Below are 57,671 nucleotides of genomic sequence, written 5' to 3' on the forward strand. Positions count from 1 at the left end.
ACCACCATCCCCGCACCACTACCAAAGATCGTTCCACCCGCTGACTCATCAAAAGCGCGACAGTGACCATCAGGAGATAAAATCATTCCTTCTTGGTATAAATAGCCCATTTTCTGCGGAGAGTGAACAGAAACTCCTCCCGCCAGGGCTAGATCGCATTCGGAGTTGATTAAGCTCTGACAAGCTAAGTGAACTGTAACCAAGGATGTAGAACAAGCGGTTTGCACATTTACACTAGAACCTGTAAGATTTAGTTTATAGGATATTCTAGTAGTAAGATAATCCTTGTCGTTTGCAGTACTGGCTTGAAAGCCTCCCATCGAGCTTAGATTTATTACCTTTAGGTCATCCTGCTCATCAATGGTATGACGGTTGGGATATATGTTATTTAACAGATAGGTATTTGTTGCTGCACCACCGTAGAGCGCGATCTCTCCTTTGTAAGTAAAAGGATCGTACCCCGCATCTTCTAAACTTGACCAAGCGCATTCGAGAAATAAACGCTGCTGCGGATCTAATAGTTGTGCCTCTTTGGGACTATAGCCCCAAAAATCCGCATCAAAACCTGCTATGTCGTCGAGAATTGGACTAGCTTTTACGTAGTTGGGATTATTGAGTAACTCTTGATCGACTCCAGAGTCGAGAATTTCTGCATCTTCAAAAAAGCTAATGGACTCTACGCCATTGCAAAGATTATGCCAAAACTCCTCTATATTATTTGCCCCAGGAAAACGACAGGACATCCCAATAATTGCCACGTCTTTATTGACTGTAGCTTGACGACGTAATTCTCCCCGACGTTTACCCTGCTGTATTGCAACAGACTCTCGATCGCAGTTGAGATAATCAGCTAAAGCAGAAATAGTAGGATATTGAAACAACGTTACCGCAGATAGATGATTATGTTCAGGCGTTAATTTGCTCAATACCTGCATTAGTAATAGAGAATTACCGCCTAACTCAAAAAAGTTATCGTTTACGCTTACGGTAGCCAAATTTAAAACTTCTTTCCATACTTCAACCAGTTGTTGCTCGATCGCATTACTTGGCAACTCCTGCTGACTTAAATCTCTTTGGTTAAATGACTCGGCAACTTCTTCTACTACCTCATTAAATTCTCCTGCTGCAAATCTTTGACCAAGCTGGGATCTTTGAATTTTACCGATCGCCGTTTTGGGAATAGCATCTTTAGTAACGGGGATAATATAGGCTGGTGCGATTCCTATCTGCTCAAAGACTGCTTTACGTATTTGATTGATTAATTCTCTTAGCTTGTCTTGCTTCTGGTTGGTATTAAAAAAGATTGCTATTTGTTCTTGCTCGTTACTGTCTTTTACGCCACAAGCAGCCGTATAAGAAATAGTAACATTGGCGATCGCTTCGACTACAGTTTCGATATCATGGTTGTAATAGTTAACCCCGTTAATAATCATCACGTCTTTTTGACGACCAGTAATCGTCAGTCGTCCTGCGCTCAAAAAGCCTAAGTCTCCCGTATTGAACCAGCCATCAGCAGTAAATATCTCTTCGTTTAATTCTGGCTGCTGATAATACCCCGCCGTAACCGTTTCGCCCTTTACCTGTAACAAGCCTATCTTTCCTTCGGGGACAAGCTCATTTTTCTCATCCACAATTCTTAGAGATATTCCAGGGATAGGTGCGCCTACTTGCACAAACTGCCGATTCATATTATGATAAAAGTCATTAGAATGGGCTATCCCTGATGTCGTTTCTGACATTCCATAGCCAGGACTAACTACAGAAGATTTTAAGCCATAGGGTGCGAGTAATTCTAAAAAACGCTGAGTAGTTTGACCCACAACCGCTTCTGCACCATTGCCCATCCAGCGCAAACAGGACAAATCCCAGTTATGTTCTGCTGTAGATGCCAGCTTCTCATTAACTAAGTTATAGGCAAAATTTGGACTCCAGGTAGCGGTAACGCGATATCGATCGATCAAATCTAACCATTGCAACGGATTTTGGAGAATCAATTCACTTTTGACCTGAATTTGTTGACATCCAAGGTAAACCTCAGTCAAATGAAACATTACTAAACTAGCAACGTGTTCTATGGGCATCCAATTCAAAGTAATATCCTGTTGAGATAGATTATTTACTTTCGCCATGCCGTAAACACTAGCCAAAAGATTACGCGCCGACAACATTACTCCTTTTGGCTTTCCCGTACTACCAGAGGTAAATAGCAACAAAGCTAAGTCGTCTAGCTGACTACAATGCCAATTACCGTCAGGTTCGTTAGCCAATAAGCTCTTGAGTGCGATCGCTTTTAAATCTTTGATGTCGCTGTCGGTAATAATTAAAGGAGACTGGCATAGTTCCCACGTTTGATGTAATTTGCTGCTATTAAAATTCAAATCCACACTTAAGGGAATTGGCACAAATCCCCCCAAAAAACAGCCCCACAAACCAGCAAAAAAACACCGAGTATCTCGCAGATACAAAATCACCCGATCCTTGGGCTGTAAACCTTTTTGACGCAATCCGCTTAAAATAGCTTCAGCATCTCGGAGTAAATCGCTGTAAGATAAAAAAATCTTTGTCTTAGGGTCACTTTTAATCGTGATTCCTGTTTCATAAGCTGCCGCGCGCACAAGAATTTCTGATAACGTCATGGTTAAAACAGAACTTGGTAAAGCATCCCCGTGACTAATAGACAGATTAGCTGACTCTTGTTCAGACGAATTCATAAACACACCAAACTCACTCACTACCGATTTATCAAATTTAGAGTTACTTTATAGCAAATTGTTGTGATTGAAGGTAAGTTTCCCATCAGAGTGTATTTAATTTAATAAATTCGTATATTTTGTATTACTACTGTGATAATCTTTGCTGATGAAAACGGTTACACTGACTATTTTTGATGAAACTCTAAGAGATGGCGAACAACAGGTTGGCATCTTTTTTGATGAAAAAATTAAGCGCACTCTAGCTAACTTAATTATCAAAACAGGAGTACATCATTTGGCTTTAATGCCAGCCATTCATCATACAGAAGCCAAGTTAGTCAAAAGTTTAATTGACCAAGGATCTAACAAAATTATCGTCGCCTCTACCATGATGGGAGAAAGCTATATAGACGAGTCAAAAGAGTGTGGTGTAGAAACAATTATTCTGTTTAATGCAGTCAGCGATCGCCTATTATGTTTAAGAGATCCTCAGTTACGCTACCAAACTAGTCAGGATCTAGATCCCGCAACAATTCATCAAATCCGCCAACGAATGCTAGACAAAGTTTTAGCACATCTAAAATATGCTGCTGCTAAAGGTTTAAAAATATGTTTTGCAGCCGAAGATGCCAGTCGTGCCGATTTTGACTTTTTGGTAGAGTGTATTACAAAATTTCAGCCTTATATTAAGCAATTCCTACTCTGCGATACCGTCGGCATTCTTACCCCTGAAAATACTAAGCTTTGGATCAGAAATTTAATCGAGTTTACTGGCAACCAAACCCCTTTGTCTGTCCATTTTCACAACGATCGCGGTTTAGCTTTAGAAAACACTATTCAAGCAGTTTTAGCTGGGGCGACGGGCATTTCGGGTACGTTTGGTGGTATTGGCGAAAGAGCGGGAAATGTGGCACTAGAACAAGTTTTAAATGGTTTAAAACTGCGCTATGGTTGGCAGGTAGCAGGAATCAACTACGATGCTTTTACCAAAGTGACTGACTATCTATCCAGTCAGGGATTTACTGCCAATACTCCTTATTCCCCCGCCAGCTTACGTTATGAAACAGGAATTCATGTAGATTCCTTATTTTGTGACTCCACTAGCTACTATCTTTTCTCTCATGGTCAACCTGAAATCTGGTTTGGCAAATTTAGTGGTGCGAGTAACTTTAAATATTTTTTTGAGCATCATCTAAACCAGCCTCTAACCAAAGAAAAATATCAAGAGTTTAGGGAAAAAATAAAAAATCTTGCTATTCAACAAAAACGCTCTTTTTCTGGGGAAGAGGTATTGAAATATCTAATTTAACTCCTTCTGACCCTAAAAAAGAATTAAAGTTTTAGCGGATGAAAATAATTTTTATTGGCAATAATGACTGGACGTTTTGCCAAGCTTTATCTGCTGTTACTACAGAATAATCTTGTGACTCAGCAAAAGCTAAACAAGCACGATCCCCCAGGGATAAACCAAACTCGTGGGTTTTCATAATCAGATTCCCTGCTAATATTGCCATGTTCATATCAAAGTCAACCAGATCGATGTTTAGCCCTGTAAAAATCATCTCGATTTCAGAAAGTGGAATACCTAATTGAGCTAGCTTTGTAATAACCTCAGCAATATTGACTGTATTCATAGTTGCCCGATCTATTACAGCAGCTACTTTTTCGTGTCCTTTTTCCTTATTTAGCAGTGCCAATAGTGCCGAGGCATCTAAAACAATCTTATTCTTCGACTTCACGCTTGGCCTCTTTTCGTCTTTCTTGCATTAGCTCATCAGAAAGCGATCGCCTAGGGTCAACATACTTAGCAATGATATTTTGAGCGCGTTTAATAACTTCCAACTGAGGCACTAAACGAATCTCGCCATCAATAACGGTCATGACTAATCGATCGCCCGCCTTAAGATTAAGTGATTTTCTAATTTCGGCAGGAATTAAAACTCTGCCATTCTCTGAAAGATTTGTTAAATGATGAGGCAATTTAGTAATCAATTATTTTATGTCATTATTTATTCAAATTGACATATTAAGCAAAAAAGTCACAAATTACTCCGTTCTTAAATCGAAATTTTTATTTTCACCTTCAGACATTTTGGTAAAGTCAGATGAAAAATCGGCTGGAATGAATCGAGATACGCCAGCAGCGATCGCTGCATCTTTTTGAAATGGATTCGTCCCTGGCAGCATCAAGTATCAATAGCTGTTCTCTAGTCATGGTTCTTATACTGGCTGTTGAACTCTTACCAAACTTAACAAATACTTGAGTCGGAAAGCATTTTCGCTTATAGTACTCTTTTCAAATTACTAAAGATATTCGTCATTTTGGGGGGTGCAAGAGGCGATACATAAGTAACCTTGGTAAACAGGATTTAGTGTCAGCTAGTTTTCGGATTATTATTTGTTAGGCTTATCATAGTAATTAATAAATAGTAATTTACAAAGTATTGATTTTAATCTATAGTAATTTTTAGAATCAATTGAGTAAAATACCTAGTTTTTAACCAGCAGTTATAACTACATCATCTATTATGCAGATATTTAGTGAAAGTATCTGGCTAGTACCTTGCTATGCACTAGTCGGGACGACATTAGCCTTAATGTGGTCGCCAGGAATTATAAAAAAAACTGGCTCTAGACCAGCAGGATATATTAATTTAGCTATAACCTGCGTGGCATTTGCTCACAGCATCTTGGCTTTACAAGCAGTTTGGCAGCAGCCAGTCCAAGAAATAAGATTTCCCTGGCTAACCGCAGCGGGTTTGTATATCTCCTTTGATATTAAAATCTCTGCAATTACCGTGGGGGCATTAGTTTTAATCACGGGATTAAACATTTTGGCACAGCTATATGCCGTTGGTTATATGGAGATGGACTGGGGCTGGGGGCGATTTTATGCCTTGATGGGCTTCTTTGAAGCGGGTTTATGTGGTCTAGCTTTATGCAACACTCTCTTTTTTAGCTATGTGTTTTTGGAATTGCTTACCTTAGCTACCTATTTAATTGTCGGCTTTTGGTTTGCTCAACCTCTGGTAGTTACAGGGGCGAGGGATGCCTTTTGGACAAAGCGGGTAGGAGATTTATTACTGCTGATCGGGATAATATCCCTCTGGTCTTTTACAGGTACTCTGAACTATGACGATTTGGCAGAGTGGTCAAAGGTGGCTAACTTAAGTCCATTGACGGCTAATTTACTCTGTTTGGCTTTGATTTCTGGACCTTTAGCTAAATGCGCTCAGTTTCCCTTACAGCTATGGCTAGATGAAGCGATGGAAGGACCAGTTCCCGCCTCCATGCTACGTAACTCGATTGTGGTAGCAACAGGGGCTTATGTGCTAATTCAGCTACAGCCTGTGCTGGCACAGTCGGCTATTTCCAATTTAGTAATGATCGGCGTTGGTTCATTTACAGCCATTAGCGCGTCTTTAATTGCGATCGCCCAAGTAGATTTTAAACGCACTTTGTCTTATTCGGTCAGTGCCTATATGGGCTTTGTCTTTATTGCCGTAGCAGTAGGGGCAAACCATGCAGCCTTACTCTTGATTTTGATTCATGCTGTGGCAATGACTTTGTTATATATGAGTGCAGGCTCGATCATCATCAGCAACATTACCCAAGATATTACGCTGTTGGGCGGTATATTTGGTCGTCGTCCCGTGAGTGGAATTACATTTCTAGTTGGCGCTGCTAGCTTGATTGCCATTCCTCCTTTGGGTGGTTTTTGGGCATTGCTGGAATTAGGGGATTATTTATTGGATGTGCAGCCTATTTTGTTCGGGGTGTTGATATTAGCAAACGGTTTAACTGCGTTTAATTTAATGCGGGTATTTGGCTTAGTCTTTGGGGGTAAAGTTCAAGCGATGAGCAAACGTTGTCCCGAAGTTTTGTGGGCAATGATCTTGCCGATGACTATCTTAACGGGAGTTGCCCTGCATTTTCCTTTTATCTTGCAGCAGTTTGACTTATTACCAACCTGGGCTAATTTAGATCAAAACGTAGCGTTACTTTTGATTGGTTCAAGCCTTACGGGTCTTAGCTTGGCTGCATTTTTATATCTAAGAGACAGCAAGAACAAACCTGTAGAGTTAGTTCCCTCGTTCCTGCAAAAATTACTGGCTAACGATCTTTATATTCAAGATATATATCGTTTAACAATTGTCAGTTTAATTGGGGTAACTTCTAAAGTTGTGGCGTGGTGCGATCGCTATATTGTCGATGGCATAGTCAACCTAGTGGGAGTCGGTACTTTGTTTAGCGGTCAAGCTCTTAAATACAGCACTTCTGGTCAGTCACAGTTTTATTTTCTTTCCATTGTGCTGGGAACTATCTTGCTCGGCTTAATGTTTGCTTTAACACTTTAAAACTATTAATTTTCTAAAAACATGAAAGACAATTTTTCAACCTCTAGAAGAAAACTATTACAATACGGAGCGATCGCTTTTGGCTCAACGGTCGTAGCCAAAAGCTTTATCGACAATTCAGTTCTTGCTGAGTCTGCCGATGACGCTCCAAAGGCTACTAACGAAGATATTACTCCAGATGAGGCTTTAAATATGCTGATGGAGGGCAATAAAAGATTTGTGACTAACAAACGTAAATATCCCGACCAAAATTTTGAACGTATAGCTGAAGTTGCCAAAGAACAATTTCCTTTTGCTTCAATTCTTGGTTGCTCTGATTCTCGTGTTCCTTTAGAAATCCTTTTTGACCAGGGATTTGGCGATATTTTTGTGGTTCGCAATGCAGGAAACATAGTAACTCCCGAAGAAACTGGCAGTTTGGAATTTGGCAGTGCTGTAGCGGGTGCTAAGGCAATTTTAGTGATTGGTCATGAAAAATGTGGTGCTGTAACAGCAGCCGTTGCAGGTAAACCAGTCCCAGGAAGTATTGGCAGTATTTTAGCAGCAATTCAACCAGCCATGAAAGAAGGAGATAAAAATGATAAAAACTATCTAACGGAAACTATTAAAAATAACGTTTTTCTGCAAATCAATAACTTAAAATCATCCCCTGTACTCGCACAATTAATTAAGGAAAACAAATTAAAAATTTTCGGTGGTTATTACGATTTAGATACAGCCCAAGTGCAAATAATCACTTAAGTCATTAATTATCAAAAGTTTTTAGTTGTTAGTTACAGGGCGAATGCCCTGCACTAATTACTACGGCGCAGCCGTTTTATTTAATTTATTGTCAAAACTTTACTCATGCTTAGTTTTCTAGTTTGGCTACCTATAGCAGGTGCGTTGCTCGTTGCTTGTTTACCCAACAAAAATCCACAATTAACACGGACAACGAGTTTAGTAATTAGTCTTGTGGCATTTTTGCTTTCCTTGTCATTAATCTTTCGCTATGACTTCCAAATTCAAGGTATACAATCAACCGAATTCTTACATTGGATTGAGGTTTTAGGACTTAATTACAATCTGGGCATTGATGGCTTATCTCTACCCTTAGTTGTCCTCAACAACTTATTAATTTGTCTAGCTATTTATAGTAGTGATTTAGCTCTAAAAGATGAAAAAAGTTTTGCTAGACCCCAGCTTTTTTACAGTCTAATCCTAATTTTAGCAGGCTGTATTAATGGGGCATTAACAGCACAAAACCTACTATTGTTTTTTCTTTTCTACGAAATCAAGCTAATTCCCACCTATCTCTTAATTAATATTTGGGGAGGAAAAAATCGTGGTTATGCAGGTACAAAGTATCTGCTTTATACGGCATTGTCTGGTATTTTTATTCTGGCGGGATTCTTAGGAATTGCCTTTTTGACCGACAGCAGCTTTGACTATGAGATGGTTCAAACCCAGATATTACCCTATGGCAAACAGTTAATTCTTTTAATCACTTTAATTGTCGGTTTTGCCATCAAAATTCCTCTTGTTCCTCTACATACTTGGTTGCCCGATGCTTATACAGAATCCCCAACGCCAGTGTCGATGATTTTAGCGGGGATACTTTCTAAACTAGGGACTTATGGCTTAATCCGCTTTGGCTTGGGGTTATTTCCTCAACTATGGAATGATGTTGCTTTTTGGCTAGCTGCGATCGCAACTGTTAGTGCTTTATATGCTTCGTTTGTAGCTATTTCTCAAACTGACATTAAGAAAATGGTGGCGTATAGTTCCATTGCCCATATCGCCTTTGTAGTTTTAGCAACGGCAGCCGGAACATCTATTGCGATATCAGGGGCAATTTGCCAGATGTTTGCCCACGGTTTAATTGTGGCACTCTTATTTTACTTAGTCGGGGTTGTAGAAAACAAAACTGGCGATCGCGATCTCAGCGTTCTTAATGGGTTGATGAATCCGCAACGAGGTCTACCCGTCATTGGTGGCTTGATGATTCTTTCCGTCATGGCAAGTGCGGGTATTCCTGGTATGGTCGGTTTTATCGGCGAATATATTTCTTTTCAGGGAAGCTTTACCGTATTTCCAATTTTCACGATACTTTGCTTGATTGCGACTGGTCTAACTTCAGTTTACTTTGTCATTCTGCTTAATAAAGCATTTTTTGGCAAAATTGACTGTCGCCAAACGACCACTGTATATCCTAAAGTCAGATTAGCCGAACGTTTGCCCGCATTTATTTTGGCTTTCTTAATTGTCATCTTGGGAATACAGCCAGCCTGGCTAACGAACCTCACCGAATTTAGCGTTATCGCTAGCCATCCAATCAATACAACTATTGTGGCAGTGAACAATGAACAATGAACAATGAACAATTAACAACTACGATACTCCCTACTTCCGAACTAATAACTTTACTGTTCTAACTAATTAACTGCGATCGCCATGACTCAAACACAAACCAAACTACCACCTTTAAAACATCCCTTTGCCGATGTAATCCAGCGTTTAGAAGCGGGGGGTTCAATGCTGCCTGAAACTCCCGAAAACTTGATGCAGATCATTGGTATCTATAAAGCTTACGCTATCCCGATGGATTTTTATTGGCGGGATTTACTTTATATTGCCGAACGAGTTTTCTTAAATCCTCTGCCTTTTTTCAAATACTTTTTGCCCCAAGAATATCTAGACTTACCTAATCACTATGCAGGAAAAGATGCAGATCTTGGAGTCTGGCGAGGTGAAGCATCGGCACACCCCGAACTATTAGAGTTTATCGCCCAGGGTGAAACGGGTAAGATGCCCAAGTTACTGCATCATCTCAACCACGATCGCATTAATATGGAGTTTGCTGAAGCCTGTATGCGGGCAATGTTTTGGCATGAGGATACAAATCCTAGGTTCAACGCTTATCTAGATAGCGATGAATATAAAGCCAATGCAGATCGGGCAATTAAGGCATACTTTAAAAACAACCCTGTAATGTTGGGAATGTATAAGCTGTTTCCTGATATGTTTCTCGAACAGGTGCGACAGCTATCTTACTATTCTAATTTGGGACTATTTTGGGAAGTGATGTGTCCTGTGTTTCTCGAAATGTCCGATCTCTTTGACGAAGGTAAAATGACCACTGTCAAAGAGGCAATGGATTTTCTAGTTAACGGCATCTTTGCAGTAGCAGGTAGACCAATTTACCATCATGTCTATATTGGAGATGAATGCTATGAAATCATTCCTAAATCCCAAGGTTTTACTTGGTTATATGAGGCTGCATTGCCTTATGTAGAAACTGTTTTTTATCGCACTTCTCCCTTCCGTGGCACAAAATCTTATAATGCCCAAGCCAAGCAAATACCAGAAAATCAAGCAGAATTTCACTATGGCATTCTCTATGCCGATGTCTTACCTGTGGGCATGGCGGGAATTCCCCCTACACTGCTAATGGATGATATGTGGCATTTTCTACCCGACTATCTGGTGGACTATTACAAACAACACTGTCGAGGTGAAGACGATATGCTGGTGCAGTTAGGAATTACTTTTCAGCGATCAATGTACAACGTTACTTCGGCAGTAATTCAAGCTTTGCGTCAGGCTTTACTATATCCTCTAGACGATACTAATCCCGAACATTTAGCCAAAAATCGCGCCTTTTTTACGGCTCAAATAGATCGTTTTTTACGGGATGAAGCTCGTTTGCAAGATATTCAAACTTCTGAATATCGTTAATTTGCAAAGGCGGGAACGATCGCATTTTCTCCATACACACCGTATTTTTTCCTCGAAAAACTAGGAATAGTTGAAATGCGATCGCTTATTTTAAGAGTAATTGATTTAGCTGAAGCTTATCACTCTAGCATCTAATATTCAGCTTCCAGGCTATAAAGATCGCGAACTGATTCAATATCTAATTGCTTTTCAAAAATTTCTACATTAGATTGAGCAGTTTTGAAAGCTTCTGCACTTTCCCAATGAGCTACATTAATAAACTGAAACTTCCCATCTTTTTTAGATTACGGTGCAGTTTGGTATCAATAAATCCTGGTTGCTGTTTCATTTGCTCGGCTGTTTTATGCCAGCTTCGACTAAATTGGGCTTCTATTTCTTGAGGTACAGAAAATAAATTAATTAGAGTTACGATCGCCATTTTTAACTTAATAAATGTTTAATATAATTATTAAACATTTATTAGGTAGCGCGAATATTTTGTCTAATCCAGCTAGCATCATCGCTTACTAGCATGGCAATTACACTAGCAATTTCTTCAGCTTGTTCTTGATTGCTGTGATAGGTGACAACAACATTGGTACTTTCTTGAGCTAATCGAGTTGCGATCGCTTGTCCAATACCGCGAGTAGTAATTCTTCGATGTTCGCGGTTACAAGCCCATTACTCTTGCTACTTTTTCTATTTCTAGAGGAACGCCTAATTTCACCTCGTTAAGGCTATGATCTACTGCGCTACTAGGATCTTTTAGACCATTACCTGTAAGGACGCAAACTACCGTAGCGTTGTCTAGGACTCGATCTTTAACCTTAAGCAAACCTGCTACTGAAGCTGCACTAGCTGGTTCACAAAATATTCCTTCTTCTGAAGCTAAGAGACGATAAGCATCAAGAATTTCTGTATCGGTTACAGAATTAAATTCTCCTTGGCTGGCTTCTTGAACGGCGATCGCTTTTTGCCAACTGGCAGGATTACCAATTCTAATTGCTGTTGCTATGGTATCAGGATTATGCACACGCTCACCTGAAACTAGAGGAGCAGCACCTGCTGCCTGGAAACCCATCATTTTTGGTAGCTGAGAAGATTTTCCAGCGGTATGATATTCGCAAAAGCCCATCCAATAGGCAGTAATATTACCAGCATTGCCTACAGGAATACATAGCCAGTCGGGAGCATTGCCCAAGACATCAACTATCTCAAAAGCTGCGGTCTTTTGTCCCTGGAGACGATAAGGGTTAACAGAATTGACTAACTGAACTGGATAATTTTCAGAAAGCTGACACACAATAGTCAAGGCATCATCAAAGTTACCGTCTACGGCAATTATTTCCGCACCGTATAATAAAGCCTGAGCTAGTTTACCTAAAGCAACATAACCATCGGGAATTACTACAAACGCTTTTAAGCCCGCACGACGAGCATAGGCTGCTGCGGATGCTGATGTATTGCCTGTACTAGCACAGATAACCGCTGTTGCCCCATCTTCTTTAGCTTTGGAAATAGCCATGGTCATACCTCGGTCTTTGAAACTGCCTGTAGGATTTAGACCATCATATTTGACATAGACTTTGACCCCACGACCAATTTTAGACGAGATGCCATTAGCTAGAATTAAGGGAGTATTACCCTCTAGTAAAGTAACTACGGGAGTGGCTTCGCTTACAGGTAAATAAGAGCGATAAGTTTCGATCAAACCCTGCCAGTTATTTGCTGCTTTGGCAACGCTTGGATAGGATAGGTTGGTCAAGGGGATACTTAGTGTCACGAGGGCTATGGAGGGTTATTCGGTAAACTTTGGCTCAAAGCTTTTAGCTACTAGTTATGGTCTGCTGACAATAGCTAGTAGCTAATAACTTATTGAATAATAATCTTTATTTAACCATAAGAAGCTCACAGTTTTGCGTCCGTCGGCATAAATTATACCTTGGCTCAAAACTGCTGACTTAATCATAATTATTTATTGTTCAATAATCACTTGGGATCTGACTTTACCTTGGGGCTTAGTTCTAGGAACTAATTTAGACTTACTGCCACTGCTGTAGCTGCCTCTACGAGAAGAACGACCTTTTTTGCCTTTAACAACTGGTTTGGAAAAGCTATCTTCAGGAATCTCCCAATCGCCTTTCATCCAGTTAGGACAGTCACGGTCATAGACCATTTGCAAGGCTGCTGCTGCGATCGCTTGAGCATCATATTCGTCGCTCAATTCTCTAACTAAAGGCAAGAATGATGCCATTCTTTCCCCTGCTAGGGTTTCTTTAATTTTTGCCTGAAGCTTGCCAATGCGCTTGGCTTCTACCTGCGCTCTATTAGGGATTTGAGCAACATCTAGCTTAGAACGGATGCGACGCTCAATTTGATTGAGACTACGACGATCTCCTGATTGGGCAATGGCGATCGCTGTACCTGTTTTACCTGCACGACCAGTCCGCCCAATACGGTGAATATATGTCTCGGCGTTATCAGGTAAGTCGTAGTTGATTACATGACTCAAATCCTGTACGTCTAGTCCTCTGGCTGCAATATCTGTAGCTACTACCATTCTAACTTTGCCATCACGGAAGCGTTTTACTAGTCTTTCTCGCTGCACCTGACTCAAGTTGCCATGATACTCATCAACGCTGTGACCTGCTTCTTGCAACTTGCTGGTTAACTCGCTAGCAGTCCGCTTAGTACGAACAAATATAAGCGCAGATTCTGGCTCTTCTAGCTCTAAGATAGGCTGTAGTGCCTTAATTTTTTGCCAACCACGAGGCACCATATAAACGTGCTGGTCAATTCTAGTCGGTGCTGCTTCTTGTTGCTTAACCGTGATGTATTCGGGAGAGTTTAAAAAGTTTTTGATCAGATCTTTAATTTCTCTCGGCATAGTGGCGGACAAACAGGCAGTTTGTCTTCCTTCAGGGGTACGACGCAGAATTTTTTTAATATCGTCGATAAATCCCATACTCAGCATTTCGTCAGCTTCATCTAGAATGGCTAACTTTAGCTCATCTAAAATTAGTTCACGACGTTCTAGAAGATCGATTACTCGTCCTGGAGTACCGACAACAATCTGAACTCCTCGGCGCAGTTTACTGATTTGTCTTTCAATAGATTGACCACCATAAACTGTCATAGAAACGACTTTTTGTTCTCTGGAGGTGAAATCTTGAATTGCCTGACCCACCTGTTGAGCTAGCTCTCTAGTAGGTGTCAGAATCAAAGCCTGTACGGCCTTGTTATTGGGATCGACAATTTCTAGTGCAGGAAGGGAAAAAGCTGCGGTTTTCCCTGTCCCTGTTTGAGACTGACCAACAATATCCTTACCTTCTAATAAAGCTGGTATGGCATCTTGTTGAATCTGGGTAGGTTCAGTAAATTCTAGCTGTTCTAGCTGTGCTAAACAAGCGTCTGATAGTCCTAAGTCTTGGAAAGTGGTTGTCATAAGTTATGTACTTTTACTGTTTATTTGCTAAAAAACTGTGCAGTTTAATACCGCTATAGATTGTCAGCACCTTAAAATTGCTTTAGCTGAAGGTACTAGAGACTTTCTACGAATTCCCAACAGTCTGTTTAGACTGCTGCATAAGCTGCTACGGGAGCAACTTCCCCATAAAGGTCGTAAACATCTGCGGCAGTGATATTTACAGGAATTATTGAACCTAGAGAAGCTTCACCACGAACATATACAAGTCCGTCAACTTCTGGAGCAAATTGTGTAGAGCGACCAATTAACTGCCCCGAACTAGGATGTTCTTGTTCGACAAGAACATTTAATTTTTTACCGACATAAGCTTGGTTTTTAGCAGCAGCAATTGGTTGCTGGGTCTGCATTAAAATATCTCGGCGATTATTGCTGATTTGGGGATCAACTTGATTTTCCATGCTGTGAGCAGGGGCTTCCTCTTCAGGAGAGAATGTGAACACCCCAACGTGGTCAAACTCATGTCGTTTGACAAATTCTACTAAATGCTGGAAATGAGCTTCTGTTTCCCCAGGAAAACCAACTATAAAAGTAGTCCTCAATACTGCCCCTGGTAATTCTTGTTTAATACGCTCAATAATGGCATCGTTTACCCTTCCCTGCCAAGGGCGATTCATGGCTCTTAAAATTTCGGGATGGGAATGCTGTAAGGGTAAATCTAGATAAGGAAGAATATTAGGTGTATCTCTAATGGCAGCTATGACATCTGAAGTTAATCCTGTGGGATAAGCATAGTGAATCCTGATCCAAGGCACGTCAACCTTGCCCAACTCGATTAAAAGCTCTGCCAGCATCGGTTTGCCATAAAGATCTTTGCCATAGTTGGTGGTGATTTGGGAAATCAGAATTATTTCTTGTACTCCCTGGGAAGCTAAAGACTTAGCTTCAGCGACAATTGATTCAATCGAACGCGATCGCTGATTACCCCGCAGATGAGGAATAATGCAAAAAGCACAGCGATAGTCGCAGCCTTCTGCCACTCTCAGGTACGCTACCCCTTCAGTAGTAGTTCGGTAGCGAGGAACTGTCTCATCGGCAATATAAACTGGTTCTTCAGTGATTTCGATGACTCTTTCCCCTGTTTGGGTGCGCTCAATCACGTCAACTATTTTGTGATAGTCGCCACTACCCACTACCGCCATTGCTTCAGGTAATTCTTCTAAAAGTTCCCCCTGAAAGTGCTGCGCCATACAGCCAGTAATGACAATCTTTTTATCTGCTTCTGCTAATTCTACTAATGTACGAACTGATTCTTCTCTAGCTTCTTGAATAAAACTACAGGTATTGACAATTACATAATCAGCTAATTCTTCGTTGGAATCTACTTGATAACCTGCTTGAGCTAATAAGCCCAGCATATGTTCTGAATCTATACGGTTTTTTTCACATCCCAAATGGGATATAGCTATAGTTGGCTTATTTGCCATTTTTCATCCTAATTTTTAAAGACCAAATACAAAGGTTGCTACTAATTTGCACGATTGTCTGAAACTTTTACACCCAAAGGCAATAAAAATTTCTCCTATCTATATATATGGTCAGACTCAATATCTTGTCTGCGTGGAGCGTTAACCTCCTGGTCTTGAACAACTATAAAATATAATTTATAAAATATAAATATTTAGACCAACTGTTGGATTATGCTTCCTTAGTTTCGCGGCGGAGCAGGAGCTAACCAGACAGTTTGTATTCCGCAAAACTATTTTTTATTGAAGACACCGCTTCTGAGGGAGTTTGACTTTTGGCTATACATATCAATCGAAATACGTAAATAACCCTTTCGTTAAATTATATTAACAGATAAATTACTTCAGTGGGAATCAAAAGCAGCAAAATTATCGGATCTAGCTTCAAAATTACATTTAGTTGGGACTTGATGAGAGTATATACAGTATCTAGCTTTGTCTGAGATAATAGTAACTTTTGCAGAGGAGAAACAATAGTCGTGGTGAATTCATAGTGGAATTAAAACAAATTTGGCAAACAAATCGTCCAGTGATTGGGGTGGTTCATTTATCTCCTTTACCTACCTCTGCTCGTTGGCAAGGTAAACTTCAAGAGGTCATTGCCAGAGCCGAACAGGAAGCTACTGCCCTAGCAGCGGGGGGAGTAGACGGTATTATTATTGAAAACTTTTTTGATGCTCCTTTTACGAAAGACTGTGTCGATCCTGCGGTAGTCAGTTCTATGACCCTGATTGTCGATCGCCTGAAGGGAATGGTGATGTTACCCATTGGCATTAATGTTCTGCGGAACGATGCTAAAAGTGCTATGGCGATCGCCACCTGTACAGATGTGCAGTTTATTCGTGTCAACGTTCTAACGGGAATTATGGCAACGGATCAGGGATTAATTGAGGGAAAAGCTCATGAATTACTCAAATATCGTCGAGAATTAGGCTCACAAGTAGCAATTTTGGCAGATGTTTTAGTTAAGCACGCTCGACCTTTGAGTACGCCTAATTTAACCACCGCAGTCAAAGACACCATCGAAAGAGGTTTAGCAGATGGAGTAATTTTATCAGGCTGGGCGACGGGCAGCCCACCAACTCAAGAAGATCTCGAATTAGCATCCGCAGCAGCAGGAGATACTCCTGTATTTATTGGCAGTGGAGCAAATTGGGAAAATATAACCCAACTTATGCAGGCTGCTGATGGTGTGATTGTTTCAAGCTCTCTCAAACGCTATGGCAAAATCAGCGAAACTATCGATCCCATTCGCGTATCTCAGTTTGTTGAAGCAGCCAAATCTGCTCCCAGAGAGGAAAAGCAAGCAAATTCTAATTCCTCAGTTAAGCAATTTAGTTAGTCAGGGATCGAGCCTTATTTAAACTCAAGCTATAATTTGGACAACAAACCATTGATCGTAATGTTATTTACCATTTATCAATATTTCAGTGGCTTAATGATAAATGTTTAATGTTTACTGTTCAATGAAAAAACGAACTCATAAAATTGACATATACATATAGTTGTTATGCGCCGTAGACGTTCTTTACCCTGGATATATCGCTGGTCACGTCCTTTAATTGGGGCAGTAGCCATTGCAGGAACAGTTTTAACTGCTTTTTTAACGGTCAAAAAGCTGACTGGAGCCACCTTGGAATGTGGCATAAACTCTGCTGGTGGTGGTTGCGGAGGTGTCTTAAATAGTCCTTACGCCGAAGTATTTGGATTGCCTTTAAGTTTGTTTGGTTGTTTGGCATATATTTCCATGGCAGCTTTTGCTCTTGTTCCCTTAGCAATTAGTTATGACAAACAGAAAAACCGTAAAAAGCAGCTAGAAAGCCTCACCTGGTGGTTATTGTTAGCAGGCAGTATTGCTATGGCAGTATTTAGTGGCTATTTGATGTATATTCTTGCCACAGAATTAAAGACAGTTTGTCCTTACTGTATTGGTTCGGCAGCATTTTCTCTAAGTCTATTAGTTTTGACTATCACAGGTAGAGACTGGGAAGATATAGGACAAATATTATTTACGGCAGCCATAGTGGCATTGCTTACTATAGTTGTCACTTTGGGAATTTATGCTAACGTTAATCCCTCCATTGCTCAAGCAGATAGCTCTCCATCAGAAGTAGTCGATCCCCAAGATGGCAAGATTGTTATTCCTGAACCTATGGGAGCTCCTACACCACCTAAAGGCTGGGAAATTACTACTGTTTCTGGAGAGGCGGAAATTGCTTTGGCTAATCATTTAAAATCCACTGATGTCAAGATGTATGGAGCGTTTTGGTGTCCTCATTGCTACCAACAAAAGGAATTATTTGGTAAAGAAGCGTTTGCCGAAATTGATTATGTTGAATGCGATCCCCAGGGAAAAAATCCGCAGCGAGATACTTGTATAGCCAAAGGCATTCAGTCTTTTCCTACTTGGGAAATTGACGGTCAACTTTACCCAGGCACAAAGGAACTAGACGAATTTGCCAAACTATCTAAATATGAAGGCGAGAAGAACTTCAAATACAAGCTGTAATTTTGTAGCCTTTTTGTATATTTCTTTATACCTCATCCTTTCTTATCTCTATTTGTACAGCAAGCTGATAGTATCTAGCTTGCTGTAATCAAAATTGAAGCTATATATATGTAGTTTTCAACCCAGTAGGTAGTAAAAAGCGATCGCATGAGTAAATTGTTGGTTGGGCTAGTTGGTGGGATTTCGCTACTCCTATTAAAACCAAGCGTCACTAATGCTCAATCAACAAAAATACCAAGTGAAAATAAGTTAGAGCCGACTAAAATTACCTTTACACCTTTAGCCAAACAGTTATTTGCTCAACCTACAGCTAAACATTTAGGTCAAGGAGAAGTTTTAATCAATCTCGATACCCGCAGCTTTTTCTTTCCTGATTTGGTCAGAGATACTGTCGATAATAGTGATAGTGCGGTCAACTTTAATACTGGCTTTAGCTGGGGTATTAGCGATGATTTACAGCTAAGTCTTCAGTTTCAGCACGTAGACAGTAGCTCGCCTATTAAGCAGGGCAATTTTACTTTAGAACGCACTGAAGATAACGAAGTAGCCTTAGAACTTAAGCAAAGACTTTGGAGTAATAAAGCATAAACACAAGCTTTAAGCGGTGTATTTGCAGCTTCTTGGGGAACTCGTGGCTTTATGTTTACTCAAGGGCAAGAATCAACGGAATTTAATAATTGAGATGTATTTGTCTCTTTAGCTGTGCCTTTTATGGCTGATGTTGGCAATCGCTGGCAGTTTAATCTTGCGCCGACGGTGGCATTCTTTAAAGATGAGAGTGCAGAGTTTTTTCGTCGCCTGCCTAATGATAACGAGAGTTTTGGTACGGTTTTAGGTTTGGCTGGAGCAGTTTCTTATCAGCTAAACCCCAGATTATTTGTTTTTGGCGATGTATTTTTGCCTTTGACTGGCAATAACAGTATTAATCGAGATTCAGGCAAACTAGATAAAGAGATCGCCTACAATGCAGGAATACGTTATTTAACTAATCCCCGTCTGGCTTTAGACCTATATGCTACTAATACTGCTGCTAGTTTTGTCCCTCTTTCACTGACTGCTGACAGAGACTTCGTGGGTTTGGGAGCTAATTTGGTCTTTATGCCTGATGTATTCTCAGCAAATCGTAAATATAATGATGACTTCTCAGCAACTTCAACTGATACAGAATCTTTAACTACAGATGGTTTAGCTTTTTTTGATGGTGGCACTATACCCAGTTGCAAACTAGCTTTGCAACTTCAACGAGGCAGTCAGGGAGTTTTAACTGCTATCCGCTACGGCTTACTCAAAGACTTGGAAGGAGGAATTTTTCTTGACTACGTTGCAGGAGATATTGACGAATCAGAACAGGGGATCGGCGGTAAAGTACGTTTTTTAAATCAAGCTAAAAATGCGCCTTTTACCTTAAGTGCTGCTGTAACTGCTAGTTTAACTAACGAACCCTTTCTTAATTTCTTTGAGAACGATGCAACTGCTTTTGAACGTTCTGGGTTAGATAAAACCGTACCTATTTTTACTCCAGGAGGAGACGATGCTTTTAGAGTAAAGCGACTTATTCTAAATTTTGCCTTACCCGTCCACTACAAAATAAATGATGGTGCAGCAGTCTGGATAACGCCCATACTTGGTTATGTACAACGTCAGAGTATGGAAACTGGCGGATTTAATTTGGGTGGCGCGATCGCTGTTCATCAAGGAGTTAGTCTTACAGGAGAAGTCTGCGTAAACCTGGTTGGCGAAGGAAATAGCCTTGTTGACGGACAGCGAGAGAATAAGATTCCTTGGACAGTTGGGGTGCGTTGGACACCATTATTTCTGTTAGGCAAAAAGGCTAATAGTGATAACGGCGATCCTCATTTAGAACTGTATTTGACTAATCGAGTTGGTTCTTCTACTTGGCATCAATTAAGGGTTGGAGAAAACAATAATATAGGTGTTGGAGTTGGTTTGTTTATACCTTTTTCTTTGTAGTCTTAACTTAGGATTAAATTACATTTTTGTAGCTATGATGAAAATTAGATTATTTCAATCAGAAGATACAGAACAAATAGCTCAACTATTTTACGATACGGTTAGACATATAAATATTCAAGACTATTCTAAAGAACAGGTTGAGGCTTGGTCACCTGATAATATTTGTTTCAGAAATTGGCTGGAAATATGTTCGAGCAGATTTACCTATGTGGCTGAACAAGATAATAAAATAATTGGTTTTGGCGAATTGGAAGCAAGTGGTCATATTGATCGTTTCTATTCTCATCACAAGTATCAACGTCAAGGAGTCGGCAACAAAATATATAAAGCCATAGAAAACAAAGCTTTAGAGTTAAATTTAACTCGTTTATTTACTGAAGCTAGCATTACCGCTCAACCATTTTTCATTAAGCAAGGATTTTCAGTTGTCAAAGAACAACAGGTAGCTTGTAGAGAAGAAACTTTTAAGAATTATTTGATGGAAAAGCAACTAACTACTAAGTCGTTTTGATTTTATTGGAGAGGTGGATGTAAACTTAATTGACAAAACACTACGGTTACTAAATAAATTCTACTCTCCCTTCAATATCATCTAATTCTACCCATTCCCAAATTAAAGCTAAAGTATTAATAATTTCGCCAATATTTCGACTTCTTTGACGACAATATGTAATTCCACAATGAGAAATGCCAGCTTGATGCAACTTCAAAAAGTCATCATCTTGAGTAAAAACGACTCTTTCTTCGATAAATGCAAATGCCATTTGTTCTTCATCGGATGCACTAATCAAACCTACTTCTGAAGTTGTAGTAACATCAATTCCTCTTCGTCTTAATCCGTTGGCGATTGCATTACTTACGTTTTCATCCAGATGAAACTTAATCCTGCCTGACATTTCGCTCTTTCAATTTACCTCGAAGGATAGAAGGTGTTTTTGCTGCTAACTCCTGAGCAAAAGTTTCACTGTCTCTGATATTTTGTCTAATTTCTTCTAGATGGTCGTAATAGTAAGATAATGCAGCGTATACGTCAGCTAGAGTGATACTGGGATGATGATCAATAATTTCATCGGCAGAAAGACTCATCATTTCATGCCAAATAACTATATCTTGCACTCTAATGCGATGCCCAGCAATACGAGGCTTTCCATCACACACTCCAGGGGTAATTTCAATGTGTTGAGTTACTGATGTTGGAGACACTATTTTTATTTACTATTTAATTTTTATGATATTCATATTTTACTTTACAAGCCAATAAGACAATGCCGATCGCTAGCTTTGCGAGCGCTAATATTGAAATATTGTTCTCTTTCTCTGATTGGCGCCGAATGCTAGTTTAGTAGGTTCGACCACGCCATTTTGTTGGCTTTTTCAAGGAAGATAAAAATATTCGCAACACGGCAAGGGAATCGGCAAAAGGAGATAGCCAAAAGAAGAAAGACGAACCAGAATAGGAAGGTGCAATCGCGATCAACATTCCCCAGCGCATCAAAACTAAGAAAGTATTTATGCTAAGTAAGGCAATGACGACGGGATAATTAATGCCTGAGCTAAGAAGATATAAGTTCAGAAATAGCATCGGTAAAGGTAAAGCCTGTACAAACAAGAGAAACAACACATCACCCCATACCTGGGCATTTGAGGCTGCGTCTTTAAGATCGAGCGATCGCCCCCATTCATTCCAGGTTTCTTTTGCGCCTTCGTACATTTTGACCTTAATTACTTTTGAGCCATCAAAAAAGCCCACTTTATAACCCGCAGCAGCAATATTTCTAGCTAAGGTCACATCATCACAAAAAGAGCCAGCAGCAGTCGTATAGCCATCTAGTTTTGCCAAAACTGAACGACGACATAAAAAACACTGCCCATTTGCCATGACTCTACTAGAGCTAGCTGCATCTACCCCAGCCGAATCAAAGCGATACAACAAAGTCATCAGCAAGGCTGGCTGTAAAAACCATTCACCCCTGTATTGCAGCACAAATTGCGGTGCCAGAGATACCATGTCGTAGCCTTCTGCCTCAGCAGCATTAAGCAAACTAGGAATTAAACCAGGCTGAGGTTGAGTATCTGCATCTATGCCTAAAAACCATTCACTGTGGCGCGAAGTGTGTAAATAGCCTGTGTGTAAAGCCCAAGGACGACCAATCCAGCCAGGAGGCAAAGGATCGTCGGTAATTAGGCGAAATCGAGGATCTTTTTTTTCCTCTGCTTTGACTAGATCCTGAGTGCCATCTTGGGAATTGCTATCAACTACAATGATTTCTCGAAGTTCATAAGTTTGAAGAGTCAAACCTTCTAAGCAAGGAGTAATGCGTTCGGCTTCATTGAGCGTAGGCACAACAACGCTTACCTTACCTATTAAATCAGGGTTAGCCAACTGAGGTAGTAAAGGCGATCGCCTTTTGGCACCCTTGAGTAAGCGAGATAATAAAATTGCGGTAGCTACTATTTGAGATAATAAAATCCCCAAGATTAATACATATAAAAGCTCAGAATCCACTCATTACTCCGAAAAGTTGTTAGTTATTAGTTGCTAGTGCATTGTCGGCAGAAGCTGCCGAGGGGTTGGTTGCTATTCCATATAAAATTATTAGAGGCAAGATACCCAAGACAAACCCTAGTAGTACAGGTACATAAAATCCTGCTGCCAAACTCAAAACCGTAGCAAAAGTGAAGTTTGCCAAGTAAATCGCTAAGGGTAACTTTAGATCATTATTGGGCAAGGTAAAAGGTTTTACTCTCCAAAGTAAAGCAGCCACCGTCATAAAAATAATTCCTGTACCCATCCAGCCTGCAAAGTTCTGATAGGGCATCCCAAAAAATGCTCCTGGTTGATCCCATACCCAAAAAGGAATAGGTGCTTGACTCATGGCAGGATCGAGGACAAAATCCCAGGATGTTAAGCATAAGGCACCGCAAATAATTGCTCCCAACTGGCAGACCCAGTTTTTAATATCTAATCTGCTTAAGCCAGCTAAGGCAATAATGTAAGCACTAAAACCCAAATAAAACCAAGATAAGGGGATGGTAAACGGCACCAAACCCGCAATTTTATAGCCTAAACCGCTAAGATAACGATATTCGCCAAAAGGAAAGCCTGTACTAGTACCTAAAAGCTCGCTTCCTAATGATAAAGCGATCGCAGGAATCATAAAGCTTAACCAATGCCACAATCCTAAAGTGCGATAAGCATAAAGAGCCACGGCAGCCGTAGCAAGCACCATATAGGCTACACCACCACCAGCCATAGACCAGCCAAAAATTGTCAGACCCCATTCAAACTCGCCTAACTTTGCCAAAAAATTAGGATTGGGCAACACTAAAATAATTCCTGCCAAACCAAAAGCCATCGCCAAAATATGACTAACTAATAAATAATTTTCGGTACTGGATACTCGTTTCATAGGTGAAAAAATTGTTTTATAAAAATAAACTTCCTCAATTAGTCTACAAATATCTAAAAAAGAATGTAGGATAACGGCGGTAAATCATGCTTAATTAACGCTAATTTTAGGTTAAGACAATTAATTAAAGTGTTGATGTAGCTTTTAGCTTTTAGCTCTTAGCCGACAGGTTAAAAATTTAACCTAAATTCTAAACCTCGTTCATAAAAACCTAATTTTTGATATAGTTGATGGACTTGAGGACGAGATTTTCTACTAGTAGCAATTAGCTTATAACAATTCTGTTCTTTGGCGACCTTAACTGCTTGTTCAATTACTTGCGTCCCTAAACCTCTGCCTCGATGATTTTCAGCAACATAAACATCTTCGAGTAAACCAAAAGGCTCTTCGTGCAAATCATTGTGCATGATGTATAGATAAGCTCTTGCTATTTCATTTTCTTCTTCGACAAAAAATTTAATTCCTTTGGCGTTGACAGTTTTTGATTTAATTTTCATGTTAGCGATCGCCATAAAAGCTCAATTTTACTTTAGATGCCATGTTGACCAACGCTCAGAACAAAATTTATTATTTTTGTCTAAAGCATAACAACCAATAAAAGATTAGCGATCGCACTTTAAACAAAAATCGGCGTTAGTAAATCCTCTGCTGAAATTTGCATTTAATTAGCTACAAACGTATGACACCACAGATATTTGTTCTATTGCATAATAAACTATATAAATCTTTCTACATAGAGTGCTAGGGAATTAAAACAGAATGGGGATTGAGCAACAAGAATACCGCCAACGTCAGCAAGAATTAATGTCAAAGATTGGCAACGGTACGGCAATTTTCCGTAGTGCGCGATTGGCTACTATGCACAACGATGTTGAATATACCTACCGCCAGGAAAGCAGCTTTTATTATTTAACTGGATTTAATGAACCAGAAGCGGTGGCGGTGTTCGCGCCTCATCATGAAGAACATCAGTATATTCTCTTTGTGCAGCCTAAAGACCCAGAGAAAGAAACTTGGACGGGCTATCGTTGTGGTGTAGACGCAGCCAAAGAGATATATGGTGCGGACGAAGCTTATCCTATTGCTGAATTAGATGAAAAACTACCTCAATACTTAGTTAATGCCGATCGCATTTATTATCATTTAGGTAGTGAAGAAAGTTTTAATAACACTATCATCTCTCACTGGCAGAGACTAATGCGAGGCTACCAAAAACGTGGCAAAGCTCCCCTAGCACTTGAAGATACTCGACCTCTCACCTTTGCGATGCGCTCAGTCAAAAGCCCTGGAGAAATTGCCATGATGCGTCAGGCAACCAAAATATCCGCCATGGCTCATAATCGCGCCCGTGAATTTGCTCAACCAGGGCTTTATGAATACCAAGTACAGGCAGAAATAGAGCATATATTTCGCAAGGAAGGAGGAATTGGTATTGCCTATCCTTCGATTGTGGCATCAGGTGAAAATGCCTGTATTTTGCACTATATAGAAAATGAACGCCAGATGCAGGACAATGAACTGCTGCTAATAGATGCTGGCTGTTCCTATGGCTATTACAATGGCGATATTACCCGTACTTTTCCAGTCGGGGGCAAATTTACCCCAGAACAAAAAGCCCTGTATGAAATTGTTTTAGAGGCGCAGCTAAAGGCGATCGCTGAAGTTCAGCCAGGTAAGCCTTATAATGAGTTTCACGACATGGCTGTCTGCGTAATTGTTCAAGGTTTGTTGGATTTGGGGTTACTTCAAGGCGACCTAGAAGAAATTATCAAAGAAGAGAAGTACAAACCTTTTTATATGCACCGAACAGGACATTGGCTAGGTTTAGATGTCCACGATGCAGGAACATATAGGCATAACGAGGATTGGCAAAATCTTACTCCTGGACATATAGTCACAGTTGAACCAGGAATTTATGTTTCTCCCCATATCAAACCTGCCGAAGGACAGCCAGAAATCCCCGACAAGTGGAAAGGTATTGGCATCAGGATTGAAGACGATTTACTCGTAACTATCGATGGACACGATGTTTTAACTTCAGATGTACCTAAATCTGTTGCGGAAATGGAAAGATAATTACTGATTACTACTGTACGGGCAAACAGCCCTTCGCCCCTAGCAAATTACAAATTACTAACTAAAGTGAATTTAACTAAATTAACTGAGGAAATCATTCAAGGGAAAGGGTATATTATCCTACCTGATTTGCTAAGTCTTAAAGAAACAACAGAAGCAAGAAATTTAATTCTTGAACTTGCTCAACAGGAAAAACAGGAAAACAAACTGGTTGTTCAGGGTAAAAAAGAAAGACTGTATGGCTTGATTTATAAAGGAGAGTTTTTCACTAAATTAGTCCAAGACAAGTTAATCCTGGCAGTTATTGAAGCAATTCTTGGGGAAGATATTGTCTTAGGCGGTTTCTCGGCGCATATTCTGAAGCCTGGGGCAGAAAGAATGGGCATTCATGTCGATTATCCATACTGGGCAATGACTTCTCCTTTTCCTAGCCAACCAATTTTAGAGATTCAAGTTATTTGGCTAATGGAAGATTTTACTGCGGATAATGGCGCACCTTTGTTTGCTGCGGGAACACAAAACCTAGCCACCAAGCCAAATAAAATACAGTTTGAAAAAACGGCAGAAAAAATTACGGGAACAGCAGGAACAGCCATTATTTCCCATGGTCTATGTTGGCATGATACTTCGGTTAACAAAAGCGATCGCCCTAGAGTATCTTTACTGGGTAACTATACACCCCAATATGTTCATCCTTTAGAAAATAGTCTATTTGATTATCAACCAGAAACAATCGCCAATTCTAGCCCCAAGCTAAAAAAGCTATTGAGACACACCTGGATTTCTAAAAACCAGCCTATGTATGGCATGAGTTTTGTTAAATAGTAAATGTTGTAGGTCATCACTGTCTTGAACGGGCTGCTTGAATTTTGTCATCGGCACAATTGAGTTGAGCGATCGCGCGATCGCGTTGGACTAAATCTAGTTCCTCTCGCGCTAATGCTCCTTGTTCTACCAAAATTGACGACGGCGATATTGCTCGTTTTGTAGTTTTACATCGGCAGCAGCAGTAGCTCGTGACTGTACCGATTGTAGTTTTGCTTGGGCGTTAGCTCTTGCAGTCTGGGCAGAATTAAAGGCTGCTTAACTGTCCCGTTTGAATATTTGGTCTTAGCTGAATTAATGGTTCTCCTGCTTGCACTTTATCCCCTTCTGTGGCATAAATCTGACTAACTCTACTGAAAATTAAACATAAGTTGCTAAATGATTAGTCATTTGTTTCAACTGAAAAGCAAAAAGAAAGATATAAGAACTCAAAAACTGGAATTTATTTTTATCAAATATTATACATTATTATTTATTGGAACTATTTAATATACCTATTTATTCAGCATTTTAAGCTTTAGTCAAAATAAATAAGCTACCATCTCCACCACGACCAATTCTCATTGTTTCATCAATATAGGTAATATCTAAACTGGGAATTCTGCCTTGAGGATTTCGAGCTTCTAAAACTTTGAGCGGATCGAGTATCTTTGTCTTAATTCCTAATATTTTAGTAATGGCAATAAAGCGTTGTCTAAAATTTACGTTAATTTTTTGATTGGGAAGCCGATCTTCCTCTGTTAATGCTGGTTCAAACGTGGCTGTTATCCTGACATATCCTGATAACAAACCCGTCTTGTGTTTTACCCAAGCTCTATTTTCAAAGGATGCAGTTTTAATGTCGATTATTTGGTATATTTTACCAACCAAAAAACCGAAGGGTAAACGTCTTAAAGAGCGAATTTCTCTGGCGGTTGAATATTCTAATAGCCAAGCACCGTCAAGTAGCTGACTACCATAAGTCAGAGGACGAGGAAAAGGAGTAAGGTTTTCTAGATTAACCGTTAATGCTTCTATCTTTTGAACCTTTTTTTGGCTAATTTCTAAATCTGTAATTGGTGAATCATTAAAGGCTTGAAGATTGTTTTGTAGTTCCTTAATTTCTGCAAGTAAATTCTGTTTGACTTCCAGTCTATTTTGTACTTTTGGCATTTGAAATCTGGTGTAGGTAAATAAATTGAATATCATTAATCAGAATATTGCTAACAAAACTAACTATATGAAAATGTTTTAATCATGTTTCGTAATTGAATTGTCTTTTTCAAAATACTGACTTCTCCTTCCCTTTGTCAACTCTCCGAGTCTTTTGTTTTCAACGTTTCTAAACTTTTCCAGTAAGGCAATAATTGTCAGCAGAAACTTAGTAACTTTCGCAGGAGATAAATTATAAGCTGGCAGGTTAAACTCTCCTGCAAAATTGCTAGACTTCATATATCTTTACTAAATAAAAACCAAGGAGTATTTCATTAATATTACCTTAACCTATGGATAACTTTAGTATCAAAAAATCAAGCTGATTGGTTATTGAGAGCTAAAGCTGTTCAAGTCTATATTGCATCTAAAAAAATGCCAAGGCAACTACATTTAAAGCAATAGCATTGCCAACGTGAAGAGTTTAAGGCAAATATAAAAGTGTTATTAATTATTTTAGGTTTTGGCTTTTTAATTATTTGATTTCTGGCTAAACTAGTTTACCTATTGTTAACTAACTATTACCCAACGCTCACAGATTACTTCGTCCGTTTAGAAGTAATCTGTGGCTTAAGTTCTGTTGGGAGCTTCTCGTAAAGCTCTGGCTACTGCATTCCAGGCGGGTTTTCGTAAATAGCCTCGATCTAACAATAATGGACGAACATCCGCATCATCTTTTCTAGGAGCAAAGCCACTTAGCCAAGTATAGCGATCGCTCAGGCCCCAACTAACAATTGTGGTGACGGCAGGTTCATCTAGAACAACAGAAAGATACTGATAATATGCCTCTGCTACTAAGCGATCGCGAGTTGCCATATCTTTGGGGAGTTTAGCATCCCTGACATCCAATTCAGAAATGATAATTTGTAATCCCATACTGGCAACATCACTGAGAAATTTCCTAAACTTCTGACCATCAAATTCTTGGTTTCTACTCCCATCTAAATGGCTTTGAATACCCAAAGCGTGAACAGGTGTTCCCTTTGCTTTTAATCGTTCTAACAATTTCAAAACGGCTATTCGGCGTTTTCCGTCCCAACTGCTGTTGTAGGGATTGCTGTAGGTTAAACCATTATCGTTATAAACTAAGATCGCTTTAGGGTCAGCTTGAGCAGCAATATGAAAAGCACGTTCAATATAGTCTGGTCCCAAAAAATTAAGCCAGGCTGGACATTTTTCACCTCTAATACCACTTTTGGTAGTGTCTTTTAAATTATCGCTTCTGCCATCATCAACGTTAATTGCTTCATTAATTACATCCCAAGAATGTATTCTGCCTGCATGACGTTTGGCTAAAGTAGCAACGTGATTAGTAAAGATTTTATCGATTTCGGCACTAGTAGTATCAGCAGCCTTAAATTTCTCTACTAGCCAAGGCGAATTAAATTCATTCCAAATTAAAGGATGCGCGCGAAAAATCAGATTATTTTGAGTTGCAAAGTTAAAGAAAGCGTCAGTTTGTTGAAAATTATAATTGTTGTAGCCGAAAGGACCAACGGTAACTCCAAAAAAGCCACCTACTACCATGGCATATTCTCGACAAAAATTTTCTTTAAACTTTATATCGTGAGGCAATTCATCATAAGCCCTTTGAGTATATCCGCCATAAATTATGCCTTTAGATGCTGCTATTTGACGCAGAGTTTCTCCTCTAACACTTTTATTTTGTTTAGTTAATTTACTCAAATATAAATTAAATTCTGGCTCTTGGGCTTGAGAATCTTGCTGTTGACAAGTTAAACTTGTCGCACCAAATCCACCAAAAGCTAATAATAATGAACGTCTACCGTATTTAAATAATTTTCTGGTCATAGAACTATATTCTTTGACTATATTAGTTTGCTAAATATTTGATGCCGATTGTTTAGAATATCGATAAACAAAACCCCAGAGAAAAACCATTAATAAAAATTCAGAAGCAATTGTTGCCCAAATAGCACCAAGCCAACCATACTTAGGAATAAGCCAGAAATTTAATAAGCCATTGATAATAGCTACTAATACTTGAGCAGTAGTTCGAGAGCTTTGATAATTTGCTCCTGTTAAAGTATCTGCTGCAAAAAAGTGCATTGTTCGCAAAAAAATTGTTGGCGAAAGCCAGATTAAAGCACGAGCAGAAGCCTGATATTGGGAGCCTAATATAATCGGTAATAGAGGTGCAAGGACGACTAGACCTACAACTGCTAATAAGGAATACGCAAGAGAAAGAGGTAGGAGCTTCTTACATAGTTCAAAACTCCCTTTAATTCCTGAAGCGCCGTGTTGAAAGAATTTTCTAAACGAAGCTAAGGCAACTGATTGAATTGGAGTCAAGGCAACATTTAGTATATGATATGCTGCCCCATATATTCCAGTCGCTTCTAAGGTAGATAACTTAGCCAGCATCGATTTATCTAAATCATTATAAATATTTTGGGCAGATACGCTGACGGCAAATGCAAAACCAAGTCGCAACTCTTGTTTTACTCTAGATAAGTTGAATTTGGGATAGCCAACTAGCTTAATAACCAGATAGATAGATGCTGCTCCAGAAACAAACGTAGCAACGCAATAGAGTATGCACCATGTAAGTATACTGGGCTGGTCAAAAAAAGCAATGAATACTAGCACTGCGACAAACCTGTTTAATGACATCAAGACAATAGTTTTAGCTGTGTAATTTAAGAGTCCCACAGCCATAAAAGCATCCCTGGCAATATCATTAAACTTTAAAAAGGTTAGATTAGCTAAAGTCACAAAAAATACCGAATATATTGAAATATTTGGTATAGAAAAAAAATTATAAGCTATTAATATTAAAGCTGTAAATATTGAGCTAAATAAAAGGGTTTTGAGAATTGTAGCTCCAAAATACTCTCTAAATAGACTGCGATCGCGTGCAACATTTTGGATGAATACTTCTCCACTACCCCAGCCTGCAAAAGGAATAAAAATAGATACTATTGCCACTATGCCTACATATGCCCCGTATTTTTCTGGGGCGAAAGTACGAGCTAAAATAACGAAGTAGAAACCTTGAATAACTAATCTTAAAATAAAAGATTGAAATATTGTCCAAGTATTCTTGAATAGTTTATTTTGTAATAAATTGCTAAGTATTAAACTAAACTTTTCTTTAAACATAAATCAACTGGGAGATGCCACAATTTTAGGCGTTGTTTTCTGAGTCTTTACTTTCATTGAATAGAGTGAAGCTAGGGTAATGATCCAGATATTGCCTCCAGTAAAAAAAGAAACTTCTGTACAATTTGAAAACAAATCGTACATTAAAAATAAAAATATCCAGAGCATCTTCAAATCTTTAGAGGCTAAATATCCATATAAAGATCTAAATAAACAGTTAGCATATCCTAGTAAAAATACAACCAAGCCAATAAGTCCTAAATCAATCCAAAGTTGTATATAGCCATTGTGAGAGTGGACAGGAGACCAATCATGTATTTGCCATAATAAATAAGCCGTTCTACTTTGTCCAGAAAAAAAGCTCCCATAACCATAGCCTAGAAGTGGCTTTTGCTGTATAAACTGCCATAAAGTGTGCCACAAAAGAGTCCTGCCAGACAAAGTTATGTCTTTACCATTAACGCTTAAAAATGTATTGAAGTTAATTAAAAACAAAAACAAGATTAAAGAGGTAAAAATTAAAAATAGTAATATTAAAAACACGCTTTTCTTGGACTGCAATGATAGTCTTTTTAATCCTTGAGCAGTCACAAAAATAAATAAAACGCTCATTAAAGAAGTGGCAGATTCCGCAAAATAAATTAAAATTACTGATAAAAAACAGCAAATTTGGAAAAATAACCGTCTTTCTTTATGTAAAAGTGACAAAAAATAAAAGCTAATAAAGCTGGCAAACATACTTTCTCCCAAGCCATTTTTGTGAGGAAAAATACCCTTCCAAGCACCAACAATAGCATCGGTATTCATTATTCCGTATTGTGGCAGAGCCAAAGCCAATAAGAAGCTAAAAAATATAGAAATACCAAAAGTCCAGCCATATATTCTTAGCTGTTGCTTAAAATCGTAGCTAGAACCTAGATATAATGCGAATAAAGTTCCTCCAATCAAAGCTACTACTTTTCTAAAGGCTATCTCAGGAACAGATGACCAGGATATTGAGGCGAGCGCCAAACCAAGCAAAAACAATACCCATAAGTGGCTACTTAAAAACATTAAAGTTCTTTGCCAACGAAAAGCCAGTAATGAAATAGTAATGAAATATATGCCTATAAAAGCAAGGCGGAGTGCTGGGCTATCTATATCCCCCTGTCCAACAGTTTCTCCTAAGATAATAGAATAAAACCCATTTGAAAATAGCAGTAATGATATAACTGAAAATACGTTTTCAAAAGGACGAATTGACTTTTTCATGTTGTCTAATTGCAGCCAGTTTTTCTAGACAATATAGCCGTATTTTATAATTAAGTTATTTCTTAATATCAAAACTAGATGAATATTTGCTTCAATAATTATCCCTTAGGCAAGATTATTCAGAGCAGGCTCCGCCACGTCCCGGACGAAGCCTACATGCGGCTTAAGCCTTTGTTACGAAGTTTGCTCGCCCTCGACAGTACATGCGGACAAGTACGTGCGGACAAGTCCTTCGTTTGTTTCAACGCGACGGGGCTGTGTGGGCGCGATGCAATCACGCCCACAGCCCCGAACCCGCGCAACTGCTTCACCGCAACGCAACTGTCTCGCAACGGGCGAGTGGAATATGCTCTCGCGGACTCTCTGTCCGCCGCCGTTGCAAAGCGCGAAAAGAGGAAAGACCCCGCGTCGCCGTAGGGCGCAAGGGGAATGCTTCCCTCATTTCCTCGCCCCAAAACGCGCCTTAACTTCGCGCTGCTGAGATCGTTGGTCAAAATTAACGTTCATTAAATATTGTTTGATGGGTGAGTATAACTATTTATACCCACCCATCAAACATTCGATTTTAGTTAATGTCAAGTGACGCGTTGTTAAGCATTTAATTAACTCTCGCTCGAACAGAGGAAGCAAAGAGATAAAGGGCTAATGTTTAACAAGTAAATATATAGTTTAAATGCACATCCGCATATCATGAACAATTGACAATTTAAATAGCAATTACGCCATAAGCAGCTTACTTATTACTTTTTTCTGCATAGTAATAGCTATTGTAATAATCAGGTTCTCTGCTCATGTCTGCTCCATTAACAATTACACCTAATACCTTTTGTCTAGTACTATCTAAAGTTTTTTTCGCTGCACTAGCACTGCCATAGTCAGCAACTCCAGGTCTGACAACGAACAAAAAGCCATCTATCAGCTTGCCAATAATTTTTGTGTCTGCAATACCATTAATAGGAGGTGTATCAAAGATAATCTGATCGTAATGTTTGGATACACTATCGATAAATTCTCTCATTGTTGGAGAATCCAAAAGAGCGACAGGATTATTTGGTATCGATCCCGCAGTCAAAACATCTAAGTTAGGCATAGTGTTTTGGATTGCATCTTCCCATTGAACCTCACGCCTAAGAATGTCGATTAAACCTACTTGGTTAGAAATTTCCCAAATATGATGCTGGGTTGGGCGACGCATATCTGCATCTACCAGTAAAATTTTTTGACCACACTCAGAGCGTGCTACTGCCAAATTAGCTGAGACAGAAGATTTTCCTTCTTGGGGGACTGAACTAGTTATGGCAATAACTTTTTTTCTAGCATCAGCATCTAAAAGCTTAAGATTGACCTGTATATTTTGATACGCTTCTTTCAAAGGCATCATCGACACTTCGCTGGCTAGCTTTTGCTTTTGTGGAAGATTCAAGTTTGCTGGTGTGGCACTTCCAGGAAGTTGCGGTTGCCGATCATTACGCCCTGGTAAATCTATATTAGGGACTATGCCATGTAAAGGATAAGCAAACATATTCTCAACTTCTTGAGTATTTTTGATTGTGTTGTCTTTGAGATCTAAAAGAAAAGCCAGCGCCATCCCGAATAATACGCCCATCATAGCTCCTGCTGCAACAATTATTTTGCCACTTGGATTTACCGGGTCTTCTAAGATGGCTGCATTAGCAACTACCCGCACTTTATCAATGTCACTGGGAAGCACATCTAACTCTTTTGATTTACTTAAAAGACCTTCATATGCAGATTGAGCAGCCGTTACTTTTCGCTGTAGCTGTCTTTGTTGTTCTTGTAACTGAGGAAAGTTATCCGATCGCTTTTGGTATGCAGTGTAGGTATTTTGTAAAGATGCTAGCCTTTGATCTAACCCTTCTTTTTGCAGTCCTAATTCGGCATAATTAGCTAGCTGAGCCTGCTTCAATTCTCCCAAACTTAAAACATTGACGCTACTGGCTAAGCTTTGCTGAGATCCTAACGTACTAGCAACTTGCTGTTTTAGTAAAGCAGTTAAATCTGCCTGCTCCTCTTTTAAACTGATAATCTGTGGAGAGCTGTCAGATAAAACGTTACCCTTCTGGGCTAAAGCTAACTTGACTTTCTGTAGCTGTTCTAAAGTGCTTTGTACTCCAACAGATTGACTCAGTGAACTAACGGCAGAAGCTTCTTGCCAAGTCATACCTAATTGGCTTTTTAATCTGCTGTATCGGGCATCAACATCTTGTAACTGTGCTTTTACCTGATCTATTTCATTTTCAACTGCCGATATAGAACCGATTGTGGCAGTTGTTTCCTCGTTTAGATTAGCAGTGCGATTACGGTTTTGAAACAGACGTAAGTTTTCTTCTGCTTCTCTTACGCTCTTTTCGGCTTTAGGCAATTCTTTCTTAACATAATCTTTGGCGCGCACATTTCCACTACGGGTAAACGAAGCATAGTCTTCTGAATAAAGCTCTACGGCTCGTTGAACGACGGCAACAGCTATGTCTGGATCGGGATTATCGTATGTAATTTGCAGTATATCAGTGCCTAAAACTGGGTCTGCCTTAAGAGAGCTTTTTACGTTCTTGTAAGTTAGAGGTTTGCCACTATCACTTTTTAGATCCAGTTCTTTAATTAATTTTTCAATAACTGGTCGAGATTGAAAAATTTTCGCTTCTGTTTCTAAAGGATCTTTATCTTGGGTCAATCCTTTAAGACCGTCTGGATCTCCATTAATGTTAAGAATAGCAGAGGTGCGATCGGGTCTAATTTGTAGTTGAGCTTCAGCCTCATAAACTTTTTCAGAAGCCAGAGCAGCAGCTACAGATAGTGCCACAATTCCAGCAAAGGTTGCCGTTGCAGGTACCCAACGACGTTTTAATACCTGCCAATACTTATTAAAGTCTATATACTCTTCTAAATGTAAGTTAGAATCCATAAATTTTAATTAATGAACTTACTATATTAATATTAATTTTGTTTATTTTGAGCTTAGTACGCGCCTTTGGCACGGAAAACTACTCCTACTGTTTGCAAAAGAATTTTGAAATCTAGTGCCAAAGACCAATCCTCGATATATTCAAAATCTAAATTGAATACCCCATCTGACCCAGTATCTGAGCGTCCGCTAACTTGCCATAATCCAGTAATGCCTGGCAAAACTTCTTGGCGAAAAAAGTGATTTTGAGCAAACTTAGCAACGTCTCTTACAGGTAAAGGTCGAGGTCCTACTAAGCTCATTTCCCCCCTTAAAACGTTAAATAGCTGAGGTAGCTCATCTAGGCTGAACCGACGTAGATATTTCCCAACTCTGGTAATACGAGGATCTTCTTTGATTTTAAATAAAATTCCACCTTTGATCTCATTCTGCGCTTCCAACTGATGCTGCAGCTGGCTAGCATTGTCAACCATAGTGCGGAACTTCCAGATTTTAAAATGTTTGCCTTTTAAGCCAACTCGCGTTTGCTTATAGAGAATTGACCCTGAAGAATCAAGCTTAATTAAAGCTGCGATTATAAGCATCGGTAGACCAATAATCATTAACAAAAACAGTGAACCCACTACGTCAAAAATGCGTTTGCTGAAAAAATCAATGCCTACAATTGCTGAATGAGCAAATCTAATTGTGGGAACTCCCAAAATGGTGTCGATTTCTGCTTGTCTTGCTGGTAATTTAATATTAATTGGTAAGATTCGCCAATTGACACCAACAGTTATAAGCTTCCAGTATAAGCTGGTTGCACTTGCGATCGTTTCCCATGAACAGATAAAAACTTCGTCAAGTTCTTTATAATCTACTCGATCTAAAGCTAGGTATAGCGATTCATCATTATCAAAATCTGATAAGTCTAATTGCCCTGCAATTAAATAAACTTCACTGGTTTCTAACAGATGCTTAGATTTTTCTAATTCCTCAGAATTGCCAATCAACAGTATTTTCTGCCTTAAAGGATAATATTTTTGGCGTGCATATGCCCAAACCCAGTTTAGGCTCATGCGTTGAACAACAATTAGTAATGTGGTTGCCATCGCCGCCACTAATAATTGATAAAAATAACTGGTGCTATAAAATCTGACAATAATCGGTGCTATAGATAAATGAGCAAAAAAAACTGCCTTAATTGAATTAAAAATATTCCTGCTTTTATCCCCCTTACGGTATAAATTAAAGGCATAAAATAGACAGAGCATAAATATCAGGACAGTTAGAAACAAGCTATACTTCTCAGGCTTTTGCCAGACTGTAATCAAACTAAATTGATGCCAGCTATGACCCAAAGAAATAGACCAGCCTAGGCAGAGTGATAAACTATCCAGCACAAGCAAAACAATTATTTTGAATCTGTAGGAAAACTCTTTCTCGGCTAACTTTAAATATCCTGGAGATCTAAGATCTCTACCCTTAGCTATCTCATTATTCAAATAATTTTTACCCACTCCATAGTCTGGAGTACTGGAAAACTTGTCTAACATAACGTTGGTAATTGGTTTAGTTTAAAGTTCTAAATCAAATCGCTTAAATATTAGGAAGTAGTCTTACTAATATTTAACATAATTAGTCATAAAACTAAATGCTCTAACTAACACCAATTTGACAGCATCCTGGTTAAAGGATAATTGAGCTTCAAAAAACACTAATAAGTATTTGCATAAATAATAACTAAAATAAAAACTCAGTGTTTCCATTTACGGAATAATACGTAAGTCATTAACAATGTATAACTCAAGTTTTATGGTGCTGTCAATGGCTTTACGTAAAACTATCTCTTGCTTTACTCAAACTTTACTAGGCATGAAGATAATAGTCAAAAATCCTAAGCAAAAAATGCGTAATTTAAAAATATCTTTTCGTCGCTGTATTATCAAAGCCATAGTTGTATAAATTAGGGTATGAGCAATCAAAATTCCCCAATTCAAACCTAGATTTCCCCACGTGGCATTGTATACAGGAGTGGATTTGAATATTTCATTCAGCATTTGGAGACTTAAAGTTAAGTTTGGTTTTGGCGCCATAGCGTTAACGTTTGCTAACGAACCATATGCTCCAATTGACCAGCGACTAAGCATTAACCAAGAGAGTTTGCAAGGCCAGCCTTTTAAAGTAAATAAAACTCCAGAAAAAATAATTTGAGGAATCATTATTAAAGGTAAAATACCATTACCTCCATTTTCAGTTTTAACCAATACAGAAAGCATTAAATTAAGACTAGTGCTAGCTGGTAGAGTCAAAAAAGTAGTGATAGCGAAACCGACTGACCACGAGATTAAATTAGATTGAAAAGCTTCAAAAATCAGTAAGACTACAGCAGTAATTAAAATAGTTTGAGCGATCGCTTCTACCACCACGAATAAAAAGTTTTGAGGTAACATAAGGCAATAGACCAAGATTAAGTAGCCGCTCACGAAAATATATTGCCCTTTCCTTGACTATTTCGCGAATCGAGTTAGACAATCCAATCCAAATAGCCACACAGCTAAAGATAAACAGCAATCGTAGTGCTAGAGAGGCTTGGGTAACGCTTGGACAACAATCCTTAAAGGCTGTTCATTACGTAACGGTAAGCCAGTTAAGGCGATAGTAACTGGACTAGCTAACAAGGTCAGCACTAAGCTAGTGGTATCTCTGCTGACTAACTTCCAGTAGCGTTGACAGAGTAGAGATAGTTGAGCTAAAGCTGAAACACCTGTTTTAGAGACATTTGATTTGGCTACCTGCTGATTTTCTTTGCCTGGAGAAAAAGAATTTTGAATATAGGTCTTATATTCTGGAGAATTAGTATATTTTTCTGTCCAATACTTGACTCTTTCGGCGATCGCTGCTTTATTTTTACCCTTATTAAGTTCGATATAAATATCGGCAAAGTCGTCAAATTTCTCATCTAGAAAATTACCTGAATGCTGTTGAAAAAAGCTGATTGCTGATTTTGGAGCATAGTAACAAAGACTACCTCCTAAGCCCATAAAGGCAATGCGATCGCCCCAATTTCACAGACCAATTCTGCAATCCTTTAAAATTTAAGCGTCGTACCCTAGGCATATTCATTTCACTACGCTTCGGATTATAGCAGGTCAAAATTATCTGCTGACGAGGATCTTGACTAACCTATAATTACTCACCGTTTTTAAGAATATGTCCTTCGGTAAGATTTATCCATAATTGATTGATAAAAATACCGTTACCGCTAGGTTTTTGACTGTGGCGATCGCCATCATAGAGCCGAAAATTATTACCTTCTTTGACAATAATAGCTTGCCTACGAGAAACAACTTTCCATTCTCTAGGAACTTGCATATTTGCCCACTTAGGATCTCGTCCTAGGTAGTTGATGTTCTGGGTCAGATTGAGAATCTTTTTTTGCCCCTGATTGTCTAACTTAATATATGGTCTGCCGACAGTCGCCAGAATTGTTTCCTTGGACTAATTGCCACTCATCGCCCTGCAAATAAATTGTTATTTTAAAAATTAAGTTGTAGAAGCTTTGACTAGTGAAAGACTCAATCCTGAAGTAGTCGAAAGCTACGTTTTAGCTTGGACTTGTTTAAAGATCATTTGTGTAGCACAAGATAGTTCAATTCGCCAATTGCCAAAGCCTGAACCTGAAACTTGGAAAGCGATCGCCTTTCTCCACAACCAAAAGCGTCAAAGCCAATTACGGCAACCCACACAAGCCGCTACTGCCGAAAATATAGAAAAATGGATGTTAATTTGCGCTAAAGCTGCTCGTTCTTTTTTATTTCCTGACGTTATATCTATTAATAAGCCCAAACCTGGATATGAATCGGGAGAAATTGTTGATTCTATTGTGGGCGAAGTAGATGACTCTCTTTTGAGCGACATGATTGCCAAAAAGGAAATACAGCAGCGAGGTCAACAGCAAACAGATATCAATCAATTTTTAATTGATGCTGTTGCTCAATTAAAGCCAGAGTCGCAAAAGTTACTAAAGCTTTACTACTCGCAAGGACTCAAACAGGCAGACATTGCCCAGGAATTGAAAACTCAACAATACACAATTTCTCGCCAACTATCTAAAGCCAGAAAAGTTACTAAAGCTTTATCACAACGGACTCAAGAAAAACTGCATATATCTTTGACATCGGACATACTCGACAACATAAGCTCATTATTAGAAGAATGGTTAGCTAGTTATTAGGGCAGCGACCAATAAGAAATAATATTTTAAGATTTTAACTAGGAGTAAGTTGATGACTGCTGCCGACCAAAGTTTGTTTAACCCGACTCAATTAGTTTTGGAACTTGAGCCAGCTACAGTAGAAGCAGCTTGGAAAAGCCAAAACACTCCTAACCCTAGTAGTCGCTGGCAAAGGTATCTCAATCAGATAACCTTAAACGTCTTTTTGCCCTGGTTACAGATAAAAGAAGATGCCACAGCCAAGACTGAGTTTAATAGATCTACTCAGGCTGATATTTGGGAAATGGTCAACGGCACGGCAATTAAGCTCAAAGATGCCAAACTAATTTTGATTCCCTCCGAGGCGGAAGATTTAAGTGAGTTACGAGTTGCTCAAGAATGGATTGACATTCTTGGATGGACAGCAGATTACTACTTAGCAGTACAGGTAAATATTGATGCTGGTTATGTTCGCATCTGGGGTTATACAACTCACCAAAAGCTAAAAAATAACGGCAATTTTAACCAAAGCGATCGCACTTATAGTTTAAATGATGATCGATTAATTACCGATATAAATGTTTTATGGGTTGCTAGAGAGTTATGCCCACAATAAGTTACCCAGGTTGCAGTCGAGCCAATTGCTCCTATCCCCCAAGTTCAGGCTGAAAATTTAATTAAGCTTGCCAAGTAGAATCAACATTTGGCAATTATCAAGCAGAATTTTGGCAGTTTTAAATAACTAATGTTACGTGCTAATTAACCTGTGATGATCGGGTGAAGAGCAAAGCTATTTCCTTAAGAAGTATTGTATACTACTGTGACTAATACTTCTCGTTTAAGCCTTTTTTATTGATTGGTTTTATTTAGGAAAAGGTTCAAGAAAAAAGGGGAAAAAGCAACTAGATCAAGCAAGAGGCTGCTTAAAGCTTATTTTTCTGCTTAGTTTCACATTTCAGCTTAAAATAGCTAAAATGTTTTATGCTGATTTTTTTAGTCTAAACTACAGGCACAATCATTTGCAGGAAATATATTTAACTAAAAAAAAATACATTTTACCAAGCGATCGCTCTACTTTAAGCTGCTATTTTAAGAAGCCCTACCAACATGAATATCTCTCACCCTGACAGGCACACAAGCATGAGTCATTTGAGCTATCTGCATTGGTTCTCCTTTGCCACACATATTTGTGCCACACTGAACTAATTCCGATTCACCACCAAGAGCATCAATGCTATTCCAAAAGTCGGTGGTCATGCTGTGATAGGTAATGTTTTTGAGCATTTTAGTTACTTTGCCATTCTTCACTTGCCAGAAAGCGTCACCCCCAAACTGAAAGTTACGTCGTTGCTGATCGATAGAATAGCTACCGATACCATCAATTAAAATGCCATCTTCTGTGTCAGCAATCATTTCTTCTAGAGTTGCAGTATGGCTATCGTCTGGTTTTCCTGGCTCTAGTCCTAAATTGGGAATACGTACCATCGGCGTGCTTGACCAACTATCGGCATAAGCACTACCGTTACTGCTACCTCTACCTAAACGATAAGCAGTTTCCCTATCTGTTAGATAGTCATTTAGAATGCCGTCTTTAACTATATGCCAACGCTGCGCTGGTACACCCTCATCGTCATAAGCCATAGTGCTACGTCCTTGAGGTTGAGTGCGATCGGCAACCAAGTTTACCCAAGGCGCTGCATATTGTAGCTTGTGTAGTCGATCGGTTGTAGCAAAGCTTGTACCAGCAAAGTTGGCTTCGTAACCATAGACTCGATCCAACTCGGTGGGATGTCCTACAGATTCGTGAATGGTAAGAAATAAATTACTTGGTTTTAAAATTAGAGTTGTCTTACCTCCACTAGTTAATTCTGGGGCATAAGCTTTTTCAACTGCCTCATGAGCAACTCGTTCAATGTTGCCTAATAAATCTGCTGGATCAATATGTTCATAACCAGTATTGAGGGGCGGGCGTTCATAATTTCTGCTTTTAGCATCTCCATTGGCGATCGCCGTACAGCCCATGCCAGGAAAACTGCGATAAATGGTTTGCTCAATTACCGAACCAACGGTAGAGGCAAATATTTTGTCTTCTTTGCCAAAACTTAGAAAAGAATAGGCCTTTTTGATGCCTTGTTCTCCATAGCTGAGAAATTTATCATTGATATTTAACAGCAATTCTGCTTTTTCTTGGATCGGCACTTCAAAGGGATCGATTTGAATTGGCGTAATATATTTATCCTTATAGGCTTCTACAGGAACTAGCTTAATCGGATTTTGCTGAGTAAGCCGACTGCCTTTAGCGGTTTCAATAGCCAGGTTAACCACTCTAGTAATTTCTTCTGGAGTCAGGCGATGGGAAGCTACAAAACCCCAGGCACCATCTAATAAAACTCTTACCCCAAAGCCAGAACTAACGTTGTCAGACAATCTGCTCAAAGAGCGATCGCGCGCCGATAAGCTTTGTTTACGATAGTGGCAAACACGAATATCGCCATATTCACAACCAGCCTGACGAATTAAATCTACGGCTAAAATGGCTAATTCTTGGTTTGTTTGTTTTACAGGTGTTTGTACCATCAGAAAATTAGATCGTTATAAAAATATTAATTTAGCTTTATTGTAGACAATAAGGACGCAATAGAATTAAATCAGAATTTAGCCATAAAAAAATTCCCATAGATTTATCAGAAAGTTTTCATCATTTTTTAAGGATCGTTAGTCATAGTTAATCTAACCAAACTAGCGACAACAAAATAAACTCAATGGAACTTTCTGATTTGGTTAATCAAACAACTATATTTAGACGAAAAGTTAATCATGTCGCCAGTCAGAAGAAGGATCGTTTAGCCAAAACAGTGGGAAAAGTATTTGATACAGCTTCACTAAAAGTAAGATTAACAGTTGGCATTGCTGCGGTGGCAGCATTAGGATTAGGTAGTTTAGCAGCTTGGACAAGTGCCAAAATGCAGCATATTCTCGTCTCGACACACAAAGAGAATATGGATTATATTGCTGGTCGCTTTCCTATGGACGTTGAGATATATAGCGAAATGATTCCTCTAGAAACAGGCGCTCAAAGAGCAATTGATAGTCTATCTACCAAGGATCAGCTTATCTGGATCGAGAATACTACAGGTAAAATAACAGCTAGGTCTACTGCCTTAAATAAGGCAGAAATTGGTAATATTCTCTTAGCTGTCAAAAATGTGCCTTCAATCCCCACCGTTCAAGACCTAAATGGAAGCTATTGGTTAATGTGTGCTACGCCATTAAAGGTCAAAGATGTCAATTTAGGCACATTATATTTGGCACACAATATTACTGAAAATCAGGTCATGTTTCGGCATTTAATTCGTAGCTTAACTGTAGCGACGATAATTGCGATCGCAGCTATGACCATGATCATTGCCCTGTATATTGACCGTTCAATGCAGCCTCTTAAAAAGGTTAGTCAGCTCACGGCGACAATTTCGGCTGATAAACTAGACCAGGCTCATCTCAACTTGGAGCAGGCCCCGACTGAAGTTAAAGAACTAGCCCAAACCGTCGATCAGATGTTAGTTAGATTGTCCGAAGCTTGGGAACATCAACGAGAATTACTAAGCAATGTTTCCCATGAGTTACGTACTCCCCTAACAATTGTTTCTGGCTATATTCAAAGTATTCTAAGGCGGGGTGACAACCTATCGGAAATGCAAAAAGAAGCCTTGACTATCGCTGCATCAGAAGCCGATCGCACTGTACAGTTATTACAAGATCTATTAGATTTAGCGCGGGCTGATAGCGGTAGAATTCAGTTTCAGTCAGAAAAAGTTGTGCTAAATGATCTGATTCAAGAAGTAGCTGGCATGGCACAACAGTATAGTAAAAGAACGATTACAGTTAATTCCTCTGCTCCAGAAATTGCGATCAAAGCCGACAGTCATCGCCTTAAACAGGTATTGCTAAATTTGATTGACAATGCGGTCAAGTATTCCGATGCCCAAACGCCAATAACCATAGAATTAGATAAACACAACAATCAAGCAGTTATTCAAGTTTGCGATCGCGGAGTAGGTATTCCCCTACAGCAACAAGGGCGCATTTTTGAACGTTTTTTCCGTGTAGACGAGTCTCGTAACCGCGCTGGTGGAACTGGATTAGGGTTATCAATTGTCAAAACTCTCACCGAAGGAATGGGCGGCAATATTACAGTCCGCTCTCAACTGAATCAAGGCAGCACCTTTACAATTAATTTTTCTTTACTATAAATTGTATGATTGTCGGTAATTACTAACCCGATTTGTATTTCTATCTGCATAGCTTTCCCTTTAAAATAGTAGAGTTATGATAATTACACCAAACCAAATATTAATTTACTTCGGAGTTGCTTAAATTTATGAATTTAGTAATTACTAGTCTCGTTCAATTTCTTAATATCTATTTTGTATTATTGATTGTTAGAATTTTGCTTTCTTGGTTTCAAACTGCTGAATGGGCAGGACAAATTATTTCTTTCTTGAGTCCTATAACCGATCCCTATCTCAATATCTTTCGCTCGATTATCCCACCTCTCGGCGGGATCGATATCTCAGCAATTTTGGCGATATTTCTCTTGCAGATTGTACAAGGCTCTTTGGCATCTTACTCTGCTGCATCTTTGGCTAGCGGATTTTAATTTTTAGTTATCGTACTCAAAATCGTCGTAATAGTAAGGGCGAACTTTTCCTGCAAACCCAGAAGCTTTAAAGTTTTTTAGCTTTAGAGGTGTTGGTTGGTTTGCAGGAACACTGACTCTAATTGCAAAGTCGCTGACTCCTGGCGGAATTTCTTCTATTGTGCCAACGCGCCCCCGATTCTCATAAGTTAAATTGTCATTGGCATCATATATACGCCCAAATACATCGGCATCCACTACGGTTTTACCTGATGTGTTTTTGGCTTTACCTTTAATGGTATAACAATTAGCTGGTCTAAGATCTCCGCTAGCAACGCTGCCATTAGCATCATCTCCAGCACAGGGTTCATAAGTAAGATTGGACAATTTGATCGAAGTCGTTGCTTCTGCTGTGGGACTCACGATCCAGCTACTTAGCCAAAAAAGACTTGAAACTAGCAATATTGCTATAAATCGAAATATCATAAGTAATTCTTGTTATTGGTAATTTTTTTATTGTTCCAGCTTAGCTCGAAATACCCATCCAACAAAAATTACAATACCTGCGCCCTCAACCAAGCTATGGGTAAAGAAAGAGTTTTCTTGGGTTTTGACACAAAAGCTCTTTTCTTAAAAACATCATAACCATTGGCTTCAATTTCATTAAGAATACCCTGATAAAGCATCAACGAAGCCCACACTGGTAAGCGAGAATCACGAATTAGATAGCGAATACCTATTTCTGCTTGTTTATAATACTTTCTAGCGCGCTTAATTTGGAATTTCATCATGGCTTTCCAACGTTCATCAACTACTCCAGCTAATAGATCTGCCTCTGTATAGTTAAAGGCGTGAAGATCTTCAAGAGGAAGATAAATGCGATCGCGCTGCACATCTTCCCCAACATCTCGCAAAATATTGGTTAGCTGCATTGCCATCCCTAAAGAGATAGCTTCTTGGGTTGGTACATAGATGGGCTTTTCTCTTTCCCAAGGCACACCATTGGCATCTGCCCCAATACCTAATACTGCATTGGACATTAAGCCTACTGTACCCGCAACGCGATAACAGTATAATTGAAGTTCATCAAAGGTCTGATAGCGGTTTTTGACTAAATCCATTTCTTGACCCGCAATCATGTCCCGAAAAGGCTTAATGCCCATAGGATAGTGCTGGATGGTATCAACTAGTGCTACATCCGTATCATCTAGGGGATATCCTGCAAAGATGGATTCTAGCTGTTGTTCCCATTCTGCCAAAGTTTCGTTAGTAGTGAATTGTGCCTTAGCACCGTCTACTAACTCGTCTGTCAGACGACACCAGGCATAGATTGCCCAAATAGCTTTGCTTTTTTCCTTCGGCATCAATAGAGTACCAAGGTAAAAAGTTTTGGCATATTCTGCCGTGATTTGACGACAGAGTTCATAAGCCTCATCTACCGAGACTAGATTTTTTTTCGTTTTTGTTTTTGGTAATTGCAACATTCACAAAGCAAGCAGATGTACTATCTTTGATTTGGCAGGAGTTAGGGTTATATGCGTTTGTTACCCTAGCCATTTAGCATTGTCTCATCCTATTAGCTACTAGGGACAAATCACAAGCAACAAATATTTAGATTGTGACGGGAGTAGCTTTGTGGTCAATTTGTTTACTGACCTGATTGTCTTGGGCGATCGCAGTGGCTGCTATTTTACCAGAAAGCACTGCACCTTCCATACTTCCCAAGTATTCTTGTTTGGTAAAGCTACCTGCTAAATAAAAGTTATTGATCGGGGTTTTTTGAGTAGGCTTAACCGTTTGTGTACCAGCTAAAGCACGATAAACAGAGCGAGGAGTCTTAACTACTTTAGATTTGAGCAGTTTTGCCTGATCATTTCCTTCAAAGTGCTGAGGAAACAGTCTTTTGAGTTCTAGCATGGTAGCTTCTATAATCTCCTCATCAGACTTAGCAATCCAGTCTTTAGCAGGGGCAAGCACAAGCTCTAACATTGACTTATTAGGATCGGCATATTCCTTACAGGTGTTACTCATGTCCGCGTATACACTAAGTAAAGGCGACCTGGAAAAAAGCAAATGATCGATTTCTGTAATCTTGCGGTCAAACCAGAGGTGCAGGTTAATTACTTCTACTCCTTCTAGTTTAGACATTTGTTTAAAGAAGGTTTTTTCTTGCCAGGGCTTCGGTAGCATAAACTTTAAGACATCAACAGGCATAGCTGAAACATAAGCATCAGCAGATAACATTTCATCTTCTGCACCATCTAAACTGCGAAGCAAAAAGCCATTTACTTCACCATCTTCATCGAGCATAATTTGCTTCAAAGGAGCATTCAAACGTACTTCTCCACCTCTTTCGGTGATATAGTCTACCATTGGCTGACATAACCTTTCAGTGGGTGAGCCATCAAGAAAAGCCACCTTAGAGCCATAACGCTCTTTAAGAAAGCGATTGATTGCCGTTAGAGGAATAGTAGCCGAAACATCTTCTGGGTTAATAAAAGTTAAAGCCTTGGAAGCGGCAATAAAAATATCGCTGTTAACACGTTCGTCGATTCCCTGCTGTTCTAACCAAGCAAGTAAATCATATTGATCCATGTTCTCAACGTATTGCTGTCCTCGCACAATGGCGGGTAACAAGCCAACTGCAAACTTGAACTTTTGCGTCCAGGTCAACATATCGTTGTTACGAATAATAGAGATAATAACGTTGAAGGGTGCAGGAATATTCGGAACATTAAAACGAGAATATGTTCCTGGCTTCTCTGGCTGATTAAAAATTAAAGTATGTTCTTTCCACTGAAGCCGATCTTCAATTCCCAATTCTTTAAATAACTGAAGCATATTTGGATACGCTCCAAAAAAGACGTGCAGACCTGTTTCGTACCAGTCCCCATCCTCATCTTTCCAGGCGGCTACTAAGCCACCTAAAACATCTCTACGCTCTAAAACGATGGGTTGATGTCCCGCATCGACTAAATACTTGGCACAGGCTAAGCCTGCCAATCCTGCTCCGGCGATCGCAACTCGCATTTACAAATACTAATCTCAAATAATGGTTTGTACAAAAGTCGGTATATTTCACGACCTAATTTGATTATTATACTTTGCATTTCGTTACAAATGCCCGTTATTAATTAATAATTGTCGATCGCCCGATTATAAAGCGATCGCATTTATCTAGCTATTTACCTGAAACTGGCTGCGGGGTGCTGGTGCGCCTCGTAATAATCCCTAGGTACTCAAATCTTCGTCAATTTCTGACCTTCGTTGGGTTCGTAACTGTAGAAATAAAAACGATATGCTCCTATTCTCAAAACTATTGGCATCTTGGAAATGTTGCATTTATCATTGTTTTGTGATTTTTAAGCAATTTTTTAATTCTTCAATTGAATTGCGATTGCTATTTATTAATTCTCATACCAAATTGATTCAATTTGTTGAATAATTGATTTGGCTTGAGGTAGTTGTTCCGCATCCAAAATAACTGTAACGTGACCTAATTTTCTACCAGGATGAGATGTTTTGCCATACCAGTGAACAAAAGAGTTAGGAACTTGCAAAATTTGAGTGCGTTTTTCTAAATACTCAGACTCAGATTCTTCGTAACCTAATAGGTTAACCATCAAAGCACCTGCGGATTTTAATTCTGTTGAACCCAGAGGTAAACCTGTTACTGCCTGTAACTGCATAGCAAACTGAGAGGTATGACAGCCATCTAGGGTATAGTGTCCCGAATTGTGGGTGCGGGGTGCAATTTCGTTGACTAAAACTCGACTATCACTGGTGAGAAAAAATTCAATGCCAAATACGCCAACTACCTTGAGTCTATCTAAAATGGTACGGGCGATCGCCTTTACTTCCTTTACAACCCGATCATCGATATTGGCAGGAGTAATTGTCCAGTGACATACCTGATTTACTTGATGAGTTTCGGTAACAGGATAAACAGCAATTTCTCCAGAAGCATTACGAGCAGCAATAATACCTAATTCTCGTTCAAAGGGAATAAATTCCTCTACTAGCAATTCCTGTACGGAAACTTTGTGGTCTAGTGTAGCTAAAGCTTGAGCATCCTTAATAATAAAAGTTCCTTGTCCATCGTAACCATGGCGACAAGCTTTTAAAACTACGGGAAATCCATAGTTAGATTCAATATCACTTTGAGGAGAGGAAACGCGCCTTTGTAAGTCGCTTGTTCCACTCTCTTGAGATGACCATAGGCTGAATTTGGGTACTGGGATACCAATATCTTTTAAATAGCTACGCTGATCGTGTTTATCTAGTAAAGGCACGAGAGTATCTAAGCTAGGACGAAAACATATTCCTGATTGAGCTAGTTTTTGTAACGCTTCTAGATCGATAAATTCGTTTTCAAAAGTAACAACATCGCACATACTGGCTAATTTAGCTGTGGCATCCGCATCATCCACGTCAGCTAAAATTATCTGCTCAGATAGACATACGGCTGGATCATCTTGGTTGGGAGTTTGCACAACTATCTCGATACCTAGATCTGGTGCTTCTGCTGCCATCATCCAAGCCAATTGTCCACCACCGATCACGCCGACTCGTTTGCCTTCCATGCTTCCTCTAGCTGTTTTCGCTAACAATTAGTTTACTAGCTAGCTTGAATTTTTAAAGCTTTTGCCAAAATCTATCAGAACGAAGCTTATTTATCTCATTGCAACATTTCTTAATATTCTTTAAACATCGTCCAGAATCCATTCAGAACTGCGTTCACCCAAATCTAATTGCAGGCTGACAGCCTTGCCTAATCTAGGACGTTCTTTAGTTTTCTGAATAAAAGACTGTAGCTGCTCTACACCATTCCAAGCGTTGAGATAATTAGCGATCGCATTTAAATTCTCCGCATACTCTTGAGGAGACAGGGGAAAAGAGGCTTGTTCAAGGTATTTCCACATTACCTGCACAAAAATTCGGCCCTTGACTTTTCTTAGTTGCACATCATAGGAACAGCCCCACTTTTCTAATAAAAGCTGGTGTAATTGTTCGCCTGTAATCATATTTTTATTAAAAAAGAAACTAACTTGGAGTGGAATCGATACTCAATCTCTGTAATAATTTAATACATTGGTTCATAATCCTAGTTTACAAAAAATACAATTTATCTATAGTTAGTTATGGCTCAAATTTCTGGCAACGTTCCTAACATGGACGACAATGATGTCCCTGATTTGGGGCGAAGACAATTCATGAACTTGCTCACCTTTGGCTCAATCACAGGAGTAGCCTTGGGAGCTTTATATCCAGTTGTAAAATATTTTATTCCTAACACTGGCGGTAGTGGTGCTGGCGGTGTAACTGCTAAGGACGCTTTAGGCAACGATCTTGTTGTCAGCGAATTTTTAGCCGAACATCAGCCAGGCGATCGCACTTTGGCACAAGGTCTTAAAGGTGATCCTACCTATGTTGTAGTTGAAGGAGATTCTACCTTACGCAACTACGGTATTAATGCCGTGTGTACTCACTTAGGTTGTGTAGTGCCTTGGAATACTAGTGAAAACAGATTCATCTGTCCTTGTCATGGCTCTCAGTATAACGAGGCTGGTAAGGTAGTCAGAGGCCCTGCACCTTTATCATTGCAACTAGTTCATGCTGAAGAAAAAGATGACAAACTAATATTTAGTCAGTGGACAGAAACAGATTTTCGTACCGACAAAAAACCTTATTGGGTGTAGAGAAAGGATGAAAGATAAAAAATGAGGGATGAGGAAATAAAAAAATTTCCTTACCCGTGGATTTTGAGTCTCTTTATCAACATCAAATATTTATTCATAAAATTAATCTTTTTGGGATTATCGATCAAACAAATGAGAACATTGAAACCATTGGCAGTTATTAAATTTGCCAAAAAGGTGATTGCTAAATCTGCCGTTGTGGCGATCGCGACTATTGCTATTTTCTTTGCTAGTGATATTGCTATTTCCCAGTCGGCTGCTGCATATCCTTTTTGGGCGCAACAAACTGCTCCAGAAACTCCTAGAGAAGCTACAGGCAGAATTGTTTGTGCTAACTGTCACCTAGCAGCAAAAGAAGCAGAAGTAGAAATTCCGCAGTCAGTCTTACCTGACACTGTATTTGAAGCCGTAGTCAAGATCCCTTACGACTTAGAAAGTCAACAGGTGCTTGGAGATGGTTCAAAAGGCGGTTTGAACGTCGGTGCAGTCTTGATGCTGCCTCAAGGATTTAAAATCGCTCCTGAAGACCGTATTCCTGAATCCATGAAGGAGGAATCGGCGGGTGTTTACTTCCAAGAATACAAAGAAGGCGATGATAACGTAGTTCTTGTCGGACCTCTTCCTGGAGATCAGTATCAAGAAATTACTTTCCCCGTACTTTCTCCTAATCCCAAGACAGACAAAAATATCCGTTTTGGTAAGTATCCAGTTCACTTAGGAGCTAACCGAGGACGCGGTCAAATATATCCTACTGGTGAAGCAAGCAACAACAACCAAATTAAAGCTTCTGCTGCGGGAACAATTGCTTCTATTGCACCTCAAGAAGCTGGTGGTTACGAAGTTACTATCAATACTGAAGATGGCACTGCAACTGATACTGTTCCAGCCGGTCCTGAATTAATCGTGGCTGAAGGACAGCAAATTGCTGTGGGCGAAGCTTTAACTAACAATCCCAACGTTGGCGGTTTTGGACAAATGGATACCGAAGTAGTTCTGCAAAGTCCTGCTCGTATTGCTGGCTTGATGGCTTTTGCTGGCGGTATTATGATTTGCCAAATTCTACTAGTTATTAAGAAGAAACAAGTAGAAAGAGTTCAAGCGGCAGAAATGAATTTCTAATTAATTCAGTTCTAGGCTTGGTTTAAATTAATAACATTTAGACAGGTACAAAACCTGTCTTTTTTTTGCCTGAATATTATTGTTGTTTGTTCTATTTTACAAAACTACTTTGCAATCAAGACTTGGATGTCATTCCATTCATAAGCAATTTCTACAAACTCACTACTGTTGACTTTAAGCTGGTTCATGCTTGTATTATTTTTGTCGTTTTAATATTTTTAAAGATAATTCTTTTGCCAAAGCAAAAATTACCAAAAGAAATGTAATTGCAACTAATGTCCCAATAAAATAAGGAGCAAAGAAAATTATTATCTCTTTTAAAATATTAAATATATTTATTAAAAAAACAAATACTGAATATATCATGGCAAAGATTTCTGATATCCATGCTGAAATCATTACCCATAAAACAATCCATGCGGGGAAAGTAATAATCAAAAATATTATAAGTAAAATAATTAAAATCATAATAATAATTCAGAAATTGTATTATTAAATTTTAATTGTTTAACCTACTATCCAAAACGATCTTAATCACAATTTATTTAAGATTAACGCTATTTTTTTAACTATAACTTCTTGAAAACCAAGAGTTTGATAGAATTTAACTGCTGAATTATCTTTCAAAACCCAGACTAAAATTGAAGTCAAATCCGATTGAGATAGTTGGGATGCTGTTTGTTGAACTAAATTACGTCCGATACCTTGGCGTTGATAATCTTCCAAAATATACAGGGCATATATTTCACCTTGATAACTTGAATTGTTGCTTCTTTCCAAGCCGCCATCTATAAAACCAGCAATTTCTCTATCAGGGTTTTCAGCTACATAAGTAACATAATTTGTCTCTTTTTCAGTACTTTTGCCTAGACTGTTCTCCCAATGATTTTTGTGTTTCTCGTATAATCGTTTATCAATATAGTCATCAGGTAACAGTCCACGATATGTAGTTTGCCAACTATCATAGTGAACAAATGCGATCGCTGCTGCATCAGTTAACTTGGCTTCACGGATAATCATCTTGAAAAAACTTTTAACTGATTACAAAAGTTAATATTAGCAAATTAATTTCCCAGCTTTAAATAAGATGAAAGATTGAGTAAAATATTTATTGGGTGGGCTTTAGAGCTTAAAAATAAAGACAGGCGATCGCTCTATTCAAAATTCTGATAATAGTACATACTTCTTAATAATCCCCCTGTTCGAGACCGAAAAGATTTAATCTAAAAGCTGAAGTATAAGTAAAAACCTACATAAAATCAACATGAGTGTAACGGCAAGTGGTGGCAGTTCATTAGCCCGTCCTCAACTCTATCAAACAGTAGCAGTGTCTGCAATCTTGCAGGCAGAACAGCAAGATCGCTACTTAGAACAGGGCGAACTCAAAGAATTAACAGCATATTATAAATCTGGTTTTCAACGTTTAAATATCGCTCAGACCATAACTAATAATGCAGACATAATCGTATCTAGGGCAGCTAACCGCATTTTCACTGGTGGTTCACCAATGTCCTACTTGGAAAAACCAGCCGAAGTAGAAGAAATGGCTATGGCTACTCCTAGTGGCAACACTGGTATTCCTGGTGAGTTAATTGTTGAGCAGAAATCCGAGCAAAACGGCAGTGACGGCAACAGTACAAAACTATTAAAAGCCTTCAAATCCTTGTTTGCTGGTGGATCTGGTCCAACTCCCGCTAACTTTAGACCAATCAATGTTTCTCAGTATGGTCCTGCTAATATGCAGAAGTCTTTACGGGACATGGCTTGGTTTCTGCGCTATATCAGCTATGCAATTGTAGCGGGCGATCCTAATATCCTGGTGGTGAACATCAGAGGATTACGAGAGATTATTGAAAGAGCCTGTTCTAGCGCAGCAACTATCGTCGCGTTACAGGAAATGCGTGCAGCATCAGCAGATTATTTTCGCAAGGATCAAGCCGCAACAGATATTATCACTCAATATTTTGACGTTGCTATTAGCGAATTTAAAGCTCCTACTCCTTCTAATAAATTACGCCAAAGCCAAGCTTCTGACAAACAAGGCTTACAGCTTCCTCAAAGCTACTTTAATGCTTCGGAGAACCGTCCTAAATTTGTCATGAAGACTGGTTTGTCTACTTTAGAGAAGCAAACGGTAATAAAAGCAGCATATAGACAGATTTTTGAACGAGATATTACTCGTGCTTACGGTCAATCTATTTCTTATCTGGAATCTCAGGTAAAAAATGGCGATATCTCGATGAAAGAGTTTGTTCGTCGTCTATGTAAGTCTGAGCTATATCGTAAGCAGTTTTTTGAGCCATTTATTAATAGCCGTGCTTTAGAACTAGCGTTTCGTCACATCTTAGGTAGAGGTCCTTCTTCTCGTGAAGAGGTTCAGGACTATTTCTCTATTGTGTCCGAGAAAGGATTAGCGGGATTAGTTGATGAGCTGGTTGATTCCAAGGAATACGCAGACTACTTCGGTGAAGAAACTGTTCCTTACCTCAGAGGTTTAGGTCAGGAAGCTCAAGAATGTCGCAACTGGGGAATGCAGCAAGACCTGTTGAACTATAGCGCACCATTCCGCAAAGTACCTCAGTTTGTCACTACTTTTGCTCGCTATAATCGCCCTTTACCAGATCAGCACGTTTATGGTTCTGGTAACGATCCTCTAGAAATCCAGTTTGGGGCAATTTTTCCTAAAGAAACTCGTAACCCCAGCAGTAGTCCTGCACCATTCAATAAAGATACCAAGCGTTTATTAATTCATCGTGGCGCAGGTATTAATAATCAAAATAGCAATCCTGCTGCACGAAGCGAATTTCCTGGTTCTTTGGGTGCTAAAGTCTTCCGTCTAAACAATGAGCTACCTGGTGCTAGTAACGGCGGTAGCGTTAAGTTTTCGGAAAATTCAACCCAAGCTGTAATTCGCGCTTGCTATCGTCAGGTTTTTGGTCGCGATGTCTATCAAGGACAAGAACTAAAAGTAGCTGAAATCAAGCTAGAAAATGGCGATATTACCCTACGTGAGTTTGTCAGAACTCTAGCTAAATCTGATACCTTCCGTAACCTGTACTGGACATCTTTATATGTAGTTAAAGCGGTGGAGTATATTCATCGTCGCCTTTTAGGTCGTCCTACCTATGGTCGTCAAGAGATCAATAAATACTTTGATATTTGCTCAAAGAAAGGCTTTTACGCATTAGTAGATGAGATGATCGATTCTACTGAATATTCTGATGCTTTTGGAGATGATACCGTTCCCTACGAGCGTTATCTAACTCCTGGTGGTTTGCAGCTACGCAAAGCTCGTCCTGGTGCAATTGAACCTGGCATTGGTGCAAACGTCGAAAGAGAGCAAATTCCTCGTTTTGTAGAACTTGGTCAAGCTGCTGGTTCAAGAACTACTCCCGAAGTTGAGCAAAAAATAGCTCAAGGTGTTAGTGTCCAACGTCAACAAAGCAAAGTCTTTAAACTTTCTACTACTACTGATAAAGTAGCCGTGAAAAATCTAATTAATGCTGCTTATCGTCAGGTGTTTGAGCGTGATATTAATCCTTATGTAGTGCAAACACAGTTTTCTGTGCTGGAAAGCCGTTTAGGTAACGGAGAAATTAACGTTAAAGAGTTTATTGAAGGTTTAGGCTGTTCTGAGCTATATCTCAAGGAATTCTATACTCCTTATCCCAATACTAAAGCGATCGAGCTAGGTACGAAGCACTTTTTAGGGCGCGCACCTCTAAACCAGAGAGAAATTCAGAAATACAACAAAATTCTAGCTTCTCAAGGGCTAAAAGCGTTTATTGGAGCAATGGTTAACAGCATGGAATACATTCAGGTATTTGGTGAAGATACTGTTCCCTTCCGCCGTTTTCCAACCCTGCCTGCTGCTAATTTCCCTAATACAGAGAAGCTTTACAACCGGCTTACGAAGCAAAACGATGAAATTGTTATTCCTAGTTTTGAACCAACTAAGCTGAACGTATAAAACTGAAGTAATCTGCATTATTAAGTAATCAATATCTGTGATTGGTAAACTCAGTTCCTTATTAACTGAAGACTCAAAAAATCACCTACATGATATTGGTTACTTATCTCCTATTCCTTAAGGCTAAAAAGGGTCTAGCGAAAGAAGCTTCGACCAAGAAAGGTCGACAGGATCTAACATTAAATTCTGTTAAGGTAAACTAATAAACCTCAACAAAATATTAGATGATAGTTAGGTTGGGTTATCGCTCAAATAAAAAATTAGCCTTTTGAGATCGGCAATACTGCTAACTCAAGGGCATTTTAAAAGCAAAAGTTAGCGTAGAGCAATATTTATCCTTAATTACGTTATGTATTGACTCTATGTAAAAGTTTGTTAAGGCAGTAGCTACTTTTTGCGCATTAGTTTGGGCAAGCTGCAATACTAATTTGTAGCTAAAAGTTGAAAACTGGGTAACAAAACAAAGTAACCTATTATCCAGAGGGATTTGACTAGCAACAGCCAAGCGTAGATTTTAAACATAGAACCTAAGTTTAGTTGCACAGCCTTATTTAACTATGCTTAAAGCTGAAAGCTCAGGCTAAATGCTTAATCGTGGTTTGAAGGGCGGCTAGAAATCTTGTTCAGATAAAACTATCGACTTAAAGATAGCTTGTTAATTATTTGATTTCATTGTATTGGGAGGAATCCATCGATGAGTATAGTCACGAAATCCATCGTGAACGCCGATGCAGAGGCTCGTTACTTGAGTCCTGGCGAATTAGAAAGAATTAAATCTTTTGTCACAACTGGCGAAAGCCGTTTACGTATTGCTCAAACTCTAACTGAGTCTCGTGAGCGTATCGTTAAACAGGCTGGCGATCAGTTATTTCAAAAGCGTCCTGATGTTGTTTCTCCTGGCGGTAACGCCTATGGTGAAGAAATGACAGCAACCTGTCTTCGTGACATGGACTACTACTTACGCCTAATTACTTATGGTGTAGTAGCTGGTGATGTAACTCCAATTGAAGAAATTGGTTTAGTTGGTGCCAGAGAGATGTACAAGTCTTTAGGTACTGACGTTGGTGCTATGGCTCAAAGCATCCGTGAAATGAAAAACGTAGCTACTTCTATGATGTCTGGTGATGACACTAGTGAAGCTGCTTCTTATTTCGATTACGTTATCGGAGCTATGCAGTAAGTATTTAATTTATACTTTGCTGATATACCAGTAACAAACTTTTTCAAACAACACACTAACTTATCAGTGTTAAATAATTTAAGACTAGGTGAGATAAGGAAACAAAACTATGCAAGACGCAATTACCTCTGTAATTAATTCAGCTGATGTTCAAGGCAGATACCTCGATGGTGCTGCTATGGACAAGTTAAAAAGCTATTTTCAAACTGGTCAACTAAGAGTCCGTGCAGCCAGCGTAATTAGTGCTAACGCAGCTAGCATCGTTAAAGAAGCAGTAGCAAAGTCATTGCTATATTCTGATGTTACTCGTCCTGGTGGCAATATGTACACCACTCGTCGCTATGCAGCTTGTATTCGCGACTTAGACTATTACCTTCGTTATTCTACCTACGCAATGCTAGCTGGAGATCCTTCCATTCTAGATGAGCGTGTACTTAACGGTTTGAAAGAAACTTATAACTCTTTAGGAGTTCCTGTTTCTTCTACAGTTCAAGCTATCCAAGCTATGAAAGAAGTAACCGCTAGTTTAGTAGGTGCTGATGCTGGTAAAGAAATGGGCGTTTATTTCGACTATATCTGCTCTGGCTTAAGCTAAATTCTTTTTTGACCTGAGCTAGACGTAGGATAGTTAACGTATAGATTCGGGAAGTCTAGAGTGAGTGCTAGTTCTAATAAAGCTTAGTTTTTCGAGCGCGAAAAAAAGATAAGTTTAGACGATCTAGTATTGACTCCTGACTCCCGAATTTTGGCATTTTAAGACTATTCAATAATTTAAACAGCATCAAACAGCCAACATAATTTTTGCTGATTCAAACTTGTCAGAAGATTAAACTTTTTTTTATTAAATTAGGAGAGAATTCATCTCATGCGTATGTTTAAGGTGACTGCTTGTGTTCCCAGTCAAACTAGAATTCGTACTCAAAGAGAACTGCAAAATACTTTCTTTACTAAGCTTGTACCTTACGATAATTGGTTTCGCGAACAACAGCGAATCATGAAAATGGGTGGCAAAATCATTAAAGTAGAGTTGGCAACAGGTAAACAAGGTATGAATACAGGTTTGTCATAAGATCAGAAATATGAATTTGAGTTAACGTCATATCACCCTGAAACTATGGTGTAACGTTGACCGTCTTCCGCGATAAAAAAGAGGTCAGATTGACCTCTTTTTTATTGATTGAATCAACACAATTTGGACAATATAAAATCAGCAAAAAAAATAAACACAAGCTCTAAGTCTTTACGGTTGCGTCTTTCTCATTTTGTTTTTTGATTTATTTCCCAGATGAGGCTCGCGTATAGCGACTAAGCTGTTACCTTTAAACAGAAAAAACTATATTTGTTGAGATTTTAACCGTGAGGCAATATCTCGGATACTTAATTCCTTTTATCGATCCTAAAATCAAGTTTTGGACATGGGAAGCTCGCTTATTGAATTGGTTGACCTGCGTTTGGTTAATCATTGGTTTAGTTACTTTAGTATCAGCCTCTTATCCTGAAGGAATTGTCAACAACAATGATGGACTATACATTTTTAAACGACAGCTAATCGGAGTTGGGGTAGGAATTTTTGGATTCAATTTTATAGCAAATCAACCTCTCCAAAAAACTATCAGGATTTCTCCTCTGATGGTTTTAGTTTTTCTTTTGCTTATCTTTGCTACCTTAATTCCAGGTTTAGGTAAGACAACGATGGGAGCTAGTCGCTGGATTGCTATTGGACCATTCTCATTGCAGCCATCAGAATTAATCAAACCTTTTCTAGTACTACAGGCAGCTTATTTATTTTCTCGCTGGGAAAAGCTAACAAATAAAATACGTCTAGTTTGGCTAGCTGTGTTTGCGTTAGTATTGGCAGGAATTCTCAAACAGCCCAATTTAAGTACTACGGGA

54 protein-coding genes (2 of these 54 only partly in view) are annotated in these 57,671 nt (G+C 39.1%); 24 read left to right on the forward strand and 30 right to left on the reverse strand.

What is annotated here, in order from left to right; all coding sequences use genetic code 11:
- On the reverse strand, positions 1–2,711 hold the 5' end (the start) of the coding sequence (locus SLP02_RS03215; protein WP_319419211.1) for an SDR family NAD(P)-dependent oxidoreductase. It extends 5,647 nt beyond the left edge of the window; the window shows 2,711 of its 8,358 coding nt (coding positions 1–2,711); it begins with the start codon at positions 2,709–2,711; its stop codon lies beyond the left edge, outside the window.
- Positions 2,712–2,859: 148 nt separating this feature from the next.
- On the opposite strand from SLP02_RS03215, the gene SLP02_RS03220 reads away from it, so the two are divergent.
- Positions 2,860–4,002, forward strand: coding sequence for a 2-isopropylmalate synthase (locus tag SLP02_RS03220; RefSeq protein ID WP_319419212.1), 1,143 nt, complete (start codon positions 2,860–2,862; stop codon positions 4,000–4,002).
- Positions 4,003–4,033: 31 nt separating this feature from the next.
- On the opposite strand, the gene SLP02_RS03225 is transcribed toward SLP02_RS03220, so the two are convergent.
- Positions 4,034–4,432: a type II toxin-antitoxin system VapC family toxin gene (locus SLP02_RS03225; protein WP_319419213.1), complete on the reverse strand. Its 399-nt coding sequence runs from the start codon at positions 4,430–4,432 to the stop codon at positions 4,034–4,036.
- Complete coding sequence (locus tag SLP02_RS03230) at positions 4,416–4,685, reverse strand: AbrB/MazE/SpoVT family DNA-binding domain-containing protein (RefSeq protein ID WP_319419214.1); 270 nt, start codon at positions 4,683–4,685, stop codon at positions 4,416–4,418. Before SLP02_RS03230 ends, SLP02_RS03225 begins: the two co-directional genes overlap by 17 nt.
- 7 nt (positions 4,686–4,692) lie before the next feature.
- On the opposite strand from SLP02_RS03230, the gene SLP02_RS03235 reads away from it, so the two are divergent.
- The 5 genes from SLP02_RS03235 to SLP02_RS03255 all read left to right on the forward strand — a co-directional run bounded on the left by SLP02_RS03235 (position 4,693) and on the right by SLP02_RS03255 (position 10,768).
- Positions 4,693–4,857, forward strand: coding sequence for a hypothetical protein (locus SLP02_RS03235; RefSeq protein ID WP_319419215.1), 165 nt, complete (start codon positions 4,693–4,695; stop codon positions 4,855–4,857).
- Between the two features lie 364 nt (positions 4,858–5,221).
- Complete coding sequence (locus SLP02_RS03240; RefSeq protein ID WP_319419216.1) at positions 5,222–7,051, forward strand: NAD(P)H-quinone oxidoreductase subunit F; 1,830 nt, start codon at positions 5,222–5,224, stop codon at positions 7,049–7,051.
- 21 nt (positions 7,052–7,072) lie between these two features.
- A complete protein-coding gene (locus tag SLP02_RS03245; protein ID WP_319419217.1) occupies positions 7,073–7,792 on the forward strand; it encodes a carbonic anhydrase in 720 nt (239 codons plus the stop codon).
- A 105-nt stretch (positions 7,793–7,897) separates the two neighbouring features.
- The gene (locus SLP02_RS03250; protein WP_319419218.1) at positions 7,898–9,403 is read left to right on the forward strand and encodes an NADH-quinone oxidoreductase subunit M; all 1,506 of its coding nucleotides are present in this window, start codon (positions 7,898–7,900) and stop codon (positions 9,401–9,403) included.
- A gap of 81 nt (positions 9,404–9,484) precedes the next feature.
- Complete coding sequence (locus SLP02_RS03255; RefSeq protein WP_319419219.1) at positions 9,485–10,768, forward strand: CO2 hydration protein; 1,284 nt, start codon at positions 9,485–9,487, stop codon at positions 10,766–10,768.
- A 247-nt stretch (positions 10,769–11,015) separates the two neighbouring features.
- Here the strand turns inward: SLP02_RS03255 and SLP02_RS03260 are convergent, their stop codons facing one another.
- The 4 genes from SLP02_RS03260 to rimO all read right to left on the reverse strand — a co-directional run bounded on the left by SLP02_RS03260 (position 11,016) and on the right by rimO (position 15,658).
- Positions 11,016–11,186: an antibiotic biosynthesis monooxygenase family protein gene (locus SLP02_RS03260; protein ID WP_319419220.1), complete on the reverse strand. Its 171-nt coding sequence runs from the start codon at positions 11,184–11,186 to the stop codon at positions 11,016–11,018.
- A gap of 231 nt (positions 11,187–11,417) precedes the next feature.
- The gene (thrC, locus tag SLP02_RS03265; RefSeq protein WP_413467315.1) at positions 11,418–12,539 is read right to left on the reverse strand and encodes a threonine synthase; all 1,122 of its coding nucleotides are present in this window, start codon (positions 12,537–12,539) and stop codon (positions 11,418–11,420) included.
- 183 nt (positions 12,540–12,722) lie between these two features.
- A complete protein-coding gene (locus tag SLP02_RS03270) occupies positions 12,723–14,192 on the reverse strand; it encodes a DEAD/DEAH box helicase (RefSeq protein WP_319419222.1) in 1,470 nt (489 codons plus the stop codon).
- 128 nt (positions 14,193–14,320) lie between these two features.
- Positions 14,321–15,658, reverse strand: coding sequence for a 30S ribosomal protein S12 methylthiotransferase RimO (gene rimO, locus SLP02_RS03275; protein ID WP_319419223.1), 1,338 nt, complete (start codon positions 15,656–15,658; stop codon positions 14,321–14,323).
- A gap of 532 nt (positions 15,659–16,190) precedes the next feature.
- Here rimO and btpA point away from each other — a divergent pair.
- From btpA to SLP02_RS03300, 5 genes are all read left to right on the forward strand, one after another.
- Positions 16,191–17,039 (forward strand): photosystem I biogenesis protein BtpA, encoded by an 849-nt coding sequence (gene btpA / locus SLP02_RS03280; RefSeq protein ID WP_319419224.1) that lies wholly within the window; start codon positions 16,191–16,193, stop codon positions 17,037–17,039.
- 168 nt (positions 17,040–17,207) lie between these two features.
- Entirely contained in the window at positions 17,208–18,206 is a 999-nt protein-coding gene (locus SLP02_RS03285; RefSeq protein WP_319419225.1) for a vitamin K epoxide reductase family protein, read from the forward strand.
- Positions 18,207–18,353: 147 nt separating this feature from the next.
- On the forward strand, positions 18,354–18,794 hold the full coding sequence (locus SLP02_RS03290) for a hypothetical protein (protein WP_319419226.1): 441 nt from the start codon (positions 18,354–18,356) through the stop codon (positions 18,792–18,794).
- Between the two features lie 123 nt (positions 18,795–18,917).
- On the forward strand, positions 18,918–20,177 hold the full coding sequence (locus SLP02_RS03295; RefSeq protein WP_319419227.1) for a hypothetical protein: 1,260 nt from the start codon (positions 18,918–18,920) through the stop codon (positions 20,175–20,177).
- Positions 20,178–20,214: 37 nt separating this feature from the next.
- Entirely contained in the window at positions 20,215–20,691 is a 477-nt protein-coding gene (locus SLP02_RS03300; RefSeq protein ID WP_413467316.1) for a GNAT family N-acetyltransferase, read from the forward strand.
- Positions 20,692–20,740: 49 nt separating this feature from the next.
- Here SLP02_RS03300 and SLP02_RS03305 read toward each other — a convergent pair whose 3' ends face one another.
- The 5 genes from SLP02_RS03305 to SLP02_RS03325 form a co-directional block, all read right to left on the reverse strand.
- Entirely contained in the window at positions 20,741–21,076 is a 336-nt protein-coding gene (locus SLP02_RS03305) for a DUF5615 family PIN-like protein (protein ID WP_319419229.1), read from the reverse strand.
- Positions 21,060–21,383 carry a DUF433 domain-containing protein gene (locus SLP02_RS03310; protein WP_319419230.1) on the reverse strand — a complete coding sequence of 108 codons (324 nt, stop codon included), beginning with the start codon at positions 21,381–21,383 and terminating at the stop codon, positions 21,060–21,062. The genes SLP02_RS03305 and SLP02_RS03310 overlap by 17 nt, the downstream gene beginning before the upstream one ends.
- A gap of 136 nt (positions 21,384–21,519) precedes the next feature.
- Positions 21,520–22,656, reverse strand: coding sequence for a 2'-O-glycosyltransferase CruG (gene cruG / locus SLP02_RS03315; RefSeq protein ID WP_319419231.1), 1,137 nt, complete (start codon positions 22,654–22,656; stop codon positions 21,520–21,522).
- Between the two features lie 49 nt (positions 22,657–22,705).
- Positions 22,706–23,590 carry a gamma-carotene 1'-hydroxylase CruF gene (gene cruF / locus SLP02_RS03320; protein ID WP_319419232.1) on the reverse strand — a complete coding sequence of 295 codons (885 nt, stop codon included), beginning with the start codon at positions 23,588–23,590 and terminating at the stop codon, positions 22,706–22,708.
- A gap of 170 nt (positions 23,591–23,760) precedes the next feature.
- Positions 23,761–24,102, reverse strand: a complete 342-nt coding sequence (locus SLP02_RS03325) for a GNAT family N-acetyltransferase (RefSeq protein WP_319419233.1) — start codon at positions 24,100–24,102, stop codon at positions 23,761–23,763.
- A gap of 247 nt (positions 24,103–24,349) precedes the next feature.
- On the opposite strand from SLP02_RS03325, the gene SLP02_RS03330 reads away from it, so the two are divergent.
- Together SLP02_RS03330 and SLP02_RS03335 are read left to right on the forward strand one after the other, a co-directional pair.
- The gene (locus SLP02_RS03330) at positions 24,350–25,666 is read left to right on the forward strand and encodes an aminopeptidase P N-terminal domain-containing protein (protein WP_319419234.1); all 1,317 of its coding nucleotides are present in this window, start codon (positions 24,350–24,352) and stop codon (positions 25,664–25,666) included.
- A 66-nt stretch (positions 25,667–25,732) separates the two neighbouring features.
- On the forward strand, positions 25,733–26,491 hold the full coding sequence (locus tag SLP02_RS03335; RefSeq protein WP_319419235.1) for a phytanoyl-CoA dioxygenase family protein: 759 nt from the start codon (positions 25,733–25,735) through the stop codon (positions 26,489–26,491).
- A 510-nt stretch (positions 26,492–27,001) separates the two neighbouring features.
- On the opposite strand, the gene SLP02_RS03340 is transcribed toward SLP02_RS03335, so the two are convergent.
- The 10 genes from SLP02_RS03340 to SLP02_RS26455 form a co-directional block, all read right to left on the reverse strand.
- Entirely contained in the window at positions 27,002–27,643 is a 642-nt protein-coding gene (locus SLP02_RS03340; protein ID WP_319419236.1) for a PAP/fibrillin family protein, read from the reverse strand.
- Between the two features lie 78 nt (positions 27,644–27,721).
- Positions 27,722–27,922 (reverse strand): hypothetical protein, encoded by a 201-nt coding sequence (locus SLP02_RS03345; protein ID WP_319419237.1) that lies wholly within the window; start codon positions 27,920–27,922, stop codon positions 27,722–27,724.
- A gap of 330 nt (positions 27,923–28,252) precedes the next feature.
- Complete coding sequence (locus SLP02_RS03350; RefSeq protein ID WP_319419238.1) at positions 28,253–29,494, reverse strand: endo-1,4-beta-xylanase; 1,242 nt, start codon at positions 29,492–29,494, stop codon at positions 28,253–28,255.
- 30 nt (positions 29,495–29,524) lie between these two features.
- Positions 29,525–30,805 carry an oligosaccharide flippase family protein gene (locus SLP02_RS03355; protein ID WP_319419239.1) on the reverse strand — a complete coding sequence of 427 codons (1,281 nt, stop codon included), beginning with the start codon at positions 30,803–30,805 and terminating at the stop codon, positions 29,525–29,527.
- A gap of 3 nt (positions 30,806–30,808) precedes the next feature.
- Complete coding sequence (locus SLP02_RS03360) at positions 30,809–32,056, reverse strand: O-antigen ligase family protein (protein ID WP_319419240.1); 1,248 nt, start codon at positions 32,054–32,056, stop codon at positions 30,809–30,811.
- 733 nt (positions 32,057–32,789) lie between these two features.
- Complete coding sequence (locus tag SLP02_RS03365; protein ID WP_319419241.1) at positions 32,790–34,979, reverse strand: GumC family protein; 2,190 nt, start codon at positions 34,977–34,979, stop codon at positions 32,790–32,792.
- Positions 34,980–35,032: 53 nt separating this feature from the next.
- Positions 35,033–36,514, reverse strand: a complete 1,482-nt coding sequence (locus tag SLP02_RS03370; RefSeq protein ID WP_319419242.1) for a sugar transferase — start codon at positions 36,512–36,514, stop codon at positions 35,033–35,035.
- Positions 36,515–36,817: 303 nt separating this feature from the next.
- The gene (locus tag SLP02_RS03375; protein ID WP_319419243.1) at positions 36,818–37,411 is read right to left on the reverse strand and encodes an ABC transporter permease; all 594 of its coding nucleotides are present in this window, start codon (positions 37,409–37,411) and stop codon (positions 36,818–36,820) included.
- Between the two features lie 129 nt (positions 37,412–37,540).
- The gene (locus SLP02_RS03380) at positions 37,541–38,002 is read right to left on the reverse strand and encodes a hypothetical protein (RefSeq protein WP_319419244.1); all 462 of its coding nucleotides are present in this window, start codon (positions 38,000–38,002) and stop codon (positions 37,541–37,543) included.
- A gap of 148 nt (positions 38,003–38,150) precedes the next feature.
- Positions 38,151–38,447, reverse strand: coding sequence for an FHA domain-containing protein (locus SLP02_RS26455; RefSeq protein ID WP_413467317.1), 297 nt, complete (start codon positions 38,445–38,447; stop codon positions 38,151–38,153).
- A 73-nt stretch (positions 38,448–38,520) separates the two neighbouring features.
- Here SLP02_RS26455 and SLP02_RS03390 point away from each other — a divergent pair, with 73 nt between their 5' ends.
- Both SLP02_RS03390 and SLP02_RS03395 read left to right on the forward strand, forming a co-directional pair.
- Positions 38,521–39,195 (forward strand): sigma-70 family RNA polymerase sigma factor, encoded by a 675-nt coding sequence (locus SLP02_RS03390; RefSeq protein ID WP_319419246.1) that lies wholly within the window; start codon positions 38,521–38,523, stop codon positions 39,193–39,195.
- Positions 39,196–39,247: 52 nt separating this feature from the next.
- A complete protein-coding gene (locus SLP02_RS03395) occupies positions 39,248–39,790 on the forward strand; it encodes a DUF1822 family protein (protein ID WP_319419247.1) in 543 nt (180 codons plus the stop codon).
- 473 nt (positions 39,791–40,263) lie between these two features.
- Here the strand turns inward: SLP02_RS03395 and SLP02_RS03400 are convergent, their stop codons facing one another.
- Positions 40,264–41,751 carry a TldD/PmbA family protein gene (locus tag SLP02_RS03400; protein ID WP_319419248.1) on the reverse strand — a complete coding sequence of 496 codons (1,488 nt, stop codon included), beginning with the start codon at positions 41,749–41,751 and terminating at the stop codon, positions 40,264–40,266.
- 185 nt (positions 41,752–41,936) lie between these two features.
- Here SLP02_RS03400 and SLP02_RS03405 point away from each other — a divergent pair, with 185 nt between their 5' ends.
- The gene (locus SLP02_RS03405; protein WP_319419249.1) at positions 41,937–43,424 is read left to right on the forward strand and encodes a sensor histidine kinase; all 1,488 of its coding nucleotides are present in this window, start codon (positions 41,937–41,939) and stop codon (positions 43,422–43,424) included.
- 128 nt (positions 43,425–43,552) lie between these two features.
- A complete protein-coding gene (locus SLP02_RS03410; protein ID WP_319419250.1) occupies positions 43,553–43,831 on the forward strand; it encodes a YggT family protein in 279 nt (92 codons plus the stop codon).
- 3 nt (positions 43,832–43,834) lie between these two features.
- Here SLP02_RS03410 and SLP02_RS03415 read toward each other — a convergent pair whose 3' ends face one another.
- The 5 genes from SLP02_RS03415 to SLP02_RS03435 form a co-directional block, all read right to left on the reverse strand.
- Positions 43,835–44,197 carry a hypothetical protein gene (locus tag SLP02_RS03415; protein ID WP_319419251.1) on the reverse strand — a complete coding sequence of 121 codons (363 nt, stop codon included), beginning with the start codon at positions 44,195–44,197 and terminating at the stop codon, positions 43,835–43,837.
- A gap of 167 nt (positions 44,198–44,364) precedes the next feature.
- Positions 44,365–45,294: a 15-cis-phytoene synthase CrtB gene (crtB, locus tag SLP02_RS03420; RefSeq protein WP_319419252.1), complete on the reverse strand. Its 930-nt coding sequence runs from the start codon at positions 45,292–45,294 to the stop codon at positions 44,365–44,367.
- A gap of 127 nt (positions 45,295–45,421) precedes the next feature.
- The gene (gene pds / locus SLP02_RS03425) at positions 45,422–46,840 is read right to left on the reverse strand and encodes a 15-cis-phytoene desaturase (protein ID WP_319419253.1); all 1,419 of its coding nucleotides are present in this window, start codon (positions 46,838–46,840) and stop codon (positions 45,422–45,424) included.
- A gap of 377 nt (positions 46,841–47,217) precedes the next feature.
- Positions 47,218–48,393: a 5-(carboxyamino)imidazole ribonucleotide synthase gene (locus SLP02_RS03430; protein WP_413467318.1), complete on the reverse strand. Its 1,176-nt coding sequence runs from the start codon at positions 48,391–48,393 to the stop codon at positions 47,218–47,220.
- A gap of 120 nt (positions 48,394–48,513) precedes the next feature.
- A complete protein-coding gene (locus SLP02_RS03435) occupies positions 48,514–48,831 on the reverse strand; it encodes a DUF3067 family protein (protein ID WP_319423646.1) in 318 nt (105 codons plus the stop codon).
- A gap of 120 nt (positions 48,832–48,951) precedes the next feature.
- Between SLP02_RS03435 and petC the strand changes: the two genes are divergently transcribed.
- Together petC and petA are read left to right on the forward strand one after the other, a co-directional pair.
- A complete protein-coding gene (gene petC, locus SLP02_RS03440; protein ID WP_319419255.1) occupies positions 48,952–49,509 on the forward strand; it encodes a cytochrome b6-f complex iron-sulfur subunit in 558 nt (185 codons plus the stop codon).
- 132 nt (positions 49,510–49,641) lie between these two features.
- A complete protein-coding gene (petA, locus tag SLP02_RS03445) occupies positions 49,642–50,628 on the forward strand; it encodes a cytochrome f (protein WP_319419256.1) in 987 nt (328 codons plus the stop codon).
- Between the two features lie 195 nt (positions 50,629–50,823).
- Here the strand turns inward: petA and SLP02_RS03450 are convergent, their stop codons facing one another.
- Both SLP02_RS03450 and SLP02_RS03455 read right to left on the reverse strand, forming a co-directional pair.
- Entirely contained in the window at positions 50,824–51,096 is a 273-nt protein-coding gene (locus SLP02_RS03450) for a hypothetical protein (protein ID WP_319419257.1), read from the reverse strand.
- 66 nt (positions 51,097–51,162) lie between these two features.
- Positions 51,163–51,648 (reverse strand): GNAT family N-acetyltransferase, encoded by a 486-nt coding sequence (locus SLP02_RS03455; protein WP_319419258.1) that lies wholly within the window; start codon positions 51,646–51,648, stop codon positions 51,163–51,165.
- Positions 51,649–51,892: 244 nt separating this feature from the next.
- Here SLP02_RS03455 and SLP02_RS03460 point away from each other — a divergent pair, with 244 nt between their 5' ends.
- From SLP02_RS03460 to SLP02_RS03480, 5 genes are all read left to right on the forward strand, one after another.
- Positions 51,893–54,598, forward strand: a complete 2,706-nt coding sequence (locus SLP02_RS03460; protein ID WP_319419259.1) for a phycobilisome rod-core linker polypeptide — start codon at positions 51,893–51,895, stop codon at positions 54,596–54,598.
- A 694-nt stretch (positions 54,599–55,292) separates the two neighbouring features.
- On the forward strand, positions 55,293–55,778 hold the full coding sequence (locus SLP02_RS03465) for a globin family protein (RefSeq protein WP_319419260.1): 486 nt from the start codon (positions 55,293–55,295) through the stop codon (positions 55,776–55,778).
- Between the two features lie 109 nt (positions 55,779–55,887).
- Complete coding sequence (gene apcB, locus SLP02_RS03470; protein ID WP_106238979.1) at positions 55,888–56,373, forward strand: allophycocyanin subunit beta; 486 nt, start codon at positions 55,888–55,890, stop codon at positions 56,371–56,373.
- Between the two features lie 270 nt (positions 56,374–56,643).
- Entirely contained in the window at positions 56,644–56,847 is a 204-nt protein-coding gene (locus SLP02_RS03475) for a phycobilisome linker polypeptide (RefSeq protein WP_106238976.1), read from the forward strand.
- A gap of 287 nt (positions 56,848–57,134) precedes the next feature.
- Positions 57,135–57,671 carry the 5' portion of an FtsW/RodA/SpoVE family cell cycle protein gene (locus SLP02_RS03480; protein WP_319419261.1) on the forward strand. It continues 654 nt past the right edge of the window, so 537 of the gene's 1,191 nt are visible here — the first part of the coding sequence; it begins with the start codon at positions 57,135–57,137; the stop codon falls past the right edge of the window.

It is taken from the genome of Pleurocapsa sp. FMAR1 (assembly GCF_963665995.1).
GTDB lineage: Bacteria > Cyanobacteriota > Cyanobacteriia > Cyanobacteriales > Xenococcaceae > Waterburya.

Bases quoted from the DNA above. Each gene is read 5' to 3' on its own strand.
- SLP02_RS03220 (WP_319419212.1), top strand. From the start codon at position 2,860: ATGAAAACGGTTACACTGACTATTTTTGATGAAACTCTAAGAGATGGC.
- SLP02_RS03235 (WP_319419215.1), top strand. From the start codon at position 4,693: ATGTCATTATTTATTCAAATTGACATATTAAGCAAAAAAGTCACAAAT.
- SLP02_RS03240 (WP_319419216.1), top strand. From the start codon at position 5,222: ATGCAGATATTTAGTGAAAGTATCTGGCTAGTACCTTGCTATGCACTA.
- SLP02_RS03245 (WP_319419217.1), top strand. From the start codon at position 7,073: ATGAAAGACAATTTTTCAACCTCTAGAAGAAAACTATTACAATACGGA.
- SLP02_RS03250 (WP_319419218.1), top strand. From the start codon at position 7,898: ATGCTTAGTTTTCTAGTTTGGCTACCTATAGCAGGTGCGTTGCTCGTT.
- SLP02_RS03255 (WP_319419219.1), top strand. From the start codon at position 9,485: ATGACTCAAACACAAACCAAACTACCACCTTTAAAACATCCCTTTGCC.
- SLP02_RS03260 (WP_319419220.1), bottom strand. From the start codon at position 11,186: ATGGCGATCGTAACTCTAATTAATTTATTTTCTGTACCTCAAGAAATA.
- SLP02_RS03270 (WP_319419222.1), bottom strand. From the start codon at position 14,192: ATGACAACCACTTTCCAAGACTTAGGACTATCAGACGCTTGTTTAGCA.
- rimO (WP_319419223.1), bottom strand. From the start codon at position 15,658: ATGGCAAATAAGCCAACTATAGCTATATCCCATTTGGGATGTGAAAAA.
- SLP02_RS03285 (WP_319419225.1), top strand. From the start codon at position 17,208: ATGCGCCGTAGACGTTCTTTACCCTGGATATATCGCTGGTCACGTCCT.
- SLP02_RS03290 (WP_319419226.1), top strand. From the start codon at position 18,354: ATGAGTAAATTGTTGGTTGGGCTAGTTGGTGGGATTTCGCTACTCCTA.
- SLP02_RS03295 (WP_319419227.1), top strand. From the start codon at position 18,918: ATGGCTGATGTTGGCAATCGCTGGCAGTTTAATCTTGCGCCGACGGTG.
- SLP02_RS03300 (WP_413467316.1), top strand. From the start codon at position 20,215: ATGAAAATTAGATTATTTCAATCAGAAGATACAGAACAAATAGCTCAA.
- SLP02_RS03305 (WP_319419229.1), bottom strand. From the start codon at position 21,076: ATGTCAGGCAGGATTAAGTTTCATCTGGATGAAAACGTAAGTAATGCA.
- cruF (WP_319419232.1), bottom strand. From the start codon at position 23,590: ATGAAACGAGTATCCAGTACCGAAAATTATTTATTAGTTAGTCATATT.
- SLP02_RS03325 (WP_319419233.1), bottom strand. From the start codon at position 24,102: ATGGCGATCGCTAACATGAAAATTAAATCAAAAACTGTCAACGCCAAA.
- SLP02_RS03330 (WP_319419234.1), top strand. From the start codon at position 24,350: ATGGGGATTGAGCAACAAGAATACCGCCAACGTCAGCAAGAATTAATG.
- SLP02_RS03340 (WP_319419236.1), bottom strand. From the start codon at position 27,643: ATGCCAAAAGTACAAAATAGACTGGAAGTCAAACAGAATTTACTTGCA.
- SLP02_RS03345 (WP_319419237.1), bottom strand. From the start codon at position 27,922: ATGAAGTCTAGCAATTTTGCAGGAGAGTTTAACCTGCCAGCTTATAAT.
- SLP02_RS03350 (WP_319419238.1), bottom strand. From the start codon at position 29,494: ATGACCAGAAAATTATTTAAATACGGTAGACGTTCATTATTATTAGCT.
- SLP02_RS03355 (WP_319419239.1), bottom strand. From the start codon at position 30,805: ATGTTTAAAGAAAAGTTTAGTTTAATACTTAGCAATTTATTACAAAAT.
- SLP02_RS03360 (WP_319419240.1), bottom strand. From the start codon at position 32,056: ATGAAAAAGTCAATTCGTCCTTTTGAAAACGTATTTTCAGTTATATCA.
- SLP02_RS03365 (WP_319419241.1), bottom strand. From the start codon at position 34,979: ATGGATTCTAACTTACATTTAGAAGAGTATATAGACTTTAATAAGTAT.
- SLP02_RS03370 (WP_319419242.1), bottom strand. From the start codon at position 36,514: ATGTTAGACAAGTTTTCCAGTACTCCAGACTATGGAGTGGGTAAAAAT.
- SLP02_RS03375 (WP_319419243.1), bottom strand. From the start codon at position 37,411: ATGTTACCTCAAAACTTTTTATTCGTGGTGGTAGAAGCGATCGCTCAA.
- SLP02_RS03380 (WP_319419244.1), bottom strand. From the start codon at position 38,002: ATGGGCTTAGGAGGTAGTCTTTGTTACTATGCTCCAAAATCAGCAATC.
- SLP02_RS03395 (WP_319419247.1), top strand. From the start codon at position 39,248: ATGACTGCTGCCGACCAAAGTTTGTTTAACCCGACTCAATTAGTTTTG.
- SLP02_RS03400 (WP_319419248.1), bottom strand. From the start codon at position 41,751: ATGGTACAAACACCTGTAAAACAAACAAACCAAGAATTAGCCATTTTA.
- SLP02_RS03405 (WP_319419249.1), top strand. From the start codon at position 41,937: ATGGAACTTTCTGATTTGGTTAATCAAACAACTATATTTAGACGAAAA.
- SLP02_RS03410 (WP_319419250.1), top strand. From the start codon at position 43,553: ATGAATTTAGTAATTACTAGTCTCGTTCAATTTCTTAATATCTATTTT.
- crtB (WP_319419252.1), bottom strand. From the start codon at position 45,294: ATGTTGCAATTACCAAAAACAAAAACGAAAAAAAATCTAGTCTCGGTA.
- pds (WP_319419253.1), bottom strand. From the start codon at position 46,840: ATGCGAGTTGCGATCGCCGGAGCAGGATTGGCAGGCTTAGCCTGTGCC.
- SLP02_RS03430 (WP_413467318.1), bottom strand. From the start codon at position 48,393: ATGGAAGGCAAACGAGTCGGCGTGATCGGTGGTGGACAATTGGCTTGG.
- petC (WP_319419255.1), top strand. From the start codon at position 48,952: ATGGCTCAAATTTCTGGCAACGTTCCTAACATGGACGACAATGATGTC.
- petA (WP_319419256.1), top strand. From the start codon at position 49,642: ATGAGAACATTGAAACCATTGGCAGTTATTAAATTTGCCAAAAAGGTG.
- SLP02_RS03450 (WP_319419257.1), bottom strand. From the start codon at position 51,096: ATGATTTTAATTATTTTACTTATAATATTTTTGATTATTACTTTCCCC.
- SLP02_RS03455 (WP_319419258.1), bottom strand. From the start codon at position 51,648: ATGATTATCCGTGAAGCCAAGTTAACTGATGCAGCAGCGATCGCATTT.
- SLP02_RS03460 (WP_319419259.1), top strand. From the start codon at position 51,893: ATGAGTGTAACGGCAAGTGGTGGCAGTTCATTAGCCCGTCCTCAACTC.
- SLP02_RS03465 (WP_319419260.1), top strand. From the start codon at position 55,293: ATGAGTATAGTCACGAAATCCATCGTGAACGCCGATGCAGAGGCTCGT.
- apcB (WP_106238979.1), top strand. From the start codon at position 55,888: ATGCAAGACGCAATTACCTCTGTAATTAATTCAGCTGATGTTCAAGGC.
- SLP02_RS03475 (WP_106238976.1), top strand. From the start codon at position 56,644: ATGCGTATGTTTAAGGTGACTGCTTGTGTTCCCAGTCAAACTAGAATT.